This is a genomic window from Pseudomonas sp. Irchel 3H3 (assembly GCF_900187635.1).
Classification (GTDB): Bacteria; Pseudomonadota; Gammaproteobacteria; order Pseudomonadales; family Pseudomonadaceae; genus Aquipseudomonas.
Window position 1 is genome coordinate 1 of record NZ_FYEC01000011.1, and the last position, 57671, is coordinate 57671.

At 62.7% G+C, this 57671-nt stretch carries 40 protein-coding genes (1 of these 40 running past the window's edge); 28 read left to right on the forward strand and 12 right to left on the reverse strand.

Features of this window, described 5'->3' with window-relative positions; all coding sequences use genetic code 11:
* Nucleotides 1-323: 323 nt before the first annotated feature.
* The 6 genes from CKW24_RS13950 to tpx form a co-directional block, all read right to left on the reverse strand.
* Nucleotides 324-2399, reverse strand: coding sequence for a bifunctional diguanylate cyclase/phosphodiesterase (locus tag CKW24_RS13950; protein ID WP_095168767.1), 2076 nt, complete (start codon nucleotides 2397-2399; stop codon nucleotides 324-326).
* Between the two features lie 161 nt (nucleotides 2400-2560).
* Nucleotides 2561-4054 (reverse strand): efflux transporter outer membrane subunit, encoded by a 1494-nt coding sequence (locus CKW24_RS13955; protein WP_095168768.1) that lies wholly within the window; start codon nucleotides 4052-4054, stop codon nucleotides 2561-2563.
* Complete coding sequence (locus CKW24_RS13960; RefSeq protein WP_095168769.1) at nucleotides 4051-7158, reverse strand: efflux RND transporter permease subunit; 3108 nt, start codon at nucleotides 7156-7158, stop codon at nucleotides 4051-4053. The genes CKW24_RS13955 and CKW24_RS13960 overlap by 4 nt, the downstream gene beginning before the upstream one ends.
* The gene (locus tag CKW24_RS13965) at nucleotides 7155-10259 is read right to left on the reverse strand and encodes an MdtB/MuxB family multidrug efflux RND transporter permease subunit (RefSeq protein WP_095168770.1); all 3105 of its coding nucleotides are present in this window, start codon (nucleotides 10257-10259) and stop codon (nucleotides 7155-7157) included. Before CKW24_RS13965 ends, CKW24_RS13960 begins: the two co-directional genes overlap by 4 nt.
* Nucleotides 10256-11572 carry an MdtA/MuxA family multidrug efflux RND transporter periplasmic adaptor subunit gene (locus CKW24_RS13970; protein WP_095168771.1) on the reverse strand — a complete coding sequence of 439 codons (1317 nt, stop codon included), beginning with the start codon at nucleotides 11570-11572 and terminating at the stop codon, nucleotides 10256-10258. Before CKW24_RS13970 ends, CKW24_RS13965 begins: the two co-directional genes overlap by 4 nt.
* A 176-nt stretch (nucleotides 11573-11748) precedes the next feature.
* Nucleotides 11749-12249: a thiol peroxidase gene (gene tpx, locus CKW24_RS13975; protein WP_095168772.1), complete on the reverse strand. Its 501-nt coding sequence runs from the start codon at nucleotides 12247-12249 to the stop codon at nucleotides 11749-11751.
* Between the two features lie 472 nt (nucleotides 12250-12721).
* On the opposite strand from tpx, the gene CKW24_RS13980 reads away from it, so the two are divergent.
* From CKW24_RS13980 to CKW24_RS14035, 12 genes are all read left to right on the forward strand, one after another.
* Nucleotides 12722-13513, forward strand: coding sequence for a hypothetical protein (locus CKW24_RS13980; RefSeq protein WP_095168773.1), 792 nt, complete (start codon nucleotides 12722-12724; stop codon nucleotides 13511-13513).
* Between the two features lie 24 nt (nucleotides 13514-13537).
* Nucleotides 13538-14941 carry a DUF1254 domain-containing protein gene (locus tag CKW24_RS13985; protein ID WP_095168774.1) on the forward strand — a complete coding sequence of 468 codons (1404 nt, stop codon included), beginning with the start codon at nucleotides 13538-13540 and terminating at the stop codon, nucleotides 14939-14941.
* A 43-nt stretch (nucleotides 14942-14984) separates the two neighbouring features.
* On the forward strand, nucleotides 14985-15890 hold the full coding sequence (locus tag CKW24_RS13990) for a transporter (protein WP_095168775.1): 906 nt from the start codon (nucleotides 14985-14987) through the stop codon (nucleotides 15888-15890).
* Between the two features lie 159 nt (nucleotides 15891-16049).
* On the forward strand, nucleotides 16050-17030 hold the full coding sequence (locus tag CKW24_RS13995; protein ID WP_095168776.1) for a MoxR family ATPase: 981 nt from the start codon (nucleotides 16050-16052) through the stop codon (nucleotides 17028-17030).
* 10 nt (nucleotides 17031-17040) lie between these two features.
* Nucleotides 17041-17982, forward strand: a complete 942-nt coding sequence (locus CKW24_RS14000) for a DUF58 domain-containing protein (RefSeq protein WP_095168777.1) — start codon at nucleotides 17041-17043, stop codon at nucleotides 17980-17982.
* Complete coding sequence (locus CKW24_RS14005; RefSeq protein ID WP_095168778.1) at nucleotides 17979-18581, forward strand: DUF4381 domain-containing protein; 603 nt, start codon at nucleotides 17979-17981, stop codon at nucleotides 18579-18581. Before CKW24_RS14000 ends, CKW24_RS14005 begins: the two co-directional genes overlap by 4 nt.
* Nucleotides 18568-19560 carry a VWA domain-containing protein gene (locus tag CKW24_RS14010; protein WP_095168779.1) on the forward strand — a complete coding sequence of 331 codons (993 nt, stop codon included), beginning with the start codon at nucleotides 18568-18570 and terminating at the stop codon, nucleotides 19558-19560. Before CKW24_RS14005 ends, CKW24_RS14010 begins: the two co-directional genes overlap by 14 nt.
* Before the next feature lies 1 nt (nucleotide 19561).
* Complete coding sequence (locus tag CKW24_RS14015; protein WP_095168780.1) at nucleotides 19562-21139, forward strand: VWA domain-containing protein; 1578 nt, start codon at nucleotides 19562-19564, stop codon at nucleotides 21137-21139.
* Nucleotides 21136-22467: a BatD family protein gene (locus CKW24_RS14020; RefSeq protein WP_095168781.1), complete on the forward strand. Its 1332-nt coding sequence runs from the start codon at nucleotides 21136-21138 to the stop codon at nucleotides 22465-22467. The genes CKW24_RS14015 and CKW24_RS14020 overlap by 4 nt, the downstream gene beginning before the upstream one ends.
* On the forward strand, nucleotides 22464-23492 hold the full coding sequence (locus CKW24_RS14025) for an HAD family phosphatase (RefSeq protein WP_095168782.1): 1029 nt from the start codon (nucleotides 22464-22466) through the stop codon (nucleotides 23490-23492). The genes CKW24_RS14020 and CKW24_RS14025 overlap by 4 nt, the downstream gene beginning before the upstream one ends.
* A gap of 74 nt (nucleotides 23493-23566) precedes the next feature.
* Nucleotides 23567-25147 carry an arylsulfatase gene (locus CKW24_RS14030; RefSeq protein ID WP_095168783.1) on the forward strand — a complete coding sequence of 527 codons (1581 nt, stop codon included), beginning with the start codon at nucleotides 23567-23569 and terminating at the stop codon, nucleotides 25145-25147.
* A 164-nt stretch (nucleotides 25148-25311) separates the two neighbouring features.
* The gene (locus tag CKW24_RS14035; protein WP_095168784.1) at nucleotides 25312-27828 is read left to right on the forward strand and encodes a fused MFS/spermidine synthase; all 2517 of its coding nucleotides are present in this window, start codon (nucleotides 25312-25314) and stop codon (nucleotides 27826-27828) included.
* 635 nt (nucleotides 27829-28463) lie between these two features.
* Here the strand turns inward: CKW24_RS14035 and CKW24_RS14040 are convergent.
* On the reverse strand, nucleotides 28464-29135 hold the full coding sequence (locus CKW24_RS14040) for a DUF3313 domain-containing protein (RefSeq protein WP_095168785.1): 672 nt from the start codon (nucleotides 29133-29135) through the stop codon (nucleotides 28464-28466).
* A gap of 220 nt (nucleotides 29136-29355) precedes the next feature.
* Between CKW24_RS14040 and CKW24_RS14045 the strand changes: the two genes are divergently transcribed.
* Nucleotides 29356-31704, forward strand: a complete 2349-nt coding sequence (locus CKW24_RS14045) for a tetratricopeptide repeat protein (RefSeq protein ID WP_095168786.1) — start codon at nucleotides 29356-29358, stop codon at nucleotides 31702-31704.
* A 146-nt stretch (nucleotides 31705-31850) separates the two neighbouring features.
* Here CKW24_RS14045 and CKW24_RS14050 read toward each other — a convergent pair whose 3' ends face one another.
* A complete protein-coding gene (locus CKW24_RS14050) occupies nucleotides 31851-32360 on the reverse strand; it encodes a DUF934 domain-containing protein (protein WP_095168787.1) in 510 nt (169 codons plus the stop codon).
* Complete coding sequence (locus CKW24_RS14055) at nucleotides 32357-34027, reverse strand: nitrite/sulfite reductase (protein ID WP_095168788.1); 1671 nt, start codon at nucleotides 34025-34027, stop codon at nucleotides 32357-32359. The genes CKW24_RS14050 and CKW24_RS14055 overlap by 4 nt, the downstream gene beginning before the upstream one ends.
* 274 nt (nucleotides 34028-34301) lie before the next feature.
* Between CKW24_RS14055 and ccoN the strand changes: the two genes are divergently transcribed.
* The gene (gene ccoN / locus CKW24_RS14065; RefSeq protein ID WP_095168790.1) at nucleotides 34302-35729 is read left to right on the forward strand and encodes a cytochrome-c oxidase, cbb3-type subunit I; all 1428 of its coding nucleotides are present in this window, start codon (nucleotides 34302-34304) and stop codon (nucleotides 35727-35729) included.
* A 9-nt stretch (nucleotides 35730-35738) separates the two neighbouring features.
* The gene (locus CKW24_RS14070) at nucleotides 35739-35960 is read left to right on the forward strand and encodes a CcoQ/FixQ family Cbb3-type cytochrome c oxidase assembly chaperone (RefSeq protein WP_095168791.1); all 222 of its coding nucleotides are present in this window, start codon (nucleotides 35739-35741) and stop codon (nucleotides 35958-35960) included.
* 112 nt (nucleotides 35961-36072) lie between these two features.
* Here CKW24_RS14070 and CKW24_RS14075 read toward each other — a convergent pair whose 3' ends face one another.
* Entirely contained in the window at nucleotides 36073-36567 is a 495-nt protein-coding gene (locus tag CKW24_RS14075) for a hypothetical protein (RefSeq protein ID WP_095168792.1), read from the reverse strand.
* Nucleotides 36568-36718: 151 nt separating this feature from the next.
* Between CKW24_RS14075 and CKW24_RS14080 the strand changes: the two genes are divergently transcribed.
* Nucleotides 36719-37411 carry an aspartate/glutamate racemase family protein gene (locus tag CKW24_RS14080; RefSeq protein WP_095168793.1) on the forward strand — a complete coding sequence of 231 codons (693 nt, stop codon included), beginning with the start codon at nucleotides 36719-36721 and terminating at the stop codon, nucleotides 37409-37411.
* A gap of 176 nt (nucleotides 37412-37587) precedes the next feature.
* Nucleotides 37588-38133: a hypothetical protein gene (locus CKW24_RS14085; RefSeq protein WP_095168794.1), complete on the forward strand. Its 546-nt coding sequence runs from the start codon at nucleotides 37588-37590 to the stop codon at nucleotides 38131-38133.
* Between the two features lie 101 nt (nucleotides 38134-38234).
* Here CKW24_RS14085 and CKW24_RS14090 read toward each other — a convergent pair whose 3' ends face one another.
* Together CKW24_RS14090 and CKW24_RS14095 are read right to left on the reverse strand one after the other, a co-directional pair.
* Nucleotides 38235-43106, reverse strand: a complete 4872-nt coding sequence (locus CKW24_RS14090; protein ID WP_095168795.1) for an NAD-glutamate dehydrogenase — start codon at nucleotides 43104-43106, stop codon at nucleotides 38235-38237.
* Nucleotides 43107-43545: 439 nt separating this feature from the next.
* A complete protein-coding gene (locus CKW24_RS14095) occupies nucleotides 43546-44937 on the reverse strand; it encodes a hypothetical protein (protein WP_095168796.1) in 1392 nt (463 codons plus the stop codon).
* A 328-nt stretch (nucleotides 44938-45265) separates the two neighbouring features.
* Between CKW24_RS14095 and CKW24_RS14100 the strand changes: the two genes are divergently transcribed.
* The 11 genes from CKW24_RS14100 to CKW24_RS14150 form a co-directional block, all read left to right on the forward strand.
* Nucleotides 45266-45619, forward strand: a complete 354-nt coding sequence (locus CKW24_RS14100) for a hypothetical protein (RefSeq protein WP_095168797.1) — start codon at nucleotides 45266-45268, stop codon at nucleotides 45617-45619.
* Between the two features lie 75 nt (nucleotides 45620-45694).
* A complete protein-coding gene (locus CKW24_RS14105) occupies nucleotides 45695-46405 on the forward strand; it encodes a FadR/GntR family transcriptional regulator (protein WP_095168798.1) in 711 nt (236 codons plus the stop codon).
* Nucleotides 46406-46511: 106 nt separating this feature from the next.
* Entirely contained in the window at nucleotides 46512-47705 is a 1194-nt protein-coding gene (lhgO, locus tag CKW24_RS14110) for an L-2-hydroxyglutarate oxidase (RefSeq protein WP_095168799.1), read from the forward strand.
* A 65-nt stretch (nucleotides 47706-47770) separates the two neighbouring features.
* Nucleotides 47771-49099, forward strand: coding sequence for an MFS transporter (locus CKW24_RS14115; protein ID WP_095168800.1), 1329 nt, complete (start codon nucleotides 47771-47773; stop codon nucleotides 49097-49099).
* A 610-nt stretch (nucleotides 49100-49709) separates the two neighbouring features.
* The gene (locus CKW24_RS14120; RefSeq protein WP_020800601.1) at nucleotides 49710-50669 is read left to right on the forward strand and encodes a MoxR family ATPase; all 960 of its coding nucleotides are present in this window, start codon (nucleotides 49710-49712) and stop codon (nucleotides 50667-50669) included.
* Nucleotides 50670-50674: 5 nt separating this feature from the next.
* Nucleotides 50675-51619: a DUF58 domain-containing protein gene (locus CKW24_RS14125; RefSeq protein ID WP_095168801.1), complete on the forward strand. Its 945-nt coding sequence runs from the start codon at nucleotides 50675-50677 to the stop codon at nucleotides 51617-51619.
* Nucleotides 51616-52110, forward strand: coding sequence for a DUF4381 domain-containing protein (locus CKW24_RS14130; RefSeq protein ID WP_095168802.1), 495 nt, complete (start codon nucleotides 51616-51618; stop codon nucleotides 52108-52110). The genes CKW24_RS14125 and CKW24_RS14130 overlap by 4 nt, the downstream gene beginning before the upstream one ends.
* A complete protein-coding gene (locus tag CKW24_RS14135) occupies nucleotides 52103-53179 on the forward strand; it encodes a VWA domain-containing protein (protein ID WP_095168803.1) in 1077 nt (358 codons plus the stop codon). The genes CKW24_RS14130 and CKW24_RS14135 overlap by 8 nt, the downstream gene beginning before the upstream one ends.
* Nucleotides 53176-54939: a VWA domain-containing protein gene (locus CKW24_RS14140; protein WP_095168804.1), complete on the forward strand. Its 1764-nt coding sequence runs from the start codon at nucleotides 53176-53178 to the stop codon at nucleotides 54937-54939. The genes CKW24_RS14135 and CKW24_RS14140 overlap by 4 nt, the downstream gene beginning before the upstream one ends.
* Complete coding sequence (locus tag CKW24_RS14145) at nucleotides 54936-56576, forward strand: BatD family protein (protein WP_095168805.1); 1641 nt, start codon at nucleotides 54936-54938, stop codon at nucleotides 56574-56576. The genes CKW24_RS14140 and CKW24_RS14145 overlap by 4 nt, the downstream gene beginning before the upstream one ends.
* Before the next feature lie 113 nt (nucleotides 56577-56689).
* Nucleotides 56690-57671: the 5' portion of an exonuclease SbcCD subunit D C-terminal domain-containing protein gene (locus CKW24_RS14150; protein WP_095168806.1), read on the forward strand. The gene runs 263 nt beyond the window's last position; the window shows 982 of its 1245 coding nt (coding positions 1-982); the start codon lies at nucleotides 56690-56692; the stop codon falls past the right edge of the window.

The following is a 57671-nucleotide window of genomic DNA, read 5'->3' on the forward strand; positions in this document are numbered from 1 at the left end:
TTCGATATTGATTTGGGGGGTAAACCGGCAGGACGCCGGTTTAGCCGCACTGGGCCAGGGAGGGCCCATTGCGGCGGCCCCCCAAATCAATGTCGGAGTACGGGCATGCCGAGCCTAAGCGAGGCACCAAGTGGTGGGGCAAAAGCGTTTTGCTTACTTTTGCGCTGTTCAAAAGTGAGCCGCTGTAAAAGCGGAACCATAGGTGGTCGTTACCGCAGAAATGGATATGTACGCGGTCTAATCCAACACCCCAGAGGCCCACAGGTGCAACGTCGCACCACAGCTGTGTAGAAACCTATGCCCATCGCGGGCAAGCCTTGCTCCTACACCACCTGCTCCGCCCGAAGAATGTCGCGCATGAAGCGTTCCGCCGGCAACGGGTGGCCCAGCAGGTAGCCTTGCAGCGAATCGCAGCCCAACTGGGTCAGGAAATCCTGCTGCATGTCGGTTTCCACGCCCTCGGCAACGATCCGCAGCCCCAATGCCTGGCCCAAGGCAACGATGGCCGAGACGATCGCGGCGTCATCGCTGTCGCGCTCCAGGTCGCGCACGAAGCCGCGATCGATTTTCAGCTCGTTGGCGGGCAGGCGCTTGAGGTACATCAGGCTCGAGTAACCGGTGCCAAAGTCATCAATGGACAGGTCGACACCCATTTCCGATAGCTGATTGAGCACCGTCATGCTCGCGTCCGCGTCGCTCATGGCCGTGGTTTCGGTGATTTCCAGGGTCAGGCTGTTGGCAGGCAGGCCGTGGGTAGCCAGGGCCTTGGCGACGCTGTGGACCAACTCGGTGTGACAGAACTGCAGCGCCGAGAGGTTCACCGCGATGCGCCAGTTGGTGTAGCCCTGCAGATGCCAGAGGCGCATCTGCCGGCAGGCTTCATTAAGCACCCAATCGCCAATCGGGATGATCAAGCCGGTTTTTTCCGCCAGCTCGATGAACTTGTCCGGCAGCAGCATGCCCTGGGTCGGGTGCTCCCAGCGCAACAGCGCTTCGGCCCCCACCGGATGACCGTTGCTGGCATCGAACTTGGGCTGGTAATACAAGCGGAACTGATCCTGTTCGAGCGCGTTGCGCAGGTCCTGCAGCAACTGCAACTGGCGCCGCGCGTTGTTGTTCATCGACACATCGAAGAAGCGATAGCCGTTCTTGCCAGTACCCTTGGCGTGGTACATCGCCGCGTCGGCGTTCATCAACAGCTCTTGCGCGGTGTGGCCGTTGCCGGGATAGACCGCAATGCCGATGCTGGCCGAGATCTGCAGATCGTGCTCACCGACCCGGAACACCCGGGAAAGCAGGCCCACCTGGCGCGCTGCCAGGCGCAGCGCATCGTCCGGCTCGTGCAGTTGCACCAGCAACACGAACTCGTCACCGCCGATCCGCGCCAGGGTGTCCTGGCTACGCAAGTCCTCGCGCAGGCGCACGCTGACCTCACGCAGCAACTGATCGCCCATGTGATGCCCGAAGGCATCGTTGACCGGTTTAAAGCCGTCCAGGTCGATGAACATCAGGGCAAAACAACCGCTTTGTTCCTGCACCATGAGCATGGCCTGGTCGATGCGGTCGGCCAGCAACACCCGGTTGGGCAGCCCGGTCAGGGTGTCATGCAGCGCCAGTTGGGTCAGTTCGCGGTTGGCCAGGGTCAGGGAATTGGCCAACTCCGAGGTGCGCGCCTCAAGGCGCGCGTCGAGAATCGAAGTCAGCAAGGCAATGCTCAGCACCGCCAACGTGGTCACCAGCACCAGATTGTCCAGGCCCTTGCCGCTCAAACCATCGACCGCCGCACCGCAGAAGCTGCCATCGGCAAAGCGTGCCGCAGCCATCCCGGTGTAATGCATGCCGACAATGGCCAGGCCCATGATCACCGCCGCCCCACCACGGGCGAAGCGCACATAGGGCGTGTTCTGGCGCAGGCGGAAGGCGATCCACAGCGCTGCGGCAGAGGCCCCCACCGCAATCAACAGGGAGGCGCCGAACAGACTCGGGTCATAGTCGATGCCAGGGGTCATGCGCATGGCTGCCATGCCCGTGTAGTGCATGGCGCTGATGCCCGTCCCCATGATCAAGGCACCAAACCCCAACTGCCAGGCAGGTAACTGGGGTTGGCTGACCAGCCACAGGGCAAAACCGCAGGAGAGAATGGCGATCAGCAGCGACAAGGCCGTGATGCCGAAGTCATAGCCCAGGTCGATCGGCAAACTGAAGGCCAGCATGCCGATAAAGTGCATGGACCAGACTCCGACGCCCATGGCCAGTGCACCGCCGACGGTCCACAGGCGAGCAGCCCGACCCTTGGCCGTAGCGATACGCCCGGTCATGTCGAGGGCGGTGTAGGACGCCAAAACAGCCACGCAGAGCGAAATCAGGACCAGCGCAGGGGAATAGTTACCGATGAGCATCAGACTTCTCGACTATGCCCTGGCTGAAGCGTCCGTGCACCCTGGGCGAAAGTTGCCGATTGTACTGATTCCAAGGGCGAAAGCACCTGCAAAGTAATCAAAAGGCCACCAGCGCGACAGAAAGACTGTAACAAGCTCGACAAGCCCTTACGGAGCCTAGGTCATTGGCTTTCAGCGGGTATCAATTGCCCGTCCCAACCGCCGCCCAACGCCGCAATCAACTGCACGCTGGCGATCAGTCGGCTCTGCTGCAAGGTCAGCACACTGCGCTCGTTGCTCAAGGCCGTGGCCTGCACCACCACCACGTCGAGGTAGGCGATCAAGCCGGCCTTGTACTGGTTCTGGATCAGGCGCAACGACTCCCGGGCGGCATCCAGCGCCTGCTGGCGCACCACGGCTTCGTCGCCCAGGACCCTGAGCTGGACCAGGTAGTTTTCTACCTCGCGAAACCCGTCGAGGACGGTCTGCCGGTACTTGGCCACGGTCTGGTCATACAGCGCCTCGTTGCGATCGACTTCCGCCGAACGCTGGCCGCCATCGAACAGTGGCAGGTTGAGCTGCGGCCCCACCGACCAGAAACGGTTGGGCAAGCTGATCAGGTCGGTCGAGGTACTGCTGCTGTAACCACCGGACAGGCTCAGGGTCAGGTCCGGGTAGTAGGCGGCCTTGGCCACGCCGATATTGGCGTTGGCAGCAATCACCGAGCGCTCGGCCGAGGCAATATCCGGACGCCGTTCGAGCAATTGCGAAGGCAGGCCCATCGGCACTTCGGGCAAGTCCGGGATGTCCTGGGTTTCGGCCAGGGTGAATTCGACGGGCGCCTGGCCCATCAACACCGCAATGGCGTTCTCGAACTGCGCGCGCTGCCAGATCAGGTCGATCATGTCGGCCTGGGTGCTTTTGAGCTGGGTCTGGGCCTGGGACACCGCGTCCTTGCCAGACACCCCGGCGCGGTACTGGTTTTCGGTCATTTTCAGCGAGCGCTGGTAGTTTTCCACGGTGGCCTGCAGCAGGCGCCGTTGCTGATCGATGACCCGCAGTTGCAGGTAATTCTGTACCAGCTCCGATTGCTGGCTCAGGCGCATGGCCGCCAGGTCCGCAAAGCTCGCCTCGGCGCTGGCCTCGTTGGCCTCCAGGCCGCGGCGCAGCTTGCCCCAGACATCCGCTTCCCAACTCACCCCCAACTGCGTGTTGTAGGTGTTGCGGATGCCACTGCTGGAACTGCTCAAGGATGAACTGCTGCTCCCCGTGCCCTGGCTGGAGCGGGTTTTCCCGGCGCTCAGGTCAATCGTGGGATAGAACGCGCCCCGCGCGCTGGCGACCAGGGCCTGGGCCTGACGGTACTGGGCCTCGGCCTGGGCGACGGTCTGGTTGGAGCTGTTGAGTTTTTCCACCAGGCCATTGAGCTGCTGATCGCCATACAGCTCCCACCAGGCGCCACGGGCCAGGGAATCGCTCGGATTAGCCTGACGCCAGCCCTGTGCCTGCTTGTACTGGGCCGGTTCTGCGACGCTGGGGCGCTGATAGTCCGGGCCGACGGCGCAGGCACTGAGCATCAGGGCGCTGAGGGAAAGGCTCAGCAATCGCGAGCCACGGGCCGTCACCAGGCGCTGGGGCGACAGGCAGTCGCGATTGAGTGGGTAACGGTCAGTCATAGCGCGGTTTCCAGAGCAGCATCGGTACGAACCCCACGCCAGCGGTTGACCCGGTGGCGCAAACGGTCGAGATAGAGGTAGACCACCGGGGTGGTGTAGAGCGTCAGCACCTGGCTGAAAATCAGCCCGCCAATGATGGTCAGGCCCAGCGGCTGGCGCATTTCCGCGCCCTCGGCACTGCCGAGCAGCAAGGGCAAGGCGCCGAGGATGGCGGCCAGGGTGGTCATCAGGATCGGGCGCAAGCGCAACAGGCAGGCGCTACGAATCGATTCCAGCGGCGCCAGGCCCTGATGGCGCTCGAGTTGCAGCGCCAGGTCGATCATCAGGATGGCGTTTTTCTTCACCACGCCGATCAGCAGGAACAATCCCAGCAATGAGATCAGGCTGAACTCGCCGCCCAGCACATAGATCGACAGCAAGGCGCCGACCCCGGCGGACGGTAGCGTGGAGAGAATGGTCAGCGGGTGCACGTAGCTTTCATACAGCACCCCAAGCACCAGGTAGACCGCCAGCAAGGCGCCGAGGATCATCCACGGCTGGCTCTTCTGGGTCGCGGCAAAGGCGTCGGCGGTGCCGGCCATCTTGGCGATCACTTCCTCTGGCAGGCCGAGCTTGGCGATCGCCCGCTCGATCGCGGCCCCGCCCTGCTCCACCGTCACGCCTTCAGCCATGTCAAAGGCGATGCTCTCGGAAGCAAACTGCCCTTCGTGGCTGACGCGGTCGTTTTCCAGGCTGTTTTCGTAGTGGGCAATGGCCGACAGCGGAATCCGCGCGCCGGTCGAGGTGATCACTTGCACCTGGTTGAGGGTGATCGGGTCCTGGGCATATTTGGGATTGACCTCCATCACCACCTGGTACTGGTTGAGGCTGTCGTAGATGGTGGAGATCTGCCGCTGGCTGTAGGCGTTGTTGAGCACCGAGGTGACCATGGCCATGTCGATGCCCAGGCGCTTGGCCTGGTCCCGGTCGACCACCAGTGTCACTTGCGCCGCACCACTGCCCTCGCGGGCGTCGATGGCGGTGAGCTCCGGCAGGGCCTTGAGCGCCGTCACCACTTTCGGGTACCACTCACGCAGCGCCGACAGGTCACCGCTTTGCAGGATGTAGCTGTATTGCGACGACTGCTGCTCGCGGCCACCGCCAAACTGCAGGTCCTGGTCGGCCATCAGCATCAGTTGCGCGCCGGGCACCTTGGGCATTTCCTTGCGCAGGCGCTCGATGACTTTCTGCGCCGACAGGTTACGTTCCTTGATCGGCTTGAGGCGCACCAGCATGAAGGCGTTGTTGGTACCGTTGCTGCCGCCGATGAACCCAGCGACGCTTTCCACCGCATCGTCCTTGAGCACCGCGCGGCGGAAGATCTCCATTTTCGGCTGCATCACGCTGAACGACAGCCCATCGTCACCGCGCACAAAGCCGATCAGTTGGCCGGTGTCCTGCTGTGGCAGGAAGGTCTTGGGTACCACCACGTACAGCGCCACGTTGACGCCGATAGTGATGAACAGGCTGAACAGGGTCAGCCGCGGATGGCGCAGTACCCAGTCCAGGCTGCTGGCGTAGTACTTGACCATCCAGTCGTTGGCCTTGCGGCTGCCGCGCTGCAGGCGGTTTTCCTGGCCTGGGGTATGGGGTTTCAACCAGCGGGCGCAGAGCATCGGGGTCAGGGTCAAGGACACCACCAGCGAGACCACGATCGAGGCGGCCAGGGTGATGGAGAATTCGCGGAACAGGCTCTCGATAATCCCGCCCATGAACAGGATCGAGAGGAACACCGCCACCAGCGAGACGTTCATCGACAACAGGGTGAAGCCGACTTCCTGGGCCCCCAGGTACGCCGCTTTCATTGGGGCGATGCCATCGTCGATGTGCCGGGAAATGTTCTCCAGCACCACGATGGCATCGTCCACCACCAGCCCGGTGGCCAGGATCAACGCCATCAGCGACAGGTTGTTCAGGGAAAAACCATAGAGGTACATCACCGCAAAGGTGCCGACCAGCGACACCGGGACCGCCAGCGTCGGGATCAGCGAGGCGCGGAAGTTGCCGAGGAACAGGAACACCACCAGGATCACCAGCCCCACGGCAATCAGCAGGGTCATTTCCGCTTCGTGCAGGGTGGCTTTGATCACCGGCGAACGGTCCATCGCCAGGTTCAGCTTGACGCTGGCCGGCAGCACCGCCTGCAAGGCCGGCAATTGCGCCTTGATCTCGTCGACCGTCTCGATGATGTTGGCGCCGGCCTGGCGGTTGATCACCAGCAGCACTGCCGAGTCGTCGTTGAAGAAGCCGCTGTTGTAGCGGTCCTCGACGCCGTCGCTGACCTTGGCCACGTCACTGAGGCGCAACGCCGAGCCGTTCTGGTAGCGGATGATCAGTGGTTCGTAGTCCTTGGCCTTCTCCAACTGGTCGTTGGCCTGCACCTGCCACATCCGCTGATCGTCTTCGATCGAGCCTTTGGGCCGGCGCACGTTGGCGTTGGCAATGGTGTTGCGCACGTCATCCAGGGCCACGCCGTACTGGTTGAGCAACTGCGGCTCGAGCTCGATGCGCACCGCCGGCAAGGAGCTGCCGCCGATCTGCACTTCGCCCACGCCCGGCACCTGGGACAGGCTTTGCGAGAGGATGGTCGAGGCCAGGTCATACAGCTGGCCTTTTTCCAGCACGTCCGAGGTCAGCGACAGCACCATGATCGGCGCCTGGGACGGGTTGACCTTCTTGTAGGTGGGCATGCTGCGCATGCCGCTGGGCAACAGATTGCGCGAGGCGTTGATTGCCGCCTGCACTTCCCGCGCCGCGCCATTGATGTCGCGGTCCAGGTCAAATTGCAGGATCACCCGCGTCGAGCCCTGGCTGGAGCGGCTGCTCATGGTGTTGACCCCGGCGATGGCGCCGAAGGAGCGCTCCAGCGGGGTGGCCACGGTGGAGGCCATCACCTCGGGGCTGGCACCCGGCAGGCTGGCCTGGACCACGATCACCGGGAAGTCCATTTGCGGCAGTGGCGATACCGGCAACAGGCCGAAGCTGACGCCGCCCAGGAGCATGATCGCCAGGCTCAGCAGCATGGTCGCGACCGGGCGCTTGATGAAAGGTCCGGACAGGTTCATGGCTGTTCTACCGACTCCAGGCGCTCAGGCGCGGGCCGCCAGCGCCGGCCAAGGCGGTCGAAGTACAGGTAGATCACCGGCGTAGTGAACAGCGTCAGCACCTGGCTGACCAACAGCCCGCCGACCATCACCAGGCCCAGGGGCTGGCGCAGCTCCGCGCCGGAACCGGTGGCCAGCATCAGCGGCACCGCACCGAACAGCGCTGCAAGGGTGGTCATCAGGATCGGCCGGAAGCGCAGCAGCGCCGCCTGATAGATCGCCGTCGCCGGGTCCATGCCCTGGTTGCGCTCGGCCTCGAGGGCAAAATCGATCATCATGATCGCGTTTTTCTTGACGATACCGATCAGCAGGATGATGCCGATGATCGCGATCATCCCCAGGTCATTGCCACTCAAGAGCAACGCCAGCAAGGCCCCGACTGCCGCCGAGGGCAAGGTCGACAGAATCGTGATCGGGTGGATGTAACTCTCGTAGAGCACGCCAAGCACGATGTACATGGTCACCACGGCCGCCAGGATCAGCAGCAAGGTACTCGACAACGAGGCCTGGAATGCCTGGGCCGCACCCTGGAACTGGCTCTGCACGCCCAGTGGCATGCCGATGTCCTTTTGTACCTGCTCGATCAGCTCCACCGCCTGCCCCAATGCCACGCCGGGCGCCAGGTTGAACGACATCATCACCGCCGGGAACTGGCCGATATGGGCGATCGACAGTTGGGCCTGGCGTTCCTCGATGCGCGCCAGGCTGGACAATCGAACCTGGCCGCCGTCGGTGGTCTTGACGTGGATCTGCTCCAGCGCCTGCGGGCCGATCTTCTCGCCATCCTTGGCCTGCAGCACCACGCGGTACTGGCTGGCCTGGGTGTAGATGGTCGAGATCTGCCGCTGGCCGAAGGCGTCGTACAGGGCATCGGTGATGTTGGCCACCGACACGCCGATGCGCGAAGCCGCGTCGCGGTCGATTACCAGGTACACCTGCAGGCCCTTGTCCTGCAGGTCACTGGCGACGTCGGTCAGCTCCGGCTGGTGGCCCAGGGCTTCGACCAGGCGGCCGCTCCACAGGCTGAGCAACTCGGCATCCGGTGACGACATGCTGAACTGGTACTGGGTGCGACTGACCCGGTCTTCGATGGTCAGGTCCTGCACCGGCTGCATGAACAGGCGAATGCCCACCAGCTTGTCCAGTTGTGGCTGCAAGCGGGTGATCACCTGGGCTGCGCTGAGGTCGCGGTCCTTGTGCGGCTTGAGGTTGATCAGCAGGCGGCCGCTGTTGAGCGTGGCGTTGTCGCCGTCCACGCCTATATAGGACGACAGGCTTTGCACCGCCGGGTCTTGCAGGATGATCTTGGCCAGTTCCTGCTGGCGCTGGCTCATGGCGGCGAAGGAGATGGACTGCGGCGCTTCGGAAATCCCCTGGATCACCCCGGTGTCCTGCACCGGAAAGAAGCCCTTGGGCACGATCATGTAGAGGAACACAGTGAGAGCCAGGGTACCGATGGCCACCATCAGGGTCAGTGGCTGGTGCTTGAGCACCCACTGCAACTTGCGTCCGTAGGCGGCGATCATCCAGTCGATGCACGCGCCGCTGGCACGGTAGAAACGGCCCTGCTCTTCAGGCTTGGGCTCAGGCTTGAGCAAGCGTGCACACATCATCGGCGTCAGGGTCAGGGACACCACCAGGGAAATCAGGATCGCCACCGCCAGGGTGATGGCGAACTCGCGGAACAGCCGCCCGACCACGTCGGCCATGAACAGCAGCGGAATCAGCACCGCGATCAGCGACAAGGTCAGGGAAATCAAGGTGAAACCGATCTGCTTCGCGCCCTTGAGTGCCGCCTGCAGCGGGCTGTCGCCCTCCTCGATGTAGCGCGAAATATTCTCCAGCATGACGATCGCATCGTCGACCACAAACCCCGTGGCGATGGTCAGGGCCATCAGGGTCAGGTTGTTGACCGAAAAACCGGCCAGGTACATCACCCCGAAGGTGCCGATCAACGACAGCGGCACGGCAATCGAAGGGATGATGGTGGCGCTGACGCGGCGCAGGAACAGGAAGGTCACCATCACCACCAGGGCGATGGCGATCAGCAATTCGTGCTGCACGTCGGTGACCGAGGCGCGGATGGTCTGGGTGCGGTCGGTCAGCACCGTGACATCCAGCCCGGCTGGCAGATTGTCGGTGATGCTCGGCAGCAGCGCCTTGATTCGGTCAACCACCTCGATCACGTTGGCCCCCGGCTGGCGCTGGATATTGAGCAGCACCGCCTGGTTTTCGTTGGCCCAGGCCGCGAGGCGCTCGTTCTCGGCGCCATCGACGATCTGCGCGACATCCTTGAGCCGCAATGGCGCGCCATTGTTGTAGGCAAGGATCAGTTCGGCGTAGTCCTTGGGCGAGGTCAACTGGTCGTTGGCGTCGAGCATCGACACCCGGGTCGGGCCGTCGAAGTTGCCCTTGGGCTGGTTGACGTTGGAAGCGGCAATCAGGGTGCGCACATCCGACAGGTTCAGGCCGTTGGCCGCCAGGGCCTCGGGGTTGACCTTGATCCGCACCGCCTGGCGTTGTCCGCCGGCGATGCTGACCATGCCGACGCCGCTGATCTGGGCGATTTTCTGCGCCATGCGCGTATCGACCAGGTCGTTGAGTTTGGGCAGCAGCATGGTTTTGGAGGTGATCGCCAGGGTCAGCACTGGGGTGTCCGCCGGGTTGACCTTGTTGTACACCGGCGGTGCCGGCAAATCGTTGGGCAGCAGGTTGCTGGCGGCGTTGATCGCGGCCTGCACCTGTTGCTCGGCGACGTCCATGTTGATGTCGAGGTTGAAGCGCAGGGTCAGCACCGAAGCGCCGCCGGAGCTGGTCGAGGCCATCTGGGTCAGCCCGGGCATTTGCCCGAACTGCCGCTCCAGGGGCGCGGTGACCGCACTGGTCATTACGTCCGGACTGGCGCCGGGGTACAGGGTCATGACCCGGATGGTCGGATAGTCCACCTGGGGCAGTGCCGAGACCGGCAGCAGGCGATAGGCGATCAGGCCGGCCAGAACGATGGCCAGCATGCTCAGGGTAGTCGCGACCGGACGCAGGATGAACAGGCGGGAGATGTTCATGCGCCGCCCTTATGCGCCTTGCCATTGGCCTCTGGTGCAGGCGCGGCATCGCTCGCCTGGCTGTGGAGGTTGTCGGCCGGCGCGGCCGGGACCTGGTTGCTGTCGTTGACCACCTCCACCTCGCTGCCCTCTTTCAGGCGATCGGTGCCTTCCAGCACCACCCGGTCACCTGGCTTGAGGCCTTCCTTGATCACGGTGTTGTCGCCGTCGGTGGCGCCGATTTTCAGTGGGCGAATGGTGACTTTCCTGTCGCCATCCAGGGCGTAGACAAACGTGCCGTTGGTGCCGAACTGAATTGCCGCCGAGGGCGCCAGGATCACCCCCTTGAGGGTGTCAGCGAGCAAACGCACGTTGACGAACTGATTGGGAAACAGCGCCTGGTCACGGTTGTCGTAGCGCGCCTTGAATTTCAAAGTGCCGGTGGTGGTGTCGATCTGGTTGTCCAGGCTCTGCAGTACGCCGGTGGCTTGCAACTGGGTGTCGCCACGGTCCCAGGCCTCGACCGGCAGCTTGGCCCCGGAGCGGTAGCGGGCCAGCACGACGTCGAGGCTGTTCTCCGGCAAGGTGAAGGCCACGCTGATCGGTTGGGTCTGGGTGATGATCGCCAGGGCCGTGGTGTCGTTGGCCGCCACCAGGTTGCCGACGTCCAGCTGGCGCAGGCCGACACGCCCGGTAATCGGCGCGCGGATGCGGGTGAATTCAAGGTTGAGCTTGGCGTCGTTGACCGCCGCCTGATTGGTCTTGACCGTCCCCTGGTACTGGCCCACCAGCGCGGCGGCGGTATCCAGGGTCTGCTTGGCGATGCTGTCCTCGGCGTACAGGCCGCGGTAGCGTTCCAGGTCCACCAGGGCGTTTTTCAATTGAGCCTGGTTCTGCAGCAGGGTCCCTTCGGCCTGGAGCAAGGCGTTCTGGTACGGGCGCGGATCGATCTCGGCGAGCAGGTCGCCGGCCTTGACCATCTGCCCTTCTTCGAAGGCGATCTTCACCAGTTCGCCGCCGACCCGACTGCGCACATTGATAGTGTTGAGCGCGGTAACAGTGCCCAGGGCCTTGTAGTACAGCGGGAAATCGCCGAGTACCGCTGGAGCCACCCGCACCGGAACCGCCCCCGCCGCGCCACCGAAACCCGGGCGCATGCCACCTGCCCTGCCGGTATGGCCGGCCGCCGCCTTGGATGCCGGGGCATCCTTGCTGGCGGAGCTGCTGGGCCAGAATTTCCAGCACAGGCCGCCAACCAGCAGCAGGACCAGCAGGCCGAACAGCCAGCGACGAGAATTACGGGAAGCGGAGGATTGCATGGAGTGATTAACCATTGGGCGCGTGGGCATCTTTATACGGGAGGCTGAAAGATAAGCACTAGAGGCCTTTTAGCAAAGCGCCTTTACCGGCAATTTACCTTCAGCTGACTTTTGCGAGTGTTTGCTAAATTACTGAAGCACAAATGAAAACGGCCTGGACAGAGCCAGGCCGTGAATAATTGTAAAGCCTATTACTTGAGAACGGCCAACGCTGCTGCGTAGTTAGGCTCTTCGGCGATTTCTTTCACCAGCTCGCTGTGCAGCACGTTGTCGTTTTCGTCCAGCACCACCACGGCACGGGCAGTCAGGCCTTTGAGTGGGCCGTCGGCAATCGCTACGCCGTAGTTTTCGATGAACTCGGCACCCCGCAGGGTGGACAGGTTCTGCACGTTTTCCAGGCCTTCGGCGCCGCAGAAGCGGGCCTGGGCGAACGGCAGGTCAGCCGAGATGCACAGCACCACGGTGTTGGCCACGTCATTGGCCTGGGCGTTGAAGGTGCGTACGGAGGTCGCGCAGGTCGGGGTGTCGACGCTTGGGAAAATGTTCAGCACTTTACGTTTGCCGGCGAAGTCCGCCAGGGTCACGTCCGACAGATTGCCGGCAACCAGGGAAAAGGCTGGTGCCTTGGCACCGGCTTGTGGCAGTTGGCCGTTGACCTGGACTGGGTTGCCTTTGAGAGTGACTTGAGCCATGAACAGTATCCTTATTAATGCAGTGGTTATGAACAATCGTCTGGTGTTGCGAGGAGCCAAAGTTAACCACGAATGTGCCAGTGAGCCTACCCCAGCAAGCTGTCAGACAATTCATCGCAATGACCGCGAAACACACCCCTGGAACTGGCGCGAACTGCGGCCGCTTTGAACATTTCATCCCTGAAATGCCAGCTGCAGACCTCACGGATCGTCAACGCCCAAGACTCGACTTCAGCTGTTGAGGCTTCACCGCACATTCCCCGCTTAATCCAATGAATCCAATGAATTTCCTTGGAAAAATTTAGGAGAACTGCGACACATATCGAAATATTTAATGACGACGAGCGGTCGTTACCGTGTTTAATGCTAACCAAGCCTGACGCGTCCTACGGCTCTCCAGAATAAATACTACAAAGCAATCGACCATCAAGCCCTGACGCGATGGTCGAGCCAACAGGGATATGAAGGAACGATGTCAAAGGGAATTTCAAGCAGCGTCCTGCTGCTGGCCGTCACACTGCTGCCTGCTGCTGGTGCGCTGGCCGACAACGCCGAGACCGCCAACAAGAGCAACAACCCGCTGAGCCTGGCGCCCGGCGCCAACCTTCAGGACTACTACACCCCGCAACTCTTCGACAGCAACGCCCACACCAACGATGCCTTGTTGCGCGGCACCTTGCCGATGGCCGCCAATGACTTCATCGCAGTCCCGCAGTTGCTGCGCGCGACCCTGCCCATCAGCACCCGCCCCGATCCACACAGTGGCTACAGCACCGGCATCGGTGATCTGAACCTGTTCGACATTTTCCTGCTCAAGACCGAAGGCGTGCAGTTGGGCATCGGCCCGCAGATCACCGCGCCGACCGCCGAACAGGATGAGTTGGGCACCGGCAAATGGCAGGCTGGCCTGGCCGCCGTGGCCATCGATGCGACGCCCCGTGGCCTGCTGGGCGCACTGGTGCAGTATCAAAGCTCGTTCGCTGGTGACCACGACCGGGCACACGTCGAAACCGCCACCTTGCAGCCTTTTCTCATGCACAACCTGGAAAAAGGCTGGTACCTGCGCTCCACGGGCACCTGGACCTTCGACCTGAAGAACAACACCCATTACATCCCCATCGGTTTTGGTGCGGGCAAGGCCTGGAAATCCGGCAGCAACATCATCAACGCCTTCGTTGAACCGCAATGGACGGTCGAGCGCAAGGGTGATGGCCTGCCGCAGTTCACGCTGTTTGCCGGCATCAACGTGACCTTCGGCAAATAACCGCGCGACCCACAGGACAGTGCCATGACTTTTGCAAAACCGACCCGTCTGTTGCTCGCTGGCGTCTCGCTGCTGCTCTGCGCCAGCGCCTGGGCCGATTTCACGGCCAGCCCCGAAGAGGCCCGCGGGATCGCCAAGGAGGCCTACCTCTACGGCTTCCCGGTGGTGGAGATGTACAAGACCCTGTACACCCAGGCCGTGGACAAGACAGGGGCGAATTTCAAGGCACCGTTCAACCGTATCGGCAACACCGCCAAGGTGTTCACGCCCAAGGACACTGCGTTCGTCACCCCCAACTCGGACACCCCCTACTCCTTCGTGTGGATGGACCTGCGCGCCGAACCGCTGGTCCTGACTTTGCCGCAGATAGCCGAGGAGCGTTACTACTCGGTGCAACTGATCGACCTCTTCACGCACAACTTCGCGTACCTGGGCACCCGCAGCACCGGTAACAAAGGCGGACACTTCATGGTGGTCGGGCCGGATTGGAAAGGCCAGCAACCGGTCAACATCGATCGCGTGGTGCGCAGCGAAAGCAACATCGCCTACGCCCTCTATCGCACCCAACTGTTCGATGACAAAGACCTGGAAAAGGTCCGGAAAATCCAGGGTAACTACAAGGTTCAGACCCTGAGCCAATACCTCAAGCAACCGGCACCGGCGACCCCGGCGAAGATCAGTTGGCCGAAACCGACCGCCAGCATGACCGACAGCCCGGAGCTGTTCCGCTACCTGAATTTCATGCTGGCCTTCGCCCCGGCCCAGGACTCCGAGAAAGACCTGCTCGCGCGTTTCGCCAGGATCGGCGTCGTTGCCGGCCAGCCGTTCGACCTCAAGGCCCTCAGTGTCGAACAACGCAAGGCCCTGGACGATGGCATCAGTGACGCCAAGGCCGAGTTCGCCACCTTCAAGAAAGACCAGGTGGACACCCACCAGGTCATCAGCGGCGACTTCTTCGGCACCCGTGATCACCTGAACAACAACTACCTGTACCGCTACGCGGGCGCCAACATGGGCATCTTCGGCAACTCCGCCGATGAAGCGGCGTATATCGGTTACTTCGTCGACAGCAGCGGCAAACCGGCCAACGGCGCCAAGCACAGCTACACCCTGCACTTTGCCAAGGACCAACTGCCGCCGGCGGATGCCTTCTGGTCGCTGACCCTGTACGACGGCAAGAGCAAGCTGCTGGTAGCCAACCACCAGCAACGCTACCTGATCAATTCACGCATGCTGCCCAACCTCAAGCGCGATGCCGATGGTGGCTTGACCCTGTACGTGCAGCACTCGGTGCCCCTCAAGGAGCAGCGCAGCAACTGGTTGCCAGCCCCCCACGGTCCGTTCTTTGCGGTATTGCGCTTGTACCTGCCCAAGCCCGAAGTCGCCAATGGCCAGTGGAAACAGCCAGCACTGACACCGATCAACTGATCAAGCCGGCCCAGCCGAATTACCTTCTGCAAGGAGCACACCGATGGGTTTTACCTCCAAACTGGGTCGCTTGGGCGTCTTCACCCTGGCGTTGACACCTGTTCTCGCCGCTGCCGACAACGCCCGGGACTGGCAGAACCTGCCGACCGACCTGAACATGGTCTTCGGCTATTACAACCGGATCGACAGCAACACCCCGATCGACACCGCGTTGCCGCTAGACGGCCTGTCGGTCAATGCCGACCTGTACATCGCCCGATTTGCCCGCTCGTTCGCCATTGACGGGCGCAACAGCGCGATCCAGGTCCTGCAGCCTTACGCCGACATCTCCGCCTCGTTCGACAACGCCGAGTTCTTCAAGGGCACCAAGCGCAACGGCGGCATGGCCGACACCCAGGTAGTGCTGGTGCACAACCTCTTCGGCGGCCCGGCGCTGACCCAGGAGGAGTTTGCCAACTGGACCCCGGAAACCTTCCTCACCGGCGCACTCTGGGTCACCGCCCCCACGGGCGACTATGACAAGAACCGGGTGATCAACATCGGCGCCAACCGCTGGGCCTTCAAGCCGGAAATTGCCTTTGGCACACCAATCGGCCCGACCTGGCTGGAGCTCAACACCTACGTCTCGCTGTACGGCGACAACGATGACTACCACGGCGACGGCACGCTCGAACAAAAGGCCCTGTACGCCATTGAAGGACACTACAGCTACACCTTCAACCGTGCGCTGTGGGCATCGCTGGATGCCACCTACAACCGCGGCGGCGAAACCCGGATCAACGGTGACTGGCAGGACAACAAGCAAGAGAACGGCATCCTCGGCGCCAGCCTGGGTTTCATGCTCTCGCCGCAGTTCGGCGGCCTGATCGCCTATTCCGACACCGTCGCCGAACGCAGCGGTTCGCCGGACGTCAACACCTGGACCCTGCGTCTTCAGTACGCCTGGTAAGAGAGAGCTGAGCGATGGGATCTTCAAGGATACGTCCGGGTCCAGTCTTTGGCCATTCACCGGGATGATCTTATTAGTGGTAGTTGAAACTTGGGTCTATCGTTTATCCCGGTTATGCCAACGTTCATGTTTTAACCCGTCTACGCAAAGGACCGTCCCATGACAGCGCTTAATGACATCAACGCCCTGCAAGCCAGCATTGCCGAAGCGGTACTTGGCCAGGATCAGGTCATCCGCCAGATCATGCTCGGTCTCTTGGCCAACGGCCACCTGCTGCTCGAAAGCTTGCCTGGACTGGCCAAGACCCGCACCGTCAAGGCGCTGGCCAAGCACCTGGATGCGAAGATGAGCCGGATCCAGTTCACCCCTGACCTGCTGCCCTCCGACATCACCGGCGCCGAGGTGCTGCACCAGGTCGACGGGCAGAACCAGATCCAGTTCCAGCCAGGCCCGTTGTTCGGCAACCTGATCCTGGCGGACGAGATCAACCGGGCCCCGGCCAAGGTCCAGGCGGCGCTGCTCGAAGCCATGGAAGAACGCCAGATCACCGTAGCCGGCAACAGCCACGTGCTGCCTGAGTTGTTTATCGTGGTCGCGACCCAGAACCCGATCGAGCAGGAAGGCACCTACCCGCTGCCAGAAGCGCAGATGGACCGGTTCCTGATGAAGGTCCTGCTGGATTACCCGAGTGCGGACAACGAAAGCCAGGTCCTGCGCCTGCTGCGTGAAGAAGAGCAGGCCCAGGGCGCCAAGACTGCGGCGCCAGCAGGATTTGCCCTGAGCCAGGAGGTGATCTTTGCTGCGCGTCGTGAAGTCAGCGCGGTCAGTGTGGCGCCGGCCATCGATCGCTACCTGATCGATTTGATCAATGCCACCCGCCACCCGGCCGACTACGACGCCGACCTCGGCCGCTGGATCGCCATCGGCGCCAGCCCGCGCGGCGGCATTGGCCTGGATCGCTGCGCGCGCGCGGATGCCTGGCTGCAAGGACAGGACTTCGTCACCCCGGACAATGTGCGCGCCGTGGTCCATCCGGTGCTGCGCCATCGCCTGCAATTGAGCTACGACGCCGTGGCCGATGGCGTGACGGCCGATCAGGTGCTCGACCGCCTGCTCGACAAAGTCGCGGTCCCGGCTTGAGGTGATGCCCATGAACACTCAGGAACTGGATGGCCTGGTGTACGTGTCGCTGGCGCAATTGATGGCGCTGCAGTACCAGGCCGCCGACTTGAGTTTCCTCGCGCGCCAGCCCCAGGGCAGCATCCTGGCGGGCAACCACGCCTCGCGTCTGCGCGGGCGTGGCCTGAATTTCGATGAACTGCGCCGCTACCAGCCCGGCGATGACCTGCGGCACCTGGACTGGCGCGCCTCCCTGCGGACCGGCAAACCGGTAGTGCGCACCTTCACTGAGGAGCGTGATCGTCCGGCGCTGATCCTGGTCGACCAGCGCATGTCGATGTTCTTTGGCTCCCAGCGCAGCTTCAAGTCGGCCCTGGCCGCCGAGCTCGGCGCGCTGGCGGCCTGGATGGTCTTCAATGCCGGCGACCGGGTCGGCGGTCTGGTGTTCAACGATCAGCGGATCGACAGCATTGGCCCGTTGCGCAGCCGCAAACGGGTCGAGGCGCTGTGCAATCGCATCGCCCAGCAGAACCAGGAACTCAGCGCCCACAACCCCGATCGCGAAGGCGAGGACCAACTGGACAAGGTCTTGCAGCACTGCCTGGCCGTGGCCGGACACGATCACCTGATCTGCATCATCAGTGACTTTGCCGGCGCCGGTCCGCGCACCCTGCAACTGATGCGCCAGCTCAGCGCCCACAACGATGTGATCGCCATGCAGGTCTATGACCCACTGGCACTGAATCTGCCAAAAAACGGCCACCTGCTGGTGACCCAGGGTCAATTGCAGGTGGAACTGGCGGTGGCCCAGCGGCAGGTCCATCAGCCCCTGGGGGACTTCCTCAGCGGCCGGCTCAAGGATGTCGCCAGCCTGCTGCGCCGCAGCCAGGTGCCCTTGATGATGTTCAGCACCGCCCAGGCAGCCCATGAACAATTGCGCGCCGAACTGGGCAAGCTCGGAGGTCGGCCATGACTGCGCACGTCCCCAGCATCGAGCAACTCACTGAATTGGGCCTGCCAGCGCCGGTCAGCTATCTGCCGCAAACCTGGGGTTGGTGGCTACTGCTCGGCCTGCTGCTGGTGGGATTGCTGGCGTGGGCCGGCCGGCGCTACTGGTTATGGCGCCGGGACCGCTATCGACGTGAAGCCCTGGCACGGCTGGCGGAACTGCAACGCAGCAGTGACCCATTGGCCGCCCTGCGCGAATTGCCGGAGCTGCTCAAGCGCGTGGCGCTGTCGATGCCTTCCCGGGGCTCCAACGACTGCAATGCAAATACTAATGTGGGAGCGAGCTTGCTCGCGAAAGCGGCCGCTCAGTCGACATCCAGGGTGAATAGTCGGGCGCCTTCGCGAGCAAGCTCGCTCCTACAGGTTGCGGCTCTGGGCGGTGAGGATTGGCAAGCATTTCTGGTGCGACACAGCGCGCAGCCGTTACCCGCCGATTTCAGCCAGCAACTGGCAACGCTGGCCTACGCCCCGGATACAGTCCTGCTGGCGTTGCCGGCAGCGCAGCGAATTCAGCTGTTCAGCACCTGCAAACACTGGGTGGAGCATCATCATGTGGCAGCTTGATTACCCCTGGTTGTTGCTGCTGCTCCCGCTCTGCTGGCTGGGTTATCGCTTCCTGCCCGACTACCGCGAAGCGCGCAGTGCCGTGCGGGTGCCGTTTTTCGCCGCCATGAGCCGCGCCGTCGGCCAGGCGCCGAGCCAGACCGGCAGCCGCAGCAATCGCTGGCAACTGGCCCTGAACCTGCTGGTCTGGACGTTGCTGGTGGTGGCCGTGGCGCGCCCGGTGCTGGTGGAAAAACCTATCGAACGCCAGCAACCGGTGCGCGACCTGATGCTCGCCATCGACATTTCCCAGTCCATGGAAACCACCGACTACAGCGATGCCAATGGCCGGAAAATCGATCGCCTGGCAGCCGTCAAGGAAGTGGTCCACGGCTTCATCGATCGCCGCAAGGACGACCGCCTGGGGCTGATCGTGTTCGGCAGCGGCGCCTACCCGCAAGCACCGCTGACCCTGGACCATGCCAGCCTGGCGCTGTTGCTCGATGACACCGGCATCGGCATGGCCGGGCCCAATACCGCGATCGGCGACGCCATTGGCCTGGCGTTGAAGATGCTCGACCAAGCCCACGAACAGGAAAAAGTCCTGATCCTGCTGACCGATGGCAATGACACCAGCAGTGCGATCACCCCGGACCACGCCGCCAGCATGGCCGCGGCCAAGGGCGTGGTGATTCACACCATCGGCATCGGCGACCCCAACGCCGACGGCGAAGCCAAGGTCAACCTGCAAGGCCTGCAGCAGATCGCCACGGCCACCGGCGGGCGGTTCTTCCGCGCCGAAGACCGCCAAGCCCTGGATCAGGTCTACAGCACCCTCGACCAGATCACTCCCCATCAGGTGCAGCACTTCAGTCACCAGCCCAAGCGCGACCTGTTCTGGATTCCCCTGGGGGCTGCCATCGCGCTGCTGGCCGTCTATCACCTGCTCGCCCTGCTCTGGCCTCGCCTGCGCAGCGCCCCATCGCGCCAGGAGGCTTGAGATGGAGATCAACCTCAGCGACTTGCACTTGCTGCGCCCGCTCTGGCTCTTGCTGGCACTGTTCGGCGCCCTGCTGCCGCTGCTCTGGCGCCGCAGCCGCGACCTGCGGCGACGCCTGGGCAGCAACATTGCCCCGCATCTGCTGCCGCACCTGCTGATCACCCCCGAGGACAGCCATCGCCTGCGCCCGGTCCATCTGGTCTGCGCCACCTTGGTGCTGGGTGCCATCGCCGCAGCCGGCCCGACCTGGGAGCGCGATCGCCCGGACTTCCTGGAAAACCGCGCGCCGCTGATCATCGCCCTCGACCTGTCGCCCTCGATGGACGCCAGCGATGTCCAGCCGACTCGCCTGGAAGCGGCCAAACACAAGCTGCATGACCTGGTCCAGCGCCGCAGCGGCGCACGCACCGGGCTGATTGCCTACGCCGGCAGCGCCCACCTGGTGCTCCCACCGACCGATGACCCGGCGCTGCTCGACAGCTTCATCCAGGCGCTGGGCAGCGAGTTGCTGAACAAACCGGGCAAGGATGTCGCCGGCGTGATCGAACAGGCCAAGCGCTTGCTGGTGGCGGAAAAAGCCCCAGGCACCCTACTGCTGATCACCGACGGCGCCGACACCAGCCAACTGGGCAATCTCGACAAGCTGCTGGACAACAGTCAGTTGCAGGTGCTGGTGCTGGCCGTGGGCAGTAGCGATGGCGGGATCATCACCGACGCCAACGGCCAGCCCCGCACCGACAGCAATGGCCGCCCGACCCTGGGCAGTTTCGATCAGGCCGCCCTCAAGCAACTGGCCGACGCCACCGATGCCCCGTTGGGCAGCCTGACCCTCAACGACGACGACCTGGACTGGATCGAGTTGCATGCCCAGCAACATTTCCAGAATGCCAGCGCCGAACAGCGTGAACTGCACTGGAAAGACGCCGGCTACTGGTTGTGCTGGCCGCTGTTGCTGCTGGCCTTTTTCAGCGTGCGCCGGGGCTGGAGCCTGAACTGGGCGGCGGCACTTCTGCTGGGCCTGGGCTTGGGTCTGCAGGCGCCAGAGAGCCAGGCCAACGCCCTCACCGACGCGTTTTTCACCCGCGACCAGCAAGGCCGCTGGGCCTTCGAGCACCAGCACTTTCCCGCTGCCGCCCAGTTGTTCCAGGACCTGTACTGGAAGGGAATCGCCGCCTACAACGCCGCCGACTATGACCTGGCACTGGCCAGTTTCGCCCGTCTCGACACGCCCCAGGCGTACTTCTACCTGGGCAACATCTATGTGCGGCGCTTCAAGTTCGACCAGGCGATTGCCGCCTACACCCAGGCATTGAAGCTACAGCCACAGTTCCCCGAGGCGACGGCCAACCTGGCGCTGGCCATCGCCCTGGAAAAAGACACCGACAGCGCGCAGCAGAACACCCCGGAGGTCAAGCCCGACGAAGTCAAATACGACAAGCCCAAGGGCAAGGGCCAGAGCAAATCGCTAGAGACCCAGCAGGCGACTTCCGATGAGCTGTGGCTGCAGAACCTGACCACCTCGCCGGCCAAGTTCCTCAAGCAAAAGTTCAGCCTCCAGGATCAGGCGGGCAAGCCATGAGCAGCAGACTCGCGAAGTGTTTCACCGCCAGCGGCGCCCTGCTGCTGTGCCTGTTGACCGGCCGTGTGCTGGCGGCTGAACCCGAACTGCGGGTGCAGGCCCAACTGCAGCCTGGCGCTGCGGTGATGGTGGGCGGCGTCGTGCAATTGCAGATCGATGTGCTGACCGACAGCTGGTTCACCAGCGCCCCGACCCTGCCGGAGCTGAAGCTGCCGGGCGCGTTGGTGAGGCCGCCCAACGGCGAAGCCCAGCACACCACGCAGACCCTGGAGGGTAAAACCTTCTTCGGCATGCGCTACCTGTACCTGATCACCCCGAACCAGGCCCAGGGCTTCGACATCCCGGCATTGACCGTACAGGCCACGCCCGGCCAGGCCAGCCAGCCACTGAGCGCGCAAAGCCAACCCCTGCACTTCATCGCCCAGCAGCCTCCCGGGTTCAAGCCCGGCGAAGCGGTGTTGGTGGCCCAGGGCGTGCGCTTGACCCAGGTACTCCAGCAGTCATCGCCGACACTCAAGGTCGGCGACACCCTCACCCGCCAACTGACCCTGCAGGCCGACGGTGCATTGGCGATGGCCCTGCCAGCGCCGCCCCTGGGCGAGGTCGACGGCCTCAAGCGCTACCCCAAGACTGCGCAAGTCAGCAACCTCGACGATGGCCGCGGCCACATCAGCGGCGGCCAGCGCATCGACAGTGTCGCCTATCAGGTGCAACGCCCGGGACACTACAGCCTGCCGGCCATCCAGATGCACTGGTGGGACACCAGCACTCAACAGGCACGTAGCGCCGAAGTTCCGGCAGTGACCTTCGAAGCCGCGGCCAACGCCAGCTATCGGCCGGTGTTTTCGATTACCCAGGACCTCAAGCAACTGGGGCAACAGGGCCGCTTCCACCTCTCGCGGCACTGGCTGGTGCTGGTAGCGCTGCTGGCAATACTGGCCACCGCCAGCTACCTGTTGCAGCCCTGGTGCCTGCGGGCCCGGCGCGCCCTCCAAGCGCGTCGCAACGCACGCCATGCAGCCCGACTGGCTTCTGCCGACTACGCCTGGAAGCAGATCCCCGAACAACTCGACGGCCAGCCGCCGCATTTGAGCGCGCTGTACCTCTGGGCCCGGCGCAACCGCCTGGGCCTGGGGATCGGCGGCCTGGGCAACAACGTGCAGGCGCTGTTGCGTGGGCGGTATGGGCGCCAGCCGGCGGAAAACCAGGCATTGCCGCAATTCAAGCAATCCTTGGCTACGCTGCATGATCAGGCGGTAACTGCCAACGCGACGCACTCATCGGCCTTGCGCCCCTTGAACCCCAGTCACGATAAGGACTTTTCATGACGAACCACGCTGCCCCCCGCCAACGTCACGCCTTCAAGCTCCTGCTGAGCCTGGCCCTGAGCCTGCCGCTCCTGGCAGTGGCGGCCGAGCCGCTGCCCTCCTGGAACGATGGCCCGTCGAAAAAAAGCATCATCGAATTTGTCCAGGCCGTGACCACCGAAGGCTCCAAGGACTACGTCAAGCCGGCCGAGCGCATCGCCGTATTCGACAACGACGGTACGCTGTGGAGCGAACAGCCGATGTACTTCCAGGTGCTGTTCGCCCTGGAGGAAGTCAAGCGCATGGCGCCCCAGCATCCGCAATGGAAAACCGAGCAGCCGTTCAAGGCGGTCCTCGAGAACGACCACCAGGCCCTGGCCGCCAGCGGCATGGATGGCCTGATGAAGATCATCGGCGCGACCCATACCGGGATCACCACCGCCGCCTTCATGGATAACGCCAAGACCTGGCTGAGCCAGGCCCGCCATCCGAAGACCGGCAAGCCCTACACCGAGATGATTTTCCAGCCGATGCTGGAGATGCTCGACTACCTGCGCAGCCAGGACTTCAAGACTTACATCGTGTCCGGCGGTGAAGTCGAGTTCATGCGTGCCTTCGCCGAGCAGGTCTACGGCATTCCACCGGAGCAAGTGATCGGCACCACCTTTGCCACGCAGTTCCAGCTCAATGGCAACGACGCTTCGATCCTGCGCCTGCCCAAGCTGGCCCACAACGACGATGGCCCGGGTAAACCGGAAAGCATCCAGCAGGTCATCGGGCGCCAGCCGATTCTCGCCTTCGGCAACTCCGACGGTGACCTGCAAATGCTCCAGTGGACGGCTGCCGGCCCCGGTAAAAGGTTCATGGGCCTGGTCCACCATACCGATGCAAAGCGTGAATGGGCCTACGACCGGCAGTCGAACATCGGTCGCCTGGACAAGGCCCTGGATGAAGCCAACAAACGCGGCTGGAGTGTCGTCGACATGAGCACCGAATGGAACCGGATCTATCCGTTCGACACCGGCACAACTGAGCAAAAGAAGTAAAAGACGTAGGCAGGATCGCAGTAAACGTTCGTCGTACTCCAACACGACTCCAGTAAGCACAAGGAGCAAGTCAGATGACTCGCATACAAAAGTGGCTGCCGAAATTCGCCCTGGTGGCGACTTCGGTCATGGCCATCTCGGCGACCGCCGTGGCGGCAGAAAAACCCAACATTCTGGTGATTTTCGGCGATGACATCGGCCAGACCAACATCAGCGCCTATTCCATGGGCGTGGTGGGTTACAAGACGCCGAACATCGACCGGATTGCCAAAGAAGGCATGATGTTCACCGACTACTATGCGGAGAACAGCTGCACCGCCGGGCGCTCATCGTTCATCACCGGCCAGACGCCATTGCGTACCGGCCTGTCGAAAGTCGGTGCCCCGGGCGCCAGCGTTGGCCTGCAGGCCCGCGATATCACCATCGCCCAGGCGCTGAAATCCCAGGGTTATGCCACCGGCCAGTTCGGCAAGAACCACCTGGGCGACAAGGACGAGTACCTGCCGACCAACCACGGTTTCGACGAGTTCTTCGGCAACCTGTATCACCTCAACGCCGAAGAGGAGCCAGAGCGCCCTTACTGGCCCAAGGATGATGCCGAGTTCGTCAAGGCCAACTCCCCGCGTGGCGTGATCCACAGCTTCGCCGACGGCAAGATCGAGGACACCGGCGCGCTGACCACCAAGCGCATGGAAACCATCGACGACGAAACCACCGCCGCCGCCCAGGCGTTCATCGAGAAACAGGCCAAGGCGGACAAACCGTTCTTCGTCTGGATGAACACCACCCGCATGCACTTGTTCACCCACGTGCGTGAGTCGATGAAGGGCCAGAGCGGCATGCCCGGCAACGACTATGCCGATGGCATGATCGAGCACGACGGCGACGTCGGCAAACTGCTGAAAACCCTCGATGACCTGAAAATCACCGACAACACCATCGTCGTCTACACCACCGACAACGGCCCGAACCAGTTCTCCTGGCCGGACGCGGCGACCACGCCGTTCCGCAACGAGAAGAACTCCAACTGGGAAGGCGCTTATCGCGTACCGGCGATGATCCGCTGGCCGGGCAAGGTCAAGGCTGGCGAAGTGTCCAACGAGATGTTCTCGGGCCTGGACTGGTTCCCAACCCTGCTGGCTGCCGCTGGTGATACCGGGGTCAAGGACAAGTTGCTCAAGGGCTGGGCGCCAGTCGCCGGTGGCAACAGCTTCAAGGTGCACCTGGACGGCTTCAACCAACTGCCGTACGTAACCGGCCAGCAACCCAAGGGCGAGCGTAAGGAGTTCTACTACTTCAACGACGACGGCGTGCTGGTGTCAATGCGCTTCGGTAATTGGAAAGCGGTGTTCTGTGAACAACGTGCACCCGGCGGCTTCAAGGTCTGGAGCGAGCCATTCGTGTGCCTGCGCGTACCAAAAATCTTCAACCTGCGCATGGACCCGTACGAGCGTGCTGACGTGGTTTCCGATCAGTACTACGACTGGACCACCAAAAACGTCTACCTGGTAGCCCAGGCGGTGACCAAGTCTGCGCACTTCCTGCAGACGTTCATCGAGTACCCACCTAGCCAGAAACCGGCGAGCTTCAGCGTCGACCAGATCCGCGCTGCGGTAGATGCAAAAATCGCTGAAAAAATGAAAGCTGCACAGTAATACCTGCTGCACCGCCGTTCACCTTCACCGGTGAACGGCGTTTTTTCTTTTCCCCTGTGGGAGCGAGCGCCCGCTTGCGGCTTGCTCGCGATGGCCTTCACCATCCTTGGTGCCAGTGCTCTGGTTCCACCACATTTTTCAAGTTCTGCACAAGGCAACCAGCAATGTCTTCACGAGTCGCCAGCAAGTCGACGGCTATTCCCGCCCCACACGCCAGTGCCCCGGCGCTGTTGATCCCGGCCCTGCTGTTACTGGTGTCGGGCGCCGCCGCGCTGGTGTACCAGGTGCTGTGGATCAAGCAGTTGTCGCTGGTGGTCGGGGTCGAGGTCTACGCCATCACCACCGGCATCAGCGCGTTTTTTGCCGGCCTGGCCCTGGGCGGCTGGCTGTTCGGGCGCCTGGCCGACCGCCTGCAACGGCCGGTGCTGCTGTACGCCGGGCTGGAGGTGCTGGTGGCGCTGCTGGGTGTCGGTGCCACGGTGGGTATGAGCCTGGCGGCCAGCCCATTCAGTTGGCTGGCCGAGCACATCGGCCTGGCAGCCTGGGTGCTGCCGTTTGCCCTGGTGGGGATTCCCGCCGTGTTGATGGGCGGCACCCTGCCGGTGCTGGTGCGCGCACTGGCCGCCGACCCCGAGCAACTGGGCAAGGCCGGTGGCCAGTTGTATGCGGCGAATACCGCCGGGGCCATCGTCGGGACCCTGCTGACCGCCTTCGTCCTGATCGCGGCCCTCGGCGTGCGCGGCAGCGCCATTGCCGCGGCGATGCTCAACCTGCTGGCCGCCGCCGGCGCGCTGTTGTGGTTTCAACGCCAACCGCTGACGGCCATCGCGGCGCCCGTGGAACGCCCACCCCAGGCCGCACCCGCGCGCCTGGCGCTGTGGCTGTACTCGATCGCCGGTGGCGTGGCGCTGGGCTACGAGGTGGTCTGGTCGCAAGCGATCGTGCAATTCATGAGTACCCGCACCTATGCCTTCGCCGTGGTCCTGGCGACCTACCTGTGCGGGTTGTTCCTGGGCAGCGTATGGATGGCCCGGCGCGTGGCGCGGGTACGCGATCCATGGGGCCTGTTCGGCTTGTTGATTGCCGGTGCGGGGCTGTTGGCACTGCTCGAAGTAGCCCTGCTGGGACGTTGGCTGGTGCTGGCGCAAACCCAGGCCGAATCAGCGGTGCTGGCCCTGGGCGCCAGTGAGTTGGTGGCCATGAGTAGCCGTTTTGCCGTGGCGGCCCTGAGTATCGTATTCCTCCCGACCTTGCTCCTGGGTGCCGCGTTCCCCTTGGCCTTGCGCCTGTGCGTGGGCCAGGACCGGGTGGGCCGGGATGTCGGTGCTGTGGTGGCGTTCAATACCCTGGGCGGCATCGTCGGGGTGATGCTCTGCGGTTTTGTGCTGATACCGCTGCTCGGTCTGGTGCGCACCCTGGGCCTGCTGGCACTGGTCGCTGCGGCCGTCGGTTACCTGGCTGTCAGCCGTGGCAGCGCAGTACACAAAGGCACCCGCCAGGGCGTGGTGGCTGTCGGAGTGCTGGCGCTGGGGGTCGCGCTGCTGACCCCGGTGGACAAGCTTGCGAGCCTGCTGCCAGGAGCGCGCAACGGCGAATTGGTGTTCTATGAGGAAGGTCGTGGCGGTACCGTCGCCGTGGTCACCCAGGGCAAGGGCCAGCGCGCGTTCCAGCGCCTGTACATTCAAGGCGTATCGAACACCGGCGATGCCATGCCGTCGCTGCGCTACATGCGGATCCAGGCCCTGCTGCCGCTGCTGATCCACAAGGGCGAGCCACGTTCGGCCCTGGTCATCGGCTTTGGCACCGGCATCACCGCCGGCGCCTTGCTGCAGTACCCGGGCCTGGAACGGCGGGTGGTCGCCGAGCTGCTGCCATCGGTGGTCAAGGCCGCGCCGTTGTTCAAAGGCAACTTCAACGCCGCCGCCGACCCGGCGCTGCAGGTGCGCCTGCGCGACGGTCGCCAGGAACTGCTGCGCAGCGAACAGACCTATGACCTGATCACCCTGGAGCCGCCACCGCCCTCTGCGGCCGGTGTGGTCAACCTGTACTCGCGGGACTTCTATCAACTGGCTGCCAGCCGCCTGGAAAAGAACGGCCTGGTGGCCCAGTGGCTGCCATTGCCAACCCAGAACATCGACGACTCGCGGGCGTTGGTACAGAGCTTCCTCGACGTGTTTCCTTACGCCAACGTGTGGACCAGCGAGTTCCATGAAATGCTCCTGGTGGGCTCGCTCGACCCCATCGAGCTGGATGCGGCGCGGATCACCCAACGCTATGCCCAGGCAACCGTGCGCAGCACCTTGCAGGATGTCGGGGTGAGTTCGGCCGCGGCGCTGTTGGCCACCTGGGTCACTGATCGCCAGGGCCTGCAGCAGTTCGCCGGCCAGGCCCTGCCCGTCACCGACGACCAGCCGCGCATCGAGTACGCACCGTGGGTGCGTGCCAAGGAAATCAGCCGGGTACTCCCCGCCTTGCTCGACCTGCGGCGCCCGCCGGAACTGCTCAATGCCGACGCCACGTTCATCGAGCGCATGAATGCCCACCAGCAGCGCCTGATGCAGTTCTACCGCGCCAGCCTGCATGCCTACGATGGCGATCGTGAAGCCTGGGCCAGGGATATTCGTGAGGTGATGCAAGGGGATGCCGCCAACCCGTATTTCCGTTGGTTTGTCGGCCAGTGATATGGAGGTATATCCGTTGCTTGGGTAATGGCGGCTAATGGTTCCGCCCTTACGGCGGGTCACTTGGAAAAGCCCCAAGTAACCAAGGGCTCTTACCCCTGACGTACGGCCCCTCGCTTAGGCTCGGGGTACCTTCGCTACGGTATCCATCCGGGGGCATCGCCTCCGGTTTGCTGCGCTGCACCTCCTCTCGATGTATGCGGCTTCGCCGCACGGCGCTACGCGCCTCCCCCCAGATGGACACCTTCGCTCAGCCTTCCAATGGGGCGGGTGGATCAAGATCAAAAGCAAGAGCACGGCGACCTGACAGTCGGCCTGAGTGGTGAGGGCGGGCGAGGCGGCCTAGCGGCCGGCCTGCTTTTCCTGACGGCGATATCTCTGTGTGATATCCCCTGTGGGATAGCCTGCTAGCGATGGGGCCAGAACATTCAATATCGATGGTGCCTGACCCACCGCTATCGCTGGCAGGCCGCAAGCGGGCGCCAGCTCCCACAAGTTGGCTGTGGCGCATGCAAAGTCCGCGAGCACCCCAGAACCACTGTGGGAGCGGGCTTGCCCGCGATGGGGCCGGCACAGCCAACATTTATGGCCTTGACACCCCACCATCCCGAGTCGGCCCGCTCCCATCCAGGCGCTTACTTGGCCTTGAGTTTGATGTACGACTGGCCCAGGTCGTGGGCCCAGCCATCGACCACGTTCTTCACGTCGTTGGCGGTCATCACTTGCGAGTCGTTTTCCAGCGGTCTGCCGGTGCCCTTGCGGACTACCTGGGCGATCACCTTGTTGGTGCTGCCGTCGAGGAACACCGCTTCGGTGGCCAGGTCGGTTTCCTGATCGCGAATACCGGTCGCGGTGCTGACCGCCGCTGCCACCAGGGCAATCGGGATCACCTCGTAGGCTTTCAGGCCTTCGGTCTGGCTGCTGACGGCGGTAATCGCCGCACGTACGACCACCACACCTGGGCCCGGGCCGTTGGCCAATGGCAGGTTTTTACCCAGCTCGCGCTTGAGCGCCTGGTCGTAGTAGCTGGTAATGCCTGACAGCGTGCTTTGCGGGATTTTCACCGTCGGCTTGGGCTGCGGATAGAACTGGGTGGGTTCGACATAGACACTGGTGTACTTATTGATATCGAGCTTGGGGTCGACCCAACGCAGCACGTCTACGCCCGACGGCGACTTGGCCTCCTTGAGCTGGCTGTAGTCCTTGAGAAACCCGGAGTAGTCTTCCGGCTTGGTGATCGTGCTGGAACAGCCCACTACCCCAAGGGAGGCAATGCACAGCGTACTCATCATGAGGGCAAGCTTCATTCGGTAACTCCTGTCAAAAGGACGACAACGGTACTGTCAAACGGAGTTACAGGTATAGCCAAAAGTTAAGACGATTGCTGTGACAGGCTCTGAAAATTCACAAACAACTGTAGGATCGATCACAAGCGTCATTTGACAGACTGACCCTATGCAGCAAAGCTGCACGGCAGCACAAAAAGCCTGCCTTTATGGCCAGCGCCTCTGGACTACGGAAGTCGTAATGCCCAAGCATAAGAAAAATTCGATTACACCTGACCCTGATTCGCCACCGACCCTGATTTCCCGCTACCTGTTTCCCGTCACTGCCGGCCTGTTGCTGCTGGTCATGGCGGGCCTCGGCTGGTTCCTGTTCGCCAGCAAACCGACGCCAGCGCCCTATGTAGCGCCGAGCGTGGCCGTGGCCCCGACGCCGCCAGTCGCTGCGCCCCTGCCGCCGGCCCGCATGGTCGACGAGCAGCAATGCCAGGCTTGCCACACCGAGCAGGTCAAGGACTGGCAAGGCTCCCATCACCAATTGGCGATGCAGGTCGCCGACGAGCAGACCGTGCTGGCCAACTTCAAGGACAGCACCTTCAAGGGCGAGAACGAGACGACCCGGTTCTTTCGCAAGGACGCTGGCTTCTGGGTCAATACCCCGGGCGCCGACGGCAAGAACGCCGACTTCAAGGTGGCCTACACCTTCGGTATCGCGCCGCTGCAGCAGTACCTGATCGAAGTCGGTGAAGGCCGCCTGCAAGCCTTGGGCGTGGCCTGGGATACCGAGAAGAACCGCTGGTTTCACCTGTATCCGGGCCAGGGCGTGAGCTTCAAGAATCCGCTGCACTGGAGTAAACCCAGCCAGAACGCCAACTTTATGTGTGTGGAGTGCCACACCACCGGGTACCAACGCAATTTCGACGCCGCGAGCAATTCCTTTGCCAGCCAGTGGAACAGCCTGGGTGTCGGATGCCAGGCGTGCCACGGTCCGGCCTCCAATCACCTTGAATGGGCGGCGAAAAAGGGCGACCTGATCCACGCAGGCTTTGCCGTCGACCTCAAGGACAAGAACGCCACCACCGAGATCGAGACCTGCGCCCGCTGTCACTCCCGGCGTGCGCCCCTGGGCGATGGCTTCACCGTCGGCAAACGGTTGATGGACGACTACCTGCCCAGCGTACTGACCCGCGAACTGTACGCGCTGGATGGCAAGATCAAGGATGAAGTGTTCGAACACGGCTCGTTCCTGCAGAGCAAGATGTTCGACAAGGGGGTGCGCTGCAGCAACTGCCACAACCCCCACAGCAACGAGCTCAAGGCGCCGGGCAATGGCGTCTGCCTGCAATGCCACAACACCGCCGGCAAGACCACGCTCCCAGGCGTCGACGGCAAGGGCCTGCAAGCCAAGAACTATGACTCGCCCGAACACCATCGCCATGCCACAGGCCAGCCAGGCTCGCAGTGCGTGGATTGCCACATGCCGGGCAAGTTCTACATGGGCAACGACTTTCGCCATGACCACAGCTTCAGCATCCCCAATCCCGAGCGCGCGAAAAAGCTCGGCAGTCCGGATGCCTGCCTGACCTGCCATCAGGGCAAGGCCGGGAACAAGGTCACAGAGCAATTCAAACTGTGGAACGCCAACCCGGCGGCCCAGGCTGCGCGCTATGACGAAAGCCTGTGGCTGATCCGCAGCGGCCAGCCGGGCGCCGCCCAAGCGCTGTACGAGCAATTGCAGCGCAGCAACCTGCCCGCGATCCAGCGCGCCACCCTGTTGGCCGAACTGGTGCTGTACCCAAGCGAACAGGCGCTGAAACTGGCGACCAAAGACCTGGGCAACAGCGATCCACAGGTGCGTGAAAGCGCGATACGCGCGGTCAGCGGTTTCCTTCCGGCCCCTGAGCGCGTGCCGCTATATACGCCATTGCTCAGTGACCCGGTCAAGGCCGTGCGCATCGCCGCCGCCCGTGACCTGCTGGCAGCCGGCAACCAGTTGGGGCCCGCCCAGCCGCGCTGGAAGGCCGCCATCGACGAGTACGAAAAGGTCCAGTTGAGCCTGCTCGAACGCGCCGAGGCCAACCTCAATCTGGCCATGCTCTATCAGGCCAGTGGACGGACTGCCGAAGTCGAGCCGATGTTACGTGCGGCGATCCAGCGCGACGGCGATTTCTTCCCGGCGCTGGTGACCCTGGTGCAATGGCTGGAATCGCGTGGTCGGGCGCAGGAAGCCCAGGCACTGTTGGCCCAAGGCCTCAAGGCGCATCCGGACTCGGCGCTGCTCCAGCACACCCAGGGCCTGGCCCTGATCCGAGCCGGCAACACCGCGCAAGCCATGTCAGCCTTGCGCAACGCCGCTCGCCTGGAGCCGCTGAACGCACAGTACGGCTATGTGCTGGCCGTGGCCTTGTACGACGGTGGCAAGATCGACGAAGCCTGCGCGCAACTGGAGCAACTGATCAAACAACAACCGGCCAACCGCAACGCCCGGTTGTCACTGATCCAGTACTACCTGGACAACGGCCAGGAACCCAAGGCCCAGGTCTTGTTGCAAGGCTGGAAGAAGCTCAACCCGGGAGACCCGGCACTGAAATGACCTGCAGAATCTGCGTGTATCCATAGCACGCTGTGGGAGCCTGCTAGCGATGGGGCCGGTTCATTCGACATCTATAGTGCCTGACCCATCGCTATCGCTGGCAGGTCAGCTCCCACAGGTGGCAACCCTGGATCATTCAGGTGAGCTCAGGCATCACCCGCCTGGCGTCGGCGAAACAAGGGCCGCGGCTCGATTGCCGAGCGGCCATACGTCACGCTCATACCCGCCAGCCCCTTGAGGGCGTCCTCGGCGCATTTGTCTTCGCGCACGGCAAACGCATCGAACCCGCACTGGCGCATGTGGCTTAACTGGTCACGCAGCACATCGCCAATCGCCCGCAGCTCCCCGGCCCAGCCCAGGCGTGTGCGCAGCAGATAGGCCTGGCTGTAGGCGCGACCGTCGCGAAAGTTGGGGAACTCCAGGGCAATCATCGGCAACCGATTGAGCCAGGGCGCGAGGCTTTCGACTTCGTCGTCCGGGCCCAGCCACACCGCGTCGAACACCGGGTGATGCTCGATGCGGCGCTTGAGCCACAGCGCCAGGGGCAATATCAGTGGGCCACAGGGCAAATCGCCGCTCGGGTCCTTGATCAAGGTCCAGCGATCGCCTGGCTCGTGCGTTGCCAACCCGTCCCGCAGCCGCAGCAGGTTGTTCATGCCGCCCCCTCCTGCTGTGCATACACCTGTTCCTTGAACGGCTCCAGGCCGATGCGCTGCACAGTGTCGACAAACTGCTCCTCTGGTTCGCGATAACGGACGAAGGTGGCAACGATCTGCTCGATCACCCCGGGCACCTCGGCAGCGCTGAACGAAGGCCCCATGACTTTGCCCAGTGCACTGTGCTTGCCCTGGGAGCCACCGAGGGTGACCTGGTACCACTCGCTGCCGCTCTTATCGACCCCCAGGATGCCAATGTTGCCGATATGGTGATGGCCGCAGGCATTCATGCACCCGGAAATGTTCAGACTGATGTTCCCCAGGTCATGCAGGTAATCCAGATCCTCGAAGCGCGCTTGAATCCCTTGGGCGATGGGGATCGACTTGGCATTGGCCAGCGCACAGAAGTCGCCGCCCGGGCAGGCGATGATGTCGCTCAGCAGCCCGACATTGGCAGTGCCCAGCCCGGCCTCGCTGGCCAGGCACCACAAGGCGTAGAGATCACGCTTGGGCACATCCGGCAGGACGATGTTCTGTTCGTGGGCAATGCGGATCTCGGCGAAGCCAAACCGCTCGGACCACTCGGCGACAGCGTCCATCTGCTGGTCGCTGACATCACCCGGCGGCGCGCTGATCCCGGGTTTAGTCGACAGCACCACGCTGGCGTAGCCGGCGATTTTATGCGGCTGCACGTTGCGCGAGACCCAGCGGGCGAAGGCCGGATTTTCGGCCAGGCGCGTGCCGAAATCCAGATCGGTGTCGGCCAGTTGAACGTAGTTCGGTGCGACGAACGCGCTGGCGACACGCTGGTACTCCGCCTCGGTGAGTTGTGCCGGACCGTCCTTGAGGTACTGCCACTCCTCTTCCACTTCCCGGGCAAAGGCCTCGATCCCCAGGGCCTTGACCAGGATTTTGATTCGCGCCTTGTACTTGTTGTCGCGCCGCCCGTGACGGTTGTAGACCCGCAACACCGCTTCGACATAGGACAACAGGTGCTGCCAAGGCAAGCCCTCGCGAATCTGCAGGCCTAGGATCGGCGTACGCCCCAGGCCGCCGCCGACGATCACCCGCAGCAGCATCTGCCCCGACTCGTCAGGGTAAAGATAGAGGCCGATGTCGTGCATCATGATCGCTGCGCGATCCTCCTCGGCGGAGCAGATGGCGATCTTGAACTTGCGTGGCAGGAACAGGAATTCCGGGTTGATGGTCGACCACTGCCGCAGGATTTCGGCCAGCGGTCGAGGGTCGATCAACTCGTCGGCCGCCACCCCGGCAAAGGCTTCGGTGGTGATGTTGCGCACACAGTTGCCGGAGGTCTGGATCGCGTGCATCTCGACCTCGGCCAGGCGCTGGAGGATGTCCGGCACCTGGGCCAGTTCGATCCAGTTGAACTGCAGGTTCTGCCGGGTAGTGAAGTGCCCGTAGCCGCGGTCGTAATCCCGGGCAATGCTGGCCAACGTGCGCATCTGTCGGGCACTCAAGGTGCCGTAGGGAATGGCGACCCGCAGCATGTAGGCATGTTTTTGCAGGTACAGGCCGTTTTGCAGGCGCAATGGCAAGAACTCTTCCTCGCTCAAGGCACCGGCCATGAACCGCTGCACCTGATCGCGAAACTGCGCGACCCGCTCTAACACCAAGGCCCGGTCGTAGTCATCGTATTGATACATGTCGCTACCTCATCAGGATTGACCCTCGCCCCGGGGGTTTGGCGGGGTTCTTGTGTGAGGAGGACTATGGGACAACAGCTCAGCGCGTTACAGATTCAGCTAAAAACTAAAAAACCATATCAGCTCGCGGCAGATCACCGTAGACACGGGGAAAATCTGCTCCGCATTAATGCAGTTTTTCTGAGCCTGTTTTGTTTCTTCACGGTTTCCTACAGTTCGCACCATGCCAGACCGGGTGGCCTGGCAAGACTTTGCAACCGTGGAAGCAATGACCATGAGCACAGCAACAATCGGACAGGCCTATAACTACAAGGTCGTCCGCCAATTCGTCGTGGCAACCGTCGTATGGGGCGTTATCGGGATGGCGATGGGCGTGTGGATCGCCTCGCAACTGGTGTGGCCGGAGGCGAACCTCGATTTGCCCTGGACCACCTTCGGGCGCTTGCGTCCGCTGCACACCAGCCTGGTGATTTTCGGCTTTGCCGGCAGCGCGCAATTCGCCGCCAGCTACTACGCGGTGCAGCGTACCTGCCAGGTGCGACTGTACAGCGACAAGCTCGCAGCCTTCACCTTCTGGGGCTGGCAATCGGTGATCGTCAGCATGCTGGTGACCCTGCCGCTGGGCTATACCACCACCAAGGAATACGCCGAGATCGAGTTCACCGGCGCGGTATGGATGACCGTGGTCTGGGTGGCCTACGCCATCGTGTTCTTCACCACCGTGGTGCAGCGCAAGACCAAGCACATCTACGTCGGCAACTGGTTCTTCGGCGCCTTTATCGTGGTGATCGCCATGCTGCACGTGGTCAATCATCTGTCGATCCCGGTGGACTGGTTCAAGTCCTACCCGGTGTATTCCGGTGCGACCGATGCCATGGTCCAGTGGTGGTATGGGCACAACGCGGTGGGCTTCTTCCTGACCACCGGCTTCCTGGGCATGATGTATTACTTCGTGCCGAAACAGGTCGGTCGCCCGGTGTATTCCTATCGGCTGTCGATCGTGCACTTCTGGGCCTTGATCACCCTGTACATCTGGGCCGGCCCGCACCACCTGCACTACACCGCGCTGCCCGACTGGGCGCAATCGCTGGGCATGGCCATGTCGCTGATCCTGCTGGCACCGAGCTGGGGCGGCATGATCAACGGCATGATGACCCTCTCCGGCGCCTGGCATAAGTTACGCACCGACCCGATCCTGCGCTTCTTGGTGTTGTCGCTGGCGTTCTACGGGATGTCGACCTTCGAAGGCCCGATGATGGCGATCAAGACGGTCAATGCCCTGTCCCACTACACCGACTGGACCATCGGCCACGTGCATGCCGGCGCTCTGGGCTGGGTAGCGATGATCACCTTCGGCGCCACCTATCACATGATCCCGAAAATCTTCGGCCGTGAGCAGATGCACAGCATTGGCCTGATCAACGCGCACTTCTGGCTGGCGACCATCGGCACCGTGCTGTACATCGCCTCGATGTGGGTCAACGGCATCACCCAGGGCCTGATGTGGCGCGCGATCAACGACGACGGCACCCTCACCTACTCCTTCGTCGAGGCGCTGCAGGCCAGCCATCCGGGCTTCATCGTGCGGTTTGTCGGCGGGGTGTTCTTCTTGAGCGGCATGTTGCTGATGGCCTACAACACCTGGCGTACCGTGCGGGTGGCCGACGTGCGGATGGCCGAACGCGAAGCGCAGATTGCCTAGGAGGTCACCATGACCGAACTACTGCTCAACAGCCTGGGCGTGGCGTTCCTGTGGTTCGCCATCGAATACTGCCTGCGCCACCAGACCGCCAGGAGCCTGGACGAAGCCAGCCTGATCCCCTTTGCCGACGACCCTGAAGTGGCACGGCGGGTCGAACTGGCCACCGGCAAGAAAGTCAACGCCGTGGCGCCTGAGATGGCGAAACCGGGCTGGGGCAACATCGACCTCTAAGCCCTGGGCCATGTGGGAGCGGGCTTGCCCGCGAAAGCAGTGTGTCAGTCGATGATGATAGTGGCTGTACCGACGCCTTCGCGGGCAAGCCCGCTCCCACAGGAACAGCTCGTTAGCCGCGTTCGCGGGGGATCAGGCTCTGCAACTGCTGGGCCAGGAAGTTTGCGTCAAAGGTGAAGGTGTCGGGGTCTTTCAGGCCATTGGTCTTGCGCCACTGCCAGCCGCTCGAGGGCGGCTGGCACACCAGTGACACGCTGCCGTAGCGGGCCGCGGTCAAGCCCATCACCGCCAGGGAGATCAGGCCTGCCGCGCCCATCACCTCGGGCACGAACTCCACTGGCTTGCCGGCAATCAGGATGCTCAGCTTCTCGGTGTTGAAGGTCGAGCTTTCCACCGGCACGCTCGCGCCAAACGCCACATAGGCCTCACGACTGACCTCCAGCAGGTCCGGTGCCTTGACCGGCGCCAGCCACTGCTCGATCTGGTCGAACAATTCAGCAATGCGCGTGGCCCACACGGCCGACTGGTTTTCAAACAGCTGCTTCTTGTGCGCTTCGCTTTCTGCGTAGTGGCGAAGCATCTCACCCAGTTGCTGTACGTCGTCCATTGCGCTGTTCCTTGGATAAACCGGTGTTACGGACATTGAGCATGGCAGATGTGCGCACCGGGCGTACGACTAACCGCCGGACGAGCGATTGCAGCGCCAGCCAATCGCGGGCACTGTAGGCCAGCACATCAACCATCCAGGGGAGCACCGCATGCGTACCATAGGCCTGATCGGCGGCATGAGCTGGGAGTCCAGCGCCGAATATTATCGTCTGATCAACCAGCAGGTGCGTGACCGCCTCGGGCCACTGCGCTCCGCCCGCCTGCTGATGTACAGCGTCGACTTCGGGCCGGTCGAACAGGCCCAGCATGCTGGACGCTGGGACGACGCGGCGCAGATCCTGGTGGACGCCGCCCGCCGCTTGCAAGCCGGCGGTGCCGAGTGTGTGGTGCTCTGTACCAACACCATGCACAAGGTGGCCGGGCAGATCCAGGACGCAATCAGCGTGCCCTTCCTACACATTGCCGACCCGGCCGGGCAAGCGGCAGAGGCTGCCGGTCACCTGAGCGTCGGCCTGCTGGGTACCGCCTTCACCATGGAACAGGACTTTCTCAAGAACCGGCTCACGGCCCGCGGGCTGCAGGTGCTGGTGCCGGACGCGGTGGACCGCCAGGCGGTGCACCGGATCATCTACGACGAACTGTGCGTGGGGGTCATTAGCGAGGAGTCCCGCGCCACTTACCAGCGGGTGATCCAGACCCTGGCCGAGCGCGGTGCCCAGGCGATCATCCTCGGTTGCACGGAAATCAGCCTGCTGATCAAACCCGAACACAGCCAACTGCCCCTGCTCGACACCACCGAACTGCATGCCCGTGCGGCCGTGGCCTTTGCCTTGGGCCACTGATTCAGGGGCTATGAGCGGGTGGCATTGTTGTTGCCAACTACCCTCGACACCATTAGCGGTGACACATCATTAAATATTGCAACACACATATATAACCAGGCACTGCATCCTCACTCAAAATAGCGTTATGTTTTCTACTCCAAGGAGATAACTTTTTCACTTAAAAGGAATTAAGCATGAGCACCAACCAAGAACGTTCCTTCATTGCCGAACTGCGTTGTGATGGCGTCGCCATGAATTTCTTCGGCAAGTCTGCAGGATCCTCGCCCCAACAAGCGAGTTACATTTCTACATTTGAAGCCTACAACCCGCTCACTGAACGAATGGAGCGATTGGCCAGCCGCAAACCGCCTAAGCTCACGGTGTACTTCGAATACATTGGTGATGCCTACCGCTTGCAAATCCTCACACGCCCCTATGACAAGCAATATGTCACCAAAAACAGCGTTACCCCCTTGATGGCTTCCCCGGAAGCCGGTGACAGCACAACGTTGTTCAAGCTTCTCGATAGCAGCCATAACACCATCACACTGGATAACCTGAGTTCAGATAGCGCCACCATCCATTTACAAATACGCAATGCCGCCGCCATCAAAAAAGCAATCGGCGCACCTATCTACAGGTACTATTTTCACGACATAGTTGGCGACATTGCAACATTCAACCTAAAGATATTTGAAAGAAACATAGCGCCACCTGAAAGTGTCGATTCCTACAACTAAAACGTCGTATCGGCGGCCGCCGAAATTTAATAAATATGAAGTATTAGCCCATGAAAAAGCCCCGCAGCTTTCGATACGGGGCTTTCTTATTTGGCGCTCAATCAGGCAGTGGCAGGCACTGCCGCTTGACCGCTCAACGCCAGGTCCAGCAGTTCACGGTTGGCTACCGCGTACATGGCGTAGTCGGTGCCGCTGGCGGCACGGATTTCCACCAGCATGGCACGCCAGCGGTCGATCATCCCTTCGTGTTGCTCCATCCACAGGGCCAGGCGTGTTTCCACGTCCAGGCTACCGTCGCCCTGCTGCAGGACGGAGATGGTGATCGCCCGCTGTTGCCAGTCGACGTCATCACGGAAAGCTTCACGGGCCAGTGCCTGCCAGTTGTTTTCCACCGGCAGAGCGCTGATCTGTTGCAGGTACCAGGTGATGTCCAGTGCGCTGCCCACGGCGAAGTAGGCCTTGGCCACGTCCGCTGCGTTCTGCCCGGTGACATCCGAGGCCTCGATGATCGGCAGCAGGGTGTACAGGTGGGTAGTGCCTGCAACCATGCGCGCCAGCAACTCCGGCACGCCAGCATCGACGTACGCGGTGTAGCGGGTCTGCCAGCCTTCGCGAGTCGGGCCTTCCAGCAGTTCGTCGAGCTTGAGGCCCAGGGCTGCCAGGTGCGGACCGAAATGCGCGACGTCACGCGCCGCGTTCTGCTCGTTGCGACGGGTACGCAGGAACCAGCGTGTGGCACGACGGCCGAGGCGCATCAGTTCATCCATCAGTTCCAGTTGCACGTCGGCGCTGACTTGGTAGTCCAGCGCTTCAATCTGGCGGAACCAGTGCGGGAGGTGGAAAATGTCGCGCACGATCACATAGGCGCCGGCCACGTTCGCCGGGCTCATGCCGGTCGACTCTTTGAGTCGCTGCACGAAGGTGATGCCCATGTGGTTGACCAGGTCGTTGGCGATCTGGGTGCTGACAATCTCGCGCTTCAGACGGTGACGACGCATGGCTTCGGAGAACTTGCTCACCAGGGTCGGCGGGAAAGCGGTTTCCATGTCGCGGGTCAGGTAGTCGTCATCCGGCACCAGGGAGCCCAACAGCTGCTCCTTGAGGTCGATCTTGCTGTAGGAGATCAGCACCGACAGCTCGGCACGGGTCAGGCCATGGCCTGCCGCAACGCGCTCGTTGATGGCGTCTTCCGACGGCAGGAACTCGATGGCGCGATCCAGCTTGCCACGGCCTTCCAGATCGTTCATCAGGCGCTTGTATTCGGCAATCCGCGGCAAGGCGCGACGGGCTGCCAGGGACAGGGCCTGGGTCTGCTTGTAGTTGTTGCCCAACACCAGGCCACCGACTTCGTCGGTCATGCTCGCCAGCAACTGGTTGCGTTGCTTGTCGGTCATGTCGCCGGCCTGCACCACTTCGTTGAGCAGGATCTTGATGTTCACTTCGTGGTCGGAGCAGTCCACGCCACCGGCGTTGTCGATGAAGTCGGTGTTGGAGCCGCCGCCATTGAGGCCGAACTCGACACGACCCAGTTGGGTCATGCCCAGGTTACCGCCCTCGCCCACGACCTTGCAGCGCAGTTCGTTGCCGTTGACCCGCAGTGCATCGTTGGCCTTGTCGCCGACATCGGCGTGGCTTTCGCTGCTGGCCTTGACGTAAGTCCCGATGCCGCCGTTCCACAACAGATCCACCGGTGCCTTGAGCAAGGCATTGAGCAGTTCGGTCGGGGTCAGCTTGTCGGCTTGAATGTCGAAGCGCTCTTTCATCTGCGGGGAAATCGCGATGCTTTTTGCGCTACGGGAGAAGATCCCGCCGCCTTCGGACATGATGCTGGTGTCGTAGTCCGACCAGGCCGAACGCGGCAGGTCGAACAGACGCTGACGTTCAGCGAAGCTGTTGGCAGGCGTAGGGTTCGGGTCGATGAAGATGTGCAGGTGGTTGAACGCCGCCACCAGTTGCAGGGTCTCGGACATCAACAGGCCGTTACCGAACACGTCGCCGGCCATGTCGCCGACACCGACCACGGTGATGCTGTCTTTCTGTACATTGATGCCGCGCTCGCGGAAGTGACGCTGTACGCCAACCCACGCGCCCTTGGCGGTAATCCCCATTTTCTTGTGGTCGTAACCGGCGGAGCCGCCGGAAGCGAACGCATCACCCAGCCAGAAGCCGTAGTCGATGGCGATACCGTTGGCGATGTCGGAGAAAGTCGCAGTGCCCTTGTCCGCAGCCACCACCAGGTACGGGTCATCGTCGTCATGACGCACGACGTTGGCCGGCGGCACCAGGGCGCCGTCCTTCAGGTTGTCGGTGATGTCCAACAGGCCCGAAATGAAGATGCGGTAGCAGGCGATGCCCTCGGCCGCAATTTCGTCACGGCTGCCACCCAGTGGCAGGCGACGCGGCAGGAAGCCGCCCTTGGCGCCGACGGGCACGATGACCGAGTTCTTCACTTGCTGGGCTTTTACCAGGCCCAGGACTTCGGTGCGGAAGTCTTCTTCACGGTCCGACCAGCGCAGGCCGCCACGCGCCACAGTACCGAAGCGCAGGTGCACGCCTTCGACGCGCGGCGAGTACACGAAGATTTCGAACTTCGGTACCGGCTTTGGCAGCTCTGGAATCTGGTGCGGGTTGAACTTGAAGCTGAAGTACGACTTGTTATGGCCGTTGGCGTCAGTCTGGTAGAAGTTGGTACGCAGGGTGGCCTTGATCAGGTCCAGGTAGCGCCGCAGGATACGGTCTTCGTTGAGCACCTGAACGTCGTCCAGGGCGCTGAGGATCGCGTGTTCCAGGCGTTGCTGCTTGTCTTCCAGATCGTCGCCCGAGAGCTTGCGCGCCAGGTAGAAACGGGTCTTGAACAACCGGGTCAGCTCACGAGCGATGTCGGTGTGGTTGTTCAGGGTGCTGGCGATGTAACCCAGGTCGAAGCCCAGGCGGATCTGCTTCATGTAACGCGCATAGGCACGCAGCAGCGCCACGTCACGCCACGGCAGGCCGGCCGTCAGCACCAGGCGGTTGAAGGCATCGTTCTCGGCATCGCCACGCACGATGTGCACGAACGCGTCCTGCAACGTGTCGTTGAGCTGCTGGATGTCCAGTTCCAGGCCTTCGGCAGCGGTGAAGGCGAAGTCGTGGATCCAGAACTCGCGACCACCATTGTGGCGCAGGCGGTACGGGAACTCACCCAGCACGCGCAGGCCGAGGTTTTCCAGGATCGGCAGGACATCGGACAGGGCCAGCGGGGTGTCGGCGTGATACAGCTTGCAGTGCAGCTCGCGCTGGCCGGAGACCTGGCCCAGCGGCTGGTAGAAGCTCATCACCAGCGGATTTTTTTCGTTCAGGCTGAGCAGGTGCTGCATGTCGACCACGGCCGAGTGCGCGGCAAAACGCTCACGGTAGCCGGCCGGGAAGCCTTTCGGGAAGTCGGCCAGCACGTTGGTGCCGTGAGCTTCGCCGAAGCTTTCCACGACCAGGCTGGCGTAGTCGTCCTGCCAGCTGCGGCAGGCCTGCACCACTTCTTTTTCCAGCAGCAGCGGGTCGATGTCCAGGCGGTTCTTCGGGTCAACCCGCAGAATCAGTTGCACACGGGCCAGCACAGACTCGGAGAAGAAGGTCCAGAACTCGCAATCGCTGGCTTTCAGGCGATCCATCAGCACTTGCTGGATCTTCTGCCGCACTTCAGTGGAGTAGATGTCGCGCGGCACGTAGGCCAGGCAGTAGCAGAAGCGGCCGTAAGGGTCTTTGCGCAGGAATACGCGGATCTTGTTGCGTTCCTGGATCTGCACGATCGACATCACGGTGCTGAACAGCTCGTCCACCGGGGTCTGGAACAGGTCGTCGCGAGGCAGTACTTCCAGCACCTGGGCCAGTTCCTTGCCCAGGTGGGCCTTGGCCTGGAAGCCAGAGCGCTGCTCGATGATCTCGACCTTGCGGCGGATGTAAGGAATCACCCGTACGCTTTCGCCATACACCGAGGAGGTGTACAGGCCCATGAAGCGGCATTCCTTGATGACGTTGCCATCGGCATCGATCTGGCGGATCGACACGTAGTCAGGGTACGCAGGACGGTGCACCCGGCTTGGGTGGGCGGCCTTGGCGAACGACAGCGGGGTCGCTTCGCGGAGGTAGTTCACGGCGTAGTCTTCGATGCGCAGGTCTTCGGCGGTGAGGCCGGCGCGCAGCAGCTTGGTCAGACCGAGGAAGGAGTCCTGGTCATATTCGATGTGACCGCCGTCCTGGTCTTCGCGAACCACGAACTCTTCGTAGCCGAGGAAGGTGAAGTGGTTGCCCACCAGCCATTCGAGGAAGCTCTTGATCTCGCCCTTCTCGTCAGCGGCGATGGTGAACTGGCTGGTGTCGACGCCGTCGATCAGCTCCTGGACCTTGACTTTCATCGGCTCGAAATCGGCGACCGCCACGCGGACCTCGCCGAGCACCTGCTCCAGTTCCTTGCTCAGGACATTGAGCTCGGCGGCGTTGGCGCAACGGTCGATCTCCAGGTACATCAGCGATTCTTGCTGGATGCCTTCGCCCTGGGTGCCTTTGGGCAGGATTTCCAGCAACTCGCCCTTGGCCCCGCGACGCACGCTCAGCACGGTGGTCTGCAGGGTATGGATGCTGTAGCCGCGACGGTTCAGCTCGGTACGCACCGAGTCCACCAGGAATGGCAGGTCGTGGTGCAGCACTTCGACCGCGGTGTGGGTCGACTGCCAGCCATGGCGTTCGTAATCTGGGTTGTAGACGCGCACTTGCGGCTGCGCGTGATCAAAGCGCTCAAGCAGGCGCCAGGCGGAAAGTGTGCAGCCGGCGAGGTCGGACAACCGGCGCTGGGTCAGTTCATCAAGAGAAATAATGCCGAAGAATTGTTCAGCGAACAGCGCCACTTGTGGCAGTGCCTGTTCACTGATGTGCTGCGCCAGTGCCGCTTGCAGTTGGTGCTGGAAGTCGGCTTTGCTGGCTGCGGTGAAGAACGCCATCTGTGGTACTCCGCTTGGGCTTGTTATTGATGGAAGCGTCGCGTGCAAAACCCCTGTTCGGGGCAACCTGTCACCCGGTTCCTGATTCTCGGGCAGAGGAAACAGGGCGACAGGTGGGTGAAGCTGGACGAGACACTCAGGTCACATTCACCTTCCAAGGATGGGCATCTGCAAAAACGACTGCCGGGCAACCCGGCAATGTCTTTACAGGTGTCCATCCGTTGCGCAGCTTAACGAGTGCGGCAAGGCCCGTGCTTGCGATGCTGCGACATATTCGGTCATCGGTACGCAGCCCCGCGGCGGGGCCTCGAACAACACTAGCAGGCGTGGCGCAAAATGGCGGTTTTATCCCAGGAATTACGGGGTTTGCGTATTGGAAATGACTGGATCTTGAGATTTGTTCACGGCAGGTTTCCTGACATTTGAGTCAGGGCGGCGATCAATCTTGCACCTCATAAACCGCCTGAAACCGGCTGACCGTCGCGCAGTCATAGCAGGTGGTCTGCAGGATCACCTTGTCCATCCAGACATCGATGTTGCAGGAGTCGCACTCGCGGCAGAACAGTTGTGCGGATGGTTGCCCTGCTTCGTAGCCGGTTTGGCTGGCAAAAAATCGCGGGAGCAATTGTTCGCGCCAGTACACACCGGGGGACGTGGCAAAACCGGCGCCGCTGTCCTTGAGGACCACGTCGTAAAACAAGCGATGCAGTGCCGATTTGGCTACCCGCGAATCACGATAGGAGGGTCGCCGCCAGCCTTCGGCCAGGGCATGTTGGGCGGTGCCCAGCATATAGCCGGGAATGGTATTGGCGGCGTGGGTGCGGCCTTTGGAGTTGCCCGTGGCAAAAAAGTGCGCGGCATTTTTGACTGCCAGTTTGGCGAAGTAGTAAATCTCGCTCACGGAGAAGTCCTGCAAGAGCTGACCTATTACCGCTTCACCACGACTGGCGGCGGAAAACACCAGGTCAACTTCCTCGGCCAACACCCGGATATAACTTAACGACTCTTCTCGGGCCAGACTGAACATCAGGCTATACAACTCACTCTTCCACGCGATTGGAATAAAACCGGACAACTCCTGGTACAACGCTCCATACAGTTCGTCACACGGGCAACGCACACCGGTTTCAAGGGCGACATTGGGCAACCAGCGCACTGCACAGAACCGCCGGATCTGGTAGCCGGCCATAGGATCGAATGCCTGGATGTCCGAGTCGGCGTCTACTCGCAGCACGCCTGCCTGGTAAAGGTTTTTCAACAACTCTTCAGCGGTCGCTGCACTAGGGGCCAGGCTCTCGTTGCGGTTCGCCCCTTCCAGCGGAGCGATGCTGTCGTTGCCTGGCTTGAGTCCTTCGAGCAACGCCAGCAGGGTGAGTTTCTGCATGAAGCCCAGGCTGGCATAGGCCAGCGGTGCAACGCCCGGCGTATAACGGCTGAGCAGTTCCTCGCGGTTGCGCGCAGCCTCGGTGGCGATCTCCTGCTGCCGGACTTCGTAGCAAGCAGTACAGGTGCAATGGCTATGACGCCGGTACTGGCCGGCCGGGACTAGACGGTGTTCACAACTGACACACTTGAACGCTGGCCTGAGAGACGCCGGGGTGCCCTTGGCGTATCTCTTCGCCCACATTGGCAGGTCGCAGTAGGGGCACTTCAGTTGTTTATCGAGCAGCGGCGGCAATACCGTCAGTAAACTTCTGACCGCCACCGGGATTTTGTACTCGGCAATCAGCTCGCTGGTTTTCTCTCCGGCCAGATATCGCTGGTAAAGCTGCTCTATTTCCTCTTCGGACAGATGCTTTACCTCGCCCAACAACTCGAAATACGGCTTCATTCAAAGTTTTCCCCTTCAATCAATTTACCCTGCACTCCCTTGCTCTGAAGGCACAAACGTAAGGGACATAGCGTGCTGCAAACAAGCAATAACTGCGCAACTTGTTATTATTCCTACGCCCTCCTTTACCCCTACAACAACAGCGGAAAGTTCAATCACACAATAGATATTTAACTTAAGGAAAACGCCTACAGGCTGCACTTGGGCGACCCGGCCAGCGTTCGACTTCAAGCATCACCACCACAAAACTAGCGAAGCAAAAAATGCCCGGGACTGGCAAAATCACCCTTTGCCTGCCAACACCGCGCCCCGCGCCAGGACTGCTCACATGCAACTGACCACCGCCCACCTGATCGCCAACCCGTGCGATGACGAAGAAGACAACCTGGCCATGCTGTGCTGCCACAGCGATCAGGGCGACATGTTCCTGATGACCCGCTACCCGGACGAAGACGAGCTGGAAATCACCCTCGATGGCGAGCCCTCGACCCTGGACGGCGTCAAAGTCACCCTCAGCCCTACCCGCCTGCTGATCGAAATCGCCGCGGCCGACGCCGATGCCCTGAACGGTGACGATCACCTGGAAATCCTCCACAGCACCGCCGCATCTGACCTGGCCGAGGTTGAAGAAACCCTGCAGAACATCCTCAAGGGCACCGGCACCTACTTGAGCGAGCTGTAACGGCCAGCTGATTTCTTGACAAGAAATCAGCGCACGGGCATTGTCTGACAACCTGACCTACGAGCCACACTCCTCATGCTTCAGCTACAGCGCCCCGACTCTCTGGTTGAACGAGTGGTCAATGCGATCCGCGAAGAAATCGAATCCGGTCGCCTGACCGCCGAATCGCGCCTGCCTACCGAACAGCAACTGACCGAACAACTGAATGTCAGTCGCTCGGTGGTGCGTGAGGCCGTGGCTCAGCTCAAGGCCGATGGCATCCTGATCAGTCGCCGCGGGCTGGGCTCGTACATTTCCCAGAACCCCAACGGCACAGTGTTCCGTTTTCCTAGCCAGAAAGGCCGCAAGCCCGACCTGGTGCAACTGTTCGAAATGCGCCTGTGGACCGAAACCCAGGCCGCCTCCATCGCGGCCCAGCGCCGCGACGACGCGGACCTGTTGCGCATGCGCAGCGCCTTGGAGGAAATGCACGATAAGCGCAGCGACTTTGCTGCAGCAGCCCTGGCCGACGTCGAGTTCCACCGGGCTATCGCCGATGCCAGCAAGAACGACTACTTCGTGGCCTTCCACGATTTCCTGCGTGGCCAACTGGCCGAAGCCCGACGCAGGGCGTGGGAAAACTCTGCAGCACACTCGGTAGGCGGCTCGGCCGATGCCGGACGCGAACACCAAGCCCTATACGAAGCCATCGCCGCTGGCGACCGCACCCAGGCGGCCGCCTGTGCCGAAGCGCACCTGCGCGCAGCGGCCAAGCGCCTGAAGATCGACCTGCCCAGCATCGACTGAATACCGGCAACACCGAGGACGCCACGACTGGCGTCTTTTTTACCGAATACTTTGTCTGACAACCTGATAAGCAGACTCTCTGCCAGCAATCCAAGGTGACACCTGCATGATTTATGACTATTGCATCATCGGCGGCGGCATCGTCGGCCTCGCCACCGCCATGGCGCTGCTCGAACGCCAGCCCGGCGCCTCGTTGCTGATCCTGGAAAAGGAAGCGGTGCTGGCGCAACACCAGACCGGGCACAACAGTGGCGTGATCCACGCCGGCATCTACTACGCCCCCGGCAGCCTCAAGGCCGACCTGTGCAAGCGTGGCGCCGAGGCGACCAAGGCGTTCTGCATCGAGCACCAGATCAAGTTCGACGTCTGCGGCAAGTTGTTGGTGGCCTCGACACCGCTGGAAGTCAGCCGCATGCATGCCCTGTATGAGCGCTCGAAACAGAACGGCCTGAAAGTCGAGCAACTGGATGCGGCCGAACTGCGCCGCCGCGAGCCAAACATCGTCGGCCTGGGCGGACTGTTTCTCGATGCCACCGGGATTGTCGACTACCGCCAGGTGTGCCAGGCCATGGCTCGGGTGATCGAGGCCGCGGGCGGTGAAATCCGTCTGCAGACCAGCGTTACCGCGATTAGCGAAAGCGCCGACAGCGTCACCGTCAGCAGCCTCGACCAGGTCTGGCAGGCCCGGCAACTGGTGGCGTGCGCCGGCTTGCAATCCGACCGCCTGGCGAAGTTGGCCGGGGTCAAGATTGACCATCAGATCATTCCGTTCCGTGGTGAGTACTACCGCCTGCCAGCGTCCAGAAATGAGATCGTCAACCACCTGATCTACCCGATTCCCGACCCGGAGCTGCCGTTCCTCGGCGTGCACCTGACGCGGATGATCGATGGCAGTGTCACGGTCGGCCCCAACGCCGTACTGGGCCTGGGCCGGGAGAACTATCGCAAGTTCTCGATCAACTGGCGCGACGTCGCCGAGTACGCGAGCTTTCCGGGCTTCTGGAAAACCATCTGGAACAACCTCGGCTCCGGCACCACGGAAATGAAGAACTCGTTGTTCAAGCGCGGCTACCTGGAACAGTGCCGCAAATACTGCCCGTCGCTGGAAGTCGACGACTTGCTGCCCTATGAGGCCGGGATCCGCGCCCAGGCGGTCATGCGCGACGGCACCCTGGTGCATGACTTCCTGTTCGCCGAGACGCCGCGCATGGTCCACGTGTGCAACGCCCCTTCGCCGGCCGCGACCTCGGCCATTCCCATCGGCCAGATGATCGCAGAGAAAATCCTCAAGAATCGCTGAACCCCGCTGCACGGGTGGCTTCACCCACTAAAAAATAACTACAAAGACCCACAAGGAAATCACCGATGTCGGTACATCAAGCGGCCCCGACCGCCCCGGAAACTCCGCTGCAAAAGCAAAAACGCCTGCGCAAGGTGGCTGCCGCGACAATCTTCGGCTCGATGCTGGAGTGGTACGACTTCTACCTGTACGCCACCATGGCGGCGATCGTCTTCTCGAAAATCTTCTTTGATCCGAGCAACCCCGCAGTCGCCTCGCTGCTGGCCTTCTCGACCTTTGCCATTGGCTTTATCGCCCGTCCGTTCGGCGGCATTCTGTTTGGCTACCTGGGCGACCGTTTCGGCCGCAAGCAAGTGCTGGTCATCACCTTCTGCATGATGGGCGTGTGCACCACCCTGATCGGGCTGATTCCCAGCTATGCCGCGATTGGCATCTGGGCGCCGATCATCCTGGTGCTGGTGCGGATCATCCAGGGCCTGGGCGCGGGTGCCGAACTGTCTGGCGCCGCGGTCACTTCCTACGAACACGCCAGCGAAGGCAAGCGCGGCAGCCAGGGCGCCTGGCCGGCCTTGGGCCTGAACCTGGGCTTGCTCCTGTCGTCGCTGACCGTCTACGTGCTGACCATGAATGGCAACGACTTCCTGCTGTCCGGCGGCTGGCGCATTCCGTTCATCTGCAGCATCGTCCTGGTGGGTGTAGGCCTGTGGGTGCGTCGCAGCATTCCGGAAACCCCGCAGTTCAAGGAACTCGACGCCACCGTTGCCAAGGAACAGGTTTCGCCGCTCAAGTTGCTGTTCAGAAATGACATGAAGGGCCTGGTGGTGGTGTTGTTCGTAGCGATTGGCTACAACGCACTGAGCTACATCTTCAAGACCTTTTCCCTGGCTTACCTGACCCAGTTCAAAGGTGTCGAAGCCCACGTCACCTCGTTGTCGGTGACCATTGCCAGCCTGGTGGCGATCGTTGCCGTGCCGTGCTTCGGCTGGCTCTGCGACAAGTGGAGCAGCAAAAAAGTGCTGATGCTCGGCGGTGTGCTCTCGGCGCTGTTCGCCTATCCGTTCCTGACCCTGCTCAACACTGGCGAGCCGCTGATGATTTACCTGGCCATTGCTATCGGCACCGGGATCCTCGCGCCCATGATGTTCGCGCCCCAGGGCTCGTTCCTCAGCCGGCAGTTCCCGACCCAGACTCGTTCTTCGGGGTTTGGCACCGGCCGTGAAATCGGTACCGCGATCGCCGGTGGCCTGGCGCCTTTGGGTGGGCTGGCGTTGGTGGCTAACTCGGCGACCCACTCTACCGATGGCGTGGCGGTGATTTTGCTGATTTCCGGGGTACTGGTGGTGGTGTTTGCGCTGTTTGACCAGGGGCGTAAGCATTCCAGCTTCAAGAACTGATTTCGGGTTGGGGTCGCGCGTATGGGGGCATATCCGTTTCTGCGGTGAGGCCTGATCAGGCCAGCTCCCATAGGCTTGGTGAGTGTATGCAACATCCTGAGCCCCCAACACCATTGTAGGAGCGAGCTTGCTCGCGATGGTCTCGAGAGCGCTGGGTTCATCCTGAATGCCTGCGTTATCGTTGACGACCATCGCGAGCAGGCCGCAGCGGGCGCCCGCTCCTACAGGGGGTGGAGTCGGTCACGCATTTTGTGTTGTGAGCACATCCATTGTAGGAGCGAGCCTGCTCGCGATGGTCTCGAGAGCGCCGGGTTCATCCTGGATGCCTGCGTTATCGTTAACGACCATCGCGAGCAAGCCGCAAGCGGGCGCCCGCTCCTACAGTGGTTGCGGGTGCCCACTGGAAAAACCAGGCCGCCGTGCTTTTGATCTTGATGCACAGCCCGAACGTCAGTGGCAAGAACGCTAGGTTACTTGCGCCCACCTACTTATTTGCAGATTTTTCCCCGGTGCCGTTAGTCGCCAGGGGCCCGGATAGATTAAAGTAGCAGCCCCCGCCCGGGCGCTCTTGATGCTGTGTACCCCGGGCCTCTTCCAGGAACACTCGACGATGGAACACCGTGAAGCGCTGCTGGCGCTGCGAACCTTTCTTTCCACGCAGATTCTCGGCCAGGAAAAACTCATCGAGCGTTTGCTCATCGCCTTGCTCGCCGACGGCCATATGCTGGTCGAGGGCGCACCGGGCCTGGCCAAGACCAAGGCCATCAAAGAGCTAGCCGAAGGGATCGAAGCCCAGTTCCATCGCATCCAGTTCACCCCCGACCTGTTGCCCGCCGACATCACTGGCACCGAAATCTATCGCCCGGAAACCGGCAGCTTCGTGTTCCAGCAAGGGCCGATCTTCCACAACCTGGTGCTGGCCGACGAGATCAATCGGGCTCCGGCCAAGGTCCAGTCGGCGCTGTTGGAGGCTATGGCTGAGCGCCAGGTCAGTGTCGGGCGCAGCACTTACGAACTGTCACCGCTGTTCCTGGTGATGGCCACGCAGAACCCGATCGAGCAGGAAGGCACCTATCCGCTGCCCGAAGCCCAGCTCGACCGCTTCCTGATGCACGTAAAAATCGGCTTCCCGGACGCCGCCGTCGAGCGGCGGATCCTGCAACAGGCACGCGGTGAAGCGCTCAATGGCGAAACCAAACCCGAACGCCGAGTCAGCCAGCAAGCGATTTTTGCCGCGCGCAAGGAAATCCTCGGCTTGTACATGGCCGACGCCGTGGAGGAGTACCTGGTCCAACTGGTGATGGCCACCCGCACACCGGGCAAGTTCGACCCGGAAATGGCCGAATGGATTGCCTACGGCGCCAGCCCGCGGGGCTCAATTGCCCTCGACCGCTGCGCCCGGGCCCACGCCTGGCTGGCCGGTCGCGACTTCGTCAGCCCCGAGGACATCCAGGCGGTACTGTTCGACGTGTTGCGCCACCGCATCATTTTGTCCTTCGAAGCCGAAGCCGCCGGTATCGACCAGGACCGCGTGGTCCAGCGGATTCTCGACGTCGTAGCCGTCGCTTGACCCCGATGAGCACCCCCGCAGCGCCCGAGCCGGGCATCCGTGTCAGCCTCTCGGAGCTGATCGAGATGCGCCATCGCGTGCGCGAAGTCCAGCTGTTTTCCACGCCAAGCCAGCGCAGCCCGCTGATCGGCCTGCACCACTCCAAGCTACGCGGGCGTGGCGTGGACTTCGACCAGGTGCGGGTCTACCAGGCTGGCGACGACGTGCGCACCATCGACTGGCGCGTCACCGCACGCACCCAGGAACCCCACACCAAGCTGTTTCACGAAGAACGCGAACGCCCGATCTTCATCATGGTCGAGCAAAGCCGCCGCTTGTTCTTCGGTTCCGGGCTGATGTTCAAGTCAGTCCTCGCCGCCCAGGCCGCGAGCCTGATCGGCTGGGCCGCGCTCGGCCACAACGACCGGGTGGGCGGACTGGTCTATGGCGACAACGAACACTACGAGATCAAGCCACGACGCAGCAAACAGAGCCTGCTGCAATTGCTCAACCGCCTGGTGCGAGTCAATCAGAGCCTGAGCACCGAAGGTGAACCGCCCAGCGACGACCTCGGCATGGCCCTGCGTCGCGCCCGGGAAGTGTTGCGCCCCGGCAGCCTGGTGATCGTGATCTGCGACGAGCGCGCCCTGACCGAGGGCGCCGAGCAACAGCTGAGCCTGCTGTCACGCCACTGCGACCTGTTGCTGCTGCCGCTGTCCGACCCCTTGGACCACGCCCTCCCCGCCGCCGGCCTGTTGCGCTTTGCCGAGCGCGGCGCGCAACTGGAGCTCGACACCCTGAACGTCGAACTGCGCCAGAGCTATCGCGCCCAGGCCGAAGCGCGGATCGCCCGCTGGGAGTTGCTGGCGCAAAAACTGCGGGTGCTGCTGATGCCCCTGAGCACCCAGAGCGAAATGGTCGAGCAACTGCGCGAATACCTCAACCCGCAACGCCCGGGGAAAAGCCAATGAGCAGCCTCGAGCAACTGCAGCCGCTGATGACTCCGCCGCCGATCCCGTTCTGGCCACCTGCCCCGGGCTGGTGGCTGCTGCTCCTGCTGTTGCCAGCGCTCGGCTTTGGCCTGTGGCAGTTGCGCCGGTTGCTGCCGGTCAAGCGCAACCTGGTGCGCGCCGACCAACCTCTGGACCCACTGCGGGTCGCGGCGCTGGCCGAGCTGGCGCAGATGCCCAAGCCCTACGACGGCGCACCGGCCGGGGCCTGGCTGCAACAACTCAACGGGTTGCTCAAGCGCCTGTGCCGCAACGACTATCCCTACAGCCAGAGCCACACCCTCAACGGCCGCAAATGGCTGGCGTTCCTCGATAACCGTTGCCCCGCTGCCGGCCTCACCCGCTGGATGATCCTGGTCGAAGGCGCCTACAAGCCGGAATGCAAACTCGATGACAAGGCCATCGCCGGCCTGACCCAGGCCATCGACACCTGGATCCGCAAACATGTTTGAGTTCGCCTGGCCGTGGATTTTCGCCTTGCTGCCGCTGCCGTGGCTGATGCGCGTGCTGCTGCCGGTGGCCGACAGCGGCGAGCCGGCGCTCAAGGTCAGCTTCCTCAGCGACCTTGAAGGCCTGGCGCGCCGTCGCGCCCGAGCCAACCTGCCGGCCTGGCGCCAGCAGGCACCGTTCATACTCCTGTGGTTGCTGCTGCTGGTAGCCGCTGCCCGCCCGCAATGGCTGGGTGAGCCGTTGCCAATCGCCGCCAGTGGCCGCGATTTGCTGGTGGCCGTCGATGTGTCCGGCTCGATGGACTTTCCCGACATGCAGTGGCAAGGCGAAGACGTCAGCCGCCTGGAATTGGTCCAACACCTGCTGGGCGACTTTCTCGAGCAGCGCGATGGTGACCGGGTCGGCCTGATCCTGTTCGGCAGCCAGGCCTACCTGCAGGCCCCGCTGACGTTCGACCGCCGCACCGTGCGGGTCTGGCTCGACGAGGCGCGGATCGGCATCGCCGGCAAGAACACCGCCATTGGCGACGCCATCGGCCTGGCCCTCAAGCGTCTGCGCCAGCGTCCGGCGCAAAGCCGGGTGCTGATCCTGGTCACCGACGGCGCCAACAATGGCGGCGAAATCGATCCCCTGACAGCCGCGCGCCTGGCAGCCGAAGAAGGCGTGAAGATCTACCCTATCGGCATCGGCGCCGACCCGGAACAAACCGGGACCCTGGGCCTGCTCGGCCTCAACCCGAGCCTGGACCTTGACGAGCCGGCGCTCAAGGCAATTGCCGAGGCCACCGGCGGGCGCTACTTCCGCGCCCGCGACGGTGCCGAACTGGAGGCGATCAAGCAGACCCTCGACGAACTGGAACCGGTGATCCAGCAACCCACCCAGGCCCGCCCCGCACAGGCGTTGTACAGCTGGCCATTGGCGGCGGCGTTGCTGATGAGCATGCTGCTGGCGATTCGCGAACGCTGGCCGCACAACCCACTGCAACGCCTGTTGAATTCATCGCACTTTCTGCAACAGCACCCGGACTGGCGCCAACGGCTCAAACGCCTGCGTCTGCGGAGGCGTCGATGATCGACCTCTGGCCCCATTGGTTCCGTCCCTGGTGGTTACTGCTGCTGCCGCTGCTGGGCTGGTTGCTGTGGCAACTCTGGCACCGGCAAAAACGTGCCGGGCGCTGGCAGATGATCCTGCCGCCGGCCTTTCACGCCGCGCTGCTCAAGGGTGGCAGTGGCCGTGAGAGCAAGACCCCGTGGATCGTCCTCGGCCTGGCGTGGCTGCTGGCCGTGCTGGCGCTGCTCGGTCCGAGCTGGGACCGGGTCGAACAGTCCGCGCAAAAACCTGCCGACCCGCTGGTGGTATTGCTCGAACTGACCCCGCAAATGCTCGCCACCGACGTCACGCCGACGCGCCTCGAGCAAGCGCGGCGCAAACTACTCGACCTGCTGCAGAGCCGCAGCGATGCGCAAACCGCAATCGTCGTGTATTCCGGCAGCGCCCACACCCTGGTGCCGCTGTCGGATGACCTGGCCACCAGCCGTAACCTGCTCGAAGCCCTCAAGCCCTCGATCATGCCGCAAGTCGGCCAGCGCGCCGACCTCGCCGTGGCCAAGGCACTGACCTTGCTGGAGCGTGGCGCCCTGGGCCAGGGACGAATCCTGTTGATCGGCTCGTCTCTAAGCGAACAGGAGCGCCAGGGTATTCGCCAGGCCCTGCGCGGGCAGGCCCCGCAGTGGTTGATGCTGGGCATCGGCACGCCCCAGGGTGCACCTGTCACCGCCGAGGATGGCAGCTTCCTCAAGGACGCCCAGGGCGCGATCCTGGTGCCACGCCTGGACAGCCCGAGTTTAAAAGCCTTTGCCAATGAGCTGGGCGGCCGCTATCGCCAGGCGCGGGTGGATGACAGTGACCTGCGCGGCCTGGGCCTGTTTGACGCACCCCACAGCCTGCGTGAAGACGGCCAGACCTTGCGCCTCGACACTTGGGCCGACCAGGGCTATTGGCTGTTACTGCCGCTGTTGCTGCTCGCCGCCTGCGCCGGGCGCAGGGGCTGGCTGTTGTGCCTGCCGCTGTTGTTCATGCTGCCGCAGCCAAGCCAGGCCTTCGAGTTCAACGACCTGTGGTTGCGCCCTGATCAACAGGGCCTGCACCTGCTCCGGCAGAAGCAGCCGCTGGCCGCCGCCGAGCATTTCCAGGACCCGCAATGGCAAGGGGTGGCGCTGTACGAGGCCGGCCAGTATGCCGCGGCCGCCGAACGTTTCGCCCAGGGCAGCGACGCCCGAGCCCACTACAATCGCGGCAACGCCCTGGCCAAGAGCGGTGAACTGGAGGCTGCGCTGGATGCCTACGAGCAAGCCCTGGAGCAACAACCGGAATTGCGCCCGGCACAAACCAACAAAGCCCTGGTCGAGGCGCTGATCAAGCAGCACGCCACGCCGCCTGCCACCGAGCCAGAACCAACCAGTGAGGAAACCCCGCCACCCGGTGCACAAACACCGCCGCCGGGGACTGCGACACCGCCTTCCAGCAGCGCAGAACAGCCCGCCGAGACCCCAAGCGAGCCAGCCGAACCCGTGGTGGAGAATCCAGCCGAGCCGCAACCCGACCCCGACCACCCACCCCAGCCGGGTGATAATGAAGTGCCGGGCAGTGAACTGGGCGACGAGCGAACCACCACCCCACCGCTGAGCAGCGCCGATAACGACTTCAATGGCGAACACCGCGAAGCGCTGGAACAATGGCTGCGTAAAATCCCCGATGAACCGGGAGAACTGCTCAGACGCAAGTTCTGGTACGAACAGCAACAACATCAAGATCAGGGAAAAACTCGATGAACCGCTGCACCGCACTCTCACTCGGCCTGCTGTTCTGCACCCTGCAAACCCAGGCGGCGGGCCTGGTCGCCAGCGTCGACCGCAACCAACTGAGTTCCGGGGAAACGGTGGAGCTGACCCTGGAATCCAACGATGTCACGCTTTTCGGCAAACCCGACCTGAGTGCCCTGGAGGCGCAGTTCGAAGTACGCGGCACCCGTCAGGTCAACCAATTGACCAGCCTCAACGGCGAAAATCACGCCACCACCCGCTGGATCATCACCCTGCTGCCCAAGCTCACCGGCAGCGTGGTAATTGCGCCGTTGCAACTGGGGGAATTCACCAGCGAACCGATTGAGCTGACCGTGGTGCAAAGCCAGACCCAGGACACCCCGAGCAAACTGGCACCGGTGTTCGTCGAGGCCAGCCTGGATCAGGACAGCGTCTACGTGCAGGCCCAGGCCATCCTGACCCTGCGCATCTACCACTCGGTGTCGCTGTACGACGACAGCAATATCACACCGCTGCAGATTCCCGATGCGCGCGTCGAACCGCTGGGCGAGTCGCGCACCTACGAAAAAGTCATCAATGACCTGCGCCATGGGGTGATTGAACAGCGCTATGCCATTTACCCGCAGCACAGCGGTGTCCTGAGCATCCCGCCGCAGATATTCAGCGCCACCCTGGTGGACGCCCAGCCGAGCCAGGACTCCGCGGCCCAGGGGCCGAAATCCGGCAAGTTGCTGCGCGTCAGCTCCGCCGAGACCACCCTGACCGTCAAGGTCAAGCCCGCCGAATATCCGCCGGATACCCCATGGCTACCGGCCCGAAGCCTGAGCCTGGGGGAACACTGGAACCCGGAACCGGACCGCAGCCAGGTCGGCGACTCGCTGACCCGCAGCCTGACGCTCAAGGCCGAAGGCTTGGCCAGTTCGCAACTGCCGCCCTTGCCGGCGACTGACGTCAGCGGCCTGCGCCGCTACCCCGACCAACCGCAACTGAGCAATCAGCAGAGCGACCGTGGCCTGATCGGTAGCCGCGAGGACCGCGAAGCCCTGGTCCCCACCCGCAGTGGCAACATCGAGTTGCCGGGCGTCGAGGTGGTGTGGTGGAACACCGACGAAGACCGCCTGGAACGCAGCAGCCTGCCGGCGCGAACCCTGCACATCCAGAACAACCCGAACTTGATGATCGACACCCCGGCCGGCAACGCGCCGGCCCAGCCCACCGCCGACAGCGAAGCGCTGTGGTACTGGAAGCTCGCCACGCTGATCCTATCCTGCACCACCCTGCTCGGCTTCGGCCTGTGGTGGCGCGCGCGCTGGCAACCGGCGATCCTGCGCGCCGCCCAGACCGGGCCGAGCCCACGCACCCTGCTCGATGACCTCAAGCGCGCCAGCCAGGCCAACGACCCCCAGGCCACCCGCCAGGCGCTGGACGCCTGGGCGCGCCAGCAACCGGAAACCCTGGCTGACATGGCGGCGCGCTTCGTACCGCTGTCCGACGCCCTCGACGGCCTCAACGGCGCGCTCTACAGCGAAACCGGACAACACTGGCAAGGCGAAGACCTGTGGCGCGCGATCCGCGCCATCCCCACCGCCGAACGGGTCCAGGACCCGGTGGGCGACAGTGGCTTGCCGCCGCTTTATCCTAAGTAATTTCGATACCCTGCAGGGGCAAGGCTTGAAGGTGATCACGTCCCAAAGAACGTTATCGCCAGCAAGCGTTGCTCCTACACAGTCCACCTCTTTCAGAATGAGCGGAGTTTGCCTTGCGTCTGTTTCACACCTCCGACTGGCACCTTGGGCAAAACCTGCATGGCCAGGAACGCGACTACGAACACGGTTGTTTCCTCGACTGGCTGCTGCGTCAACTGGGGCAGGATAAGCCCGACGTGCTGCTGATCGCTGGCGATATCTTCGACACGGTCAACCCACCGGTCAAAGCCCAGGAACGCCTGTACGACTTCATCGTCAGTGCCCACGAACAACAGCCCGCGCTGAGCATCGTGATGATCGCCGGCAACCACGATTCCGGCTCCCGGATCGAACTGCCCGCGCCGCTGATGCGCCGCCTGCGCACCCACGCCCTGGGCCGAGTGCTGTGGCTCGATGACGGGCAACTGGATGCCGAACGGTTGCTGATCCCGCTGCCCGACGCCTCGGGCGAGATCGCCGGCTGGTGCCTGGCACTGCCATTTCTGCGCCCGGCCGAAGTCACCGGCGCCCACCTGGGCGACAACTACCTGCGCGGCATCGGCCAGGTGCATGAGTGGCTGATCGCCGCCGCCAACGCCAAGCGCCAGCCGGGCCAGGCGCTGATCGCCATCAGTCATGCGCACATGGCCGGCGGCTCGGTGTCCGAGGACTCCGAACGCAGCCTGATCATCGGCAACGCCGAAGCCCTGCCCGCCAGCCTGTTTGGCCCGAGCATCAGCTACGTCGCCCTCGGCCACCTGCACAAGCCGCAGAAGGTCAACGGCGAGGAGCGCATTCGCTACTGCGGTTCGCCCATCCCCTTGTCCTTTTCCGAAATTGGCTACCAGCACCAGATCCTCGACGTGCGTCTTGACGGCTCGACCCTGGTCAGCGTCGAGCCGCGCCTGATTCCGCGGGCAGTCAACCTGCAACGCATGGGCCCGGCACCGTTGGCCGAGATCCTCGGCCAACTGGCAGCACTGCCCGACATCGACCTGCTGGCCGATGTCCAGCGCCAGCCCTGGCTGGAGGTACGGGTGCGCCTTGACGAGCCGC

What these genes read in the sequence shown, in the direction of transcription:
- CKW24_RS13970 (WP_095168771.1), bottom strand. Translation starts at nt 11,572, where the DNA reads ATGGTTAATCACTCCATGCAATCCTCCGCTTCCCGTAATTCTCGTCGC.
- CKW24_RS13960 (WP_095168769.1), bottom strand. Translation starts at nt 7,158, where the DNA reads ATGAACCTGTCCGGACCTTTCATCAAGCGCCCGGTCGCGACCATGCTG.
- CKW24_RS14005 (WP_095168778.1), top strand. Translation starts at nt 17,979, where the DNA reads ATGACTGCGCACGTCCCCAGCATCGAGCAACTCACTGAATTGGGCCTG.
- CKW24_RS14025 (WP_095168782.1), top strand. Translation starts at nt 22,464, where the DNA reads ATGACGAACCACGCTGCCCCCCGCCAACGTCACGCCTTCAAGCTCCTG.
- ccoN (WP_095168790.1), top strand. Translation starts at nt 34,302, where the DNA reads ATGAGCACAGCAACAATCGGACAGGCCTATAACTACAAGGTCGTCCGC.
- CKW24_RS13995 (WP_095168776.1), top strand. Translation starts at nt 16,050, where the DNA reads ATGACAGCGCTTAATGACATCAACGCCCTGCAAGCCAGCATTGCCGAA.
- CKW24_RS13990 (WP_095168775.1), top strand. Translation starts at nt 14,985, where the DNA reads ATGGGTTTTACCTCCAAACTGGGTCGCTTGGGCGTCTTCACCCTGGCG.
- CKW24_RS14120 (WP_020800601.1), top strand. Translation starts at nt 49,710, where the DNA reads ATGGAACACCGTGAAGCGCTGCTGGCGCTGCGAACCTTTCTTTCCACG.
- CKW24_RS14035 (WP_095168784.1), top strand. Translation starts at nt 25,312, where the DNA reads ATGTCTTCACGAGTCGCCAGCAAGTCGACGGCTATTCCCGCCCCACAC.
- CKW24_RS14090 (WP_095168795.1), bottom strand. Translation starts at nt 43,106, where the DNA reads ATGGCGTTCTTCACCGCAGCCAGCAAAGCCGACTTCCAGCACCAACTG.
- CKW24_RS14085 (WP_095168794.1), top strand. Translation starts at nt 37,588, where the DNA reads ATGAGCACCAACCAAGAACGTTCCTTCATTGCCGAACTGCGTTGTGAT.
- CKW24_RS14125 (WP_095168801.1), top strand. Translation starts at nt 50,675, where the DNA reads ATGAGCACCCCCGCAGCGCCCGAGCCGGGCATCCGTGTCAGCCTCTCG.
- CKW24_RS14015 (WP_095168780.1), top strand. Translation starts at nt 19,562, where the DNA reads ATGGAGATCAACCTCAGCGACTTGCACTTGCTGCGCCCGCTCTGGCTC.
- CKW24_RS14105 (WP_095168798.1), top strand. Translation starts at nt 45,695, where the DNA reads ATGCTTCAGCTACAGCGCCCCGACTCTCTGGTTGAACGAGTGGTCAAT.
- CKW24_RS14130 (WP_095168802.1), top strand. Translation starts at nt 51,616, where the DNA reads ATGAGCAGCCTCGAGCAACTGCAGCCGCTGATGACTCCGCCGCCGATC.
- CKW24_RS13985 (WP_095168774.1), top strand. Translation starts at nt 13,538, where the DNA reads ATGACTTTTGCAAAACCGACCCGTCTGTTGCTCGCTGGCGTCTCGCTG.
- CKW24_RS14145 (WP_095168805.1), top strand. Translation starts at nt 54,936, where the DNA reads ATGAACCGCTGCACCGCACTCTCACTCGGCCTGCTGTTCTGCACCCTG.
- CKW24_RS14100 (WP_095168797.1), top strand. Translation starts at nt 45,266, where the DNA reads ATGCAACTGACCACCGCCCACCTGATCGCCAACCCGTGCGATGACGAA.
- CKW24_RS13950 (WP_095168767.1), bottom strand. Translation starts at nt 2,399, where the DNA reads ATGCTCATCGGTAACTATTCCCCTGCGCTGGTCCTGATTTCGCTCTGC.
- CKW24_RS14000 (WP_095168777.1), top strand. Translation starts at nt 17,041, where the DNA reads ATGAACACTCAGGAACTGGATGGCCTGGTGTACGTGTCGCTGGCGCAA.
- CKW24_RS14010 (WP_095168779.1), top strand. Translation starts at nt 18,568, where the DNA reads ATGTGGCAGCTTGATTACCCCTGGTTGTTGCTGCTGCTCCCGCTCTGC.
- CKW24_RS13955 (WP_095168768.1), bottom strand. Translation starts at nt 4,054, where the DNA reads ATGACTGACCGTTACCCACTCAATCGCGACTGCCTGTCGCCCCAGCGC.
- CKW24_RS14020 (WP_095168781.1), top strand. Translation starts at nt 21,136, where the DNA reads ATGAGCAGCAGACTCGCGAAGTGTTTCACCGCCAGCGGCGCCCTGCTG.
- CKW24_RS14075 (WP_095168792.1), bottom strand. Translation starts at nt 36,567, where the DNA reads ATGGACGACGTACAGCAACTGGGTGAGATGCTTCGCCACTACGCAGAA.
- CKW24_RS14050 (WP_095168787.1), bottom strand. Translation starts at nt 32,360, where the DNA reads ATGAACAACCTGCTGCGGCTGCGGGACGGGTTGGCAACGCACGAGCCA.
- CKW24_RS14135 (WP_095168803.1), top strand. Translation starts at nt 52,103, where the DNA reads ATGTTTGAGTTCGCCTGGCCGTGGATTTTCGCCTTGCTGCCGCTGCCG.
- CKW24_RS14095 (WP_095168796.1), bottom strand. Translation starts at nt 44,937, where the DNA reads ATGAAGCCGTATTTCGAGTTGTTGGGCGAGGTAAAGCATCTGTCCGAA.
- CKW24_RS14140 (WP_095168804.1), top strand. Translation starts at nt 53,176, where the DNA reads ATGATCGACCTCTGGCCCCATTGGTTCCGTCCCTGGTGGTTACTGCTG.
- lhgO (WP_095168799.1), top strand. Translation starts at nt 46,512, where the DNA reads ATGATTTATGACTATTGCATCATCGGCGGCGGCATCGTCGGCCTCGCC.
- CKW24_RS14040 (WP_095168785.1), bottom strand. Translation starts at nt 29,135, where the DNA reads ATGAAGCTTGCCCTCATGATGAGTACGCTGTGCATTGCCTCCCTTGGG.
- CKW24_RS14080 (WP_095168793.1), top strand. Translation starts at nt 36,719, where the DNA reads ATGCGTACCATAGGCCTGATCGGCGGCATGAGCTGGGAGTCCAGCGCC.
- CKW24_RS14055 (WP_095168788.1), bottom strand. Translation starts at nt 34,027, where the DNA reads ATGTATCAATACGATGACTACGACCGGGCCTTGGTGTTAGAGCGGGTC.
- CKW24_RS13980 (WP_095168773.1), top strand. Translation starts at nt 12,722, where the DNA reads ATGTCAAAGGGAATTTCAAGCAGCGTCCTGCTGCTGGCCGTCACACTG.
- CKW24_RS14115 (WP_095168800.1), top strand. Translation starts at nt 47,771, where the DNA reads ATGTCGGTACATCAAGCGGCCCCGACCGCCCCGGAAACTCCGCTGCAA.
- CKW24_RS13965 (WP_095168770.1), bottom strand. Translation starts at nt 10,259, where the DNA reads ATGAACATCTCCCGCCTGTTCATCCTGCGTCCGGTCGCGACTACCCTG.
- CKW24_RS14030 (WP_095168783.1), top strand. Translation starts at nt 23,567, where the DNA reads ATGACTCGCATACAAAAGTGGCTGCCGAAATTCGCCCTGGTGGCGACT.
- CKW24_RS14045 (WP_095168786.1), top strand. Translation starts at nt 29,356, where the DNA reads ATGCCCAAGCATAAGAAAAATTCGATTACACCTGACCCTGATTCGCCA.
- tpx (WP_095168772.1), bottom strand. Translation starts at nt 12,249, where the DNA reads ATGGCTCAAGTCACTCTCAAAGGCAACCCAGTCCAGGTCAACGGCCAA.
- CKW24_RS14070 (WP_095168791.1), top strand. Translation starts at nt 35,739, where the DNA reads ATGACCGAACTACTGCTCAACAGCCTGGGCGTGGCGTTCCTGTGGTTC.